Annotated in this window: 58 protein-coding genes, 1 other RNA gene and 1 pseudogene (2 of these 60 running past the window's edge); 30 read left to right on the top strand and 30 right to left on the bottom strand. The window is 53.7% G+C overall.

Features of this window, described 5'->3' with window-relative positions:
- Nucleotides 1-1,013: the 3' portion of a hypothetical protein gene (locus RHH27_RS07795; RefSeq protein WP_302677975.1), read on the top strand. 28 nt of this gene lie to the left of the window's left edge; the window shows 1,013 of its 1,041 coding nt (coding positions 29-1,041); its start codon lies beyond the left edge, outside the window; its stop codon occupies nucleotides 1,011-1,013.
- A 61-nt stretch (nucleotides 1,014-1,074) separates the two neighbouring features.
- Nucleotides 1,075-1,623, top strand: coding sequence for an NADPH-dependent FMN reductase (locus RHH27_RS07800; protein WP_302677976.1), 549 nt, complete (start codon nucleotides 1,075-1,077; stop codon nucleotides 1,621-1,623).
- Here the strand turns inward: RHH27_RS07800 and hemB are convergent.
- The 5 genes from hemB to RHH27_RS07825 form a co-directional block, all read right to left on the bottom strand.
- A complete protein-coding gene (gene hemB, locus RHH27_RS07805) occupies nucleotides 1,620-2,606 on the bottom strand; it encodes a porphobilinogen synthase (protein WP_149818282.1) in 987 nt (328 codons plus the stop codon). The genes RHH27_RS07800 and hemB overlap by 4 nt on opposite strands.
- A gap of 154 nt (nucleotides 2,607-2,760) precedes the next feature.
- A complete protein-coding gene (locus RHH27_RS07810; protein WP_149818284.1) occupies nucleotides 2,761-3,309 on the bottom strand; it encodes an NUDIX hydrolase in 549 nt (182 codons plus the stop codon).
- Nucleotides 3,310-3,314: 5 nt separating this feature from the next.
- Nucleotides 3,315-4,139, bottom strand: a complete 825-nt coding sequence (gene map, locus RHH27_RS07815; protein WP_206199667.1) for a type I methionyl aminopeptidase — start codon at nucleotides 4,137-4,139, stop codon at nucleotides 3,315-3,317.
- 72 nt (nucleotides 4,140-4,211) lie between these two features.
- Nucleotides 4,212-5,657: a deoxyribodipyrimidine photo-lyase, 8-HDF type gene (locus RHH27_RS07820; protein ID WP_315862885.1), complete on the bottom strand. Its 1,446-nt coding sequence runs from the start codon at nucleotides 5,655-5,657 to the stop codon at nucleotides 4,212-4,214.
- A 131-nt stretch (nucleotides 5,658-5,788) separates the two neighbouring features.
- The gene (locus tag RHH27_RS07825; protein WP_302677977.1) at nucleotides 5,789-5,992 is read right to left on the bottom strand and encodes a hypothetical protein; all 204 of its coding nucleotides are present in this window, start codon (nucleotides 5,990-5,992) and stop codon (nucleotides 5,789-5,791) included.
- Between the two features lie 141 nt (nucleotides 5,993-6,133).
- Here RHH27_RS07825 and RHH27_RS07830 point away from each other — a divergent pair, with 141 nt between their 5' ends.
- From RHH27_RS07830 to RHH27_RS07885, 12 genes are all read left to right on the top strand, one after another.
- Complete coding sequence (locus RHH27_RS07830) at nucleotides 6,134-6,544, top strand: STAS domain-containing protein (protein ID WP_225901526.1); 411 nt, start codon at nucleotides 6,134-6,136, stop codon at nucleotides 6,542-6,544.
- Nucleotides 6,545-6,598: 54 nt separating this feature from the next.
- Complete coding sequence (locus RHH27_RS07835; protein WP_206199670.1) at nucleotides 6,599-7,054, top strand: Mini-ribonuclease 3; 456 nt, start codon at nucleotides 6,599-6,601, stop codon at nucleotides 7,052-7,054.
- Nucleotides 7,055-7,117: 63 nt separating this feature from the next.
- A complete protein-coding gene (locus RHH27_RS07840) occupies nucleotides 7,118-7,540 on the top strand; it encodes an ATP synthase subunit I (RefSeq protein ID WP_302676242.1) in 423 nt (140 codons plus the stop codon).
- Nucleotides 7,541-7,581: 41 nt separating this feature from the next.
- Nucleotides 7,582-8,340, top strand: a complete 759-nt coding sequence (gene atpB, locus RHH27_RS07845) for a F0F1 ATP synthase subunit A (protein WP_149818298.1) — start codon at nucleotides 7,582-7,584, stop codon at nucleotides 8,338-8,340.
- A gap of 73 nt (nucleotides 8,341-8,413) precedes the next feature.
- Nucleotides 8,414-8,662 carry an ATP synthase F0 subunit C gene (gene atpE / locus RHH27_RS07850; protein WP_009767951.1) on the top strand — a complete coding sequence of 83 codons (249 nt, stop codon included), beginning with the start codon at nucleotides 8,414-8,416 and terminating at the stop codon, nucleotides 8,660-8,662.
- 61 nt (nucleotides 8,663-8,723) lie between these two features.
- Nucleotides 8,724-9,140, top strand: coding sequence for a F0F1 ATP synthase subunit B' (locus RHH27_RS07855; RefSeq protein ID WP_206199672.1), 417 nt, complete (start codon nucleotides 8,724-8,726; stop codon nucleotides 9,138-9,140).
- A gap of 11 nt (nucleotides 9,141-9,151) precedes the next feature.
- Nucleotides 9,152-9,682 (top strand): F0F1 ATP synthase subunit B, encoded by a 531-nt coding sequence (locus RHH27_RS07860; protein ID WP_302676241.1) that lies wholly within the window; start codon nucleotides 9,152-9,154, stop codon nucleotides 9,680-9,682.
- Entirely contained in the window at nucleotides 9,679-10,236 is a 558-nt protein-coding gene (gene atpH / locus RHH27_RS07865; RefSeq protein WP_302676240.1) for an ATP synthase F1 subunit delta, read from the top strand. The genes RHH27_RS07860 and atpH overlap by 4 nt, the downstream gene beginning before the upstream one ends.
- Nucleotides 10,237-10,276: 40 nt before the next feature.
- Nucleotides 10,277-11,788: a F0F1 ATP synthase subunit alpha gene (gene atpA / locus RHH27_RS07870; RefSeq protein ID WP_302676239.1), complete on the top strand. Its 1,512-nt coding sequence runs from the start codon at nucleotides 10,277-10,279 to the stop codon at nucleotides 11,786-11,788.
- Nucleotides 11,789-11,963: 175 nt separating this feature from the next.
- Nucleotides 11,964-14,495, top strand: coding sequence for a mannose-1-phosphate guanyltransferase (locus RHH27_RS07875; protein ID WP_286626649.1), 2,532 nt, complete (start codon nucleotides 11,964-11,966; stop codon nucleotides 14,493-14,495).
- Nucleotides 14,496-14,541: 46 nt separating this feature from the next.
- Nucleotides 14,542-16,500, top strand: a complete 1,959-nt coding sequence (nblS, locus tag RHH27_RS07880) for a two-component system sensor histidine kinase NblS (RefSeq protein ID WP_206199677.1) — start codon at nucleotides 14,542-14,544, stop codon at nucleotides 16,498-16,500.
- Nucleotides 16,501-16,697: 197 nt separating this feature from the next.
- Nucleotides 16,698-18,422, top strand: coding sequence for a ShlB/FhaC/HecB family hemolysin secretion/activation protein (locus RHH27_RS07885; RefSeq protein WP_302677979.1), 1,725 nt, complete (start codon nucleotides 16,698-16,700; stop codon nucleotides 18,420-18,422).
- Here RHH27_RS07885 and trpA read toward each other — a convergent pair.
- A complete protein-coding gene (gene trpA, locus RHH27_RS07890; protein ID WP_310438280.1) occupies nucleotides 18,419-19,213 on the bottom strand; it encodes a tryptophan synthase subunit alpha in 795 nt (264 codons plus the stop codon). The two genes, RHH27_RS07885 and trpA, sit on opposite strands and share 4 nt — an antisense overlap.
- A gap of 93 nt (nucleotides 19,214-19,306) precedes the next feature.
- On the opposite strand from trpA, the gene RHH27_RS07895 reads away from it, so the two are divergent.
- Nucleotides 19,307-20,587: an FtsW/RodA/SpoVE family cell cycle protein gene (locus tag RHH27_RS07895; protein ID WP_302677981.1), complete on the top strand. Its 1,281-nt coding sequence runs from the start codon at nucleotides 19,307-19,309 to the stop codon at nucleotides 20,585-20,587.
- Here the strand turns inward: RHH27_RS07895 and RHH27_RS07900 are convergent.
- The 3 genes from RHH27_RS07900 to RHH27_RS07910 all read right to left on the bottom strand — a co-directional run bounded on the left by RHH27_RS07900 (nucleotide 20,584) and on the right by RHH27_RS07910 (nucleotide 25,002).
- Nucleotides 20,584-22,470, bottom strand: coding sequence for a PhoX family phosphatase (locus RHH27_RS07900; protein WP_302677982.1), 1,887 nt, complete (start codon nucleotides 22,468-22,470; stop codon nucleotides 20,584-20,586). The genes RHH27_RS07895 and RHH27_RS07900 overlap by 4 nt on opposite strands.
- Before the next feature lie 107 nt (nucleotides 22,471-22,577).
- Nucleotides 22,578-24,170 (bottom strand): ABC transporter ATP-binding protein, encoded by a 1,593-nt coding sequence (locus tag RHH27_RS07905; protein WP_302677983.1) that lies wholly within the window; start codon nucleotides 24,168-24,170, stop codon nucleotides 22,578-22,580.
- A gap of 13 nt (nucleotides 24,171-24,183) precedes the next feature.
- Nucleotides 24,184-25,002 carry a photosystem II manganese-stabilizing polypeptide gene (locus RHH27_RS07910; protein WP_149818320.1) on the bottom strand — a complete coding sequence of 273 codons (819 nt, stop codon included), beginning with the start codon at nucleotides 25,000-25,002 and terminating at the stop codon, nucleotides 24,184-24,186.
- Between the two features lie 245 nt (nucleotides 25,003-25,247).
- On the opposite strand from RHH27_RS07910, the gene RHH27_RS07915 reads away from it, so the two are divergent.
- The 3 genes from RHH27_RS07915 (at nucleotide 25,248) to RHH27_RS07925 (ending at nucleotide 27,767) form a co-directional block, all read left to right on the top strand.
- Complete coding sequence (locus RHH27_RS07915) at nucleotides 25,248-25,766, top strand: hypothetical protein (RefSeq protein ID WP_302676232.1); 519 nt, start codon at nucleotides 25,248-25,250, stop codon at nucleotides 25,764-25,766.
- A gap of 167 nt (nucleotides 25,767-25,933) precedes the next feature.
- A complete protein-coding gene (locus RHH27_RS07920; RefSeq protein ID WP_206199683.1) occupies nucleotides 25,934-27,481 on the top strand; it encodes a serine/threonine-protein kinase in 1,548 nt (515 codons plus the stop codon).
- A gap of 115 nt (nucleotides 27,482-27,596) precedes the next feature.
- Entirely contained in the window at nucleotides 27,597-27,767 is a 171-nt protein-coding gene (locus RHH27_RS07925; RefSeq protein WP_011056299.1) for a chlorophyll a/b-binding protein, read from the top strand.
- 265 nt (nucleotides 27,768-28,032) lie between these two features.
- Here RHH27_RS07925 and ndhM read toward each other — a convergent pair whose 3' ends face one another.
- The 4 genes from ndhM to RHH27_RS07945 form a co-directional block, all read right to left on the bottom strand.
- Nucleotides 28,033-28,368 (bottom strand): photosynthetic/respiratory NAD(P)H-quinone oxidoreductase subunit M, encoded by a 336-nt coding sequence (gene ndhM, locus RHH27_RS07930; RefSeq protein ID WP_206199685.1) that lies wholly within the window; start codon nucleotides 28,366-28,368, stop codon nucleotides 28,033-28,035.
- Between the two features lie 251 nt (nucleotides 28,369-28,619).
- Nucleotides 28,620-28,967 carry a hypothetical protein gene (locus RHH27_RS07935; RefSeq protein ID WP_302676231.1) on the bottom strand — a complete coding sequence of 116 codons (348 nt, stop codon included), beginning with the start codon at nucleotides 28,965-28,967 and terminating at the stop codon, nucleotides 28,620-28,622.
- Between the two features lie 131 nt (nucleotides 28,968-29,098).
- Nucleotides 29,099-30,460 carry a CHASE3 domain-containing protein gene (locus RHH27_RS07940; protein WP_310742721.1) on the bottom strand — a complete coding sequence of 454 codons (1,362 nt, stop codon included), beginning with the start codon at nucleotides 30,458-30,460 and terminating at the stop codon, nucleotides 29,099-29,101.
- 46 nt (nucleotides 30,461-30,506) lie between these two features.
- Nucleotides 30,507-31,190: a response regulator transcription factor gene (locus tag RHH27_RS07945; protein WP_206199688.1), complete on the bottom strand. Its 684-nt coding sequence runs from the start codon at nucleotides 31,188-31,190 to the stop codon at nucleotides 30,507-30,509.
- Between the two features lie 157 nt (nucleotides 31,191-31,347).
- Between RHH27_RS07945 and RHH27_RS07950 the strand changes: the two genes are divergently transcribed.
- On the top strand, nucleotides 31,348-32,751 hold the full coding sequence (locus RHH27_RS07950) for a cation:proton antiporter (protein WP_302677985.1): 1,404 nt from the start codon (nucleotides 31,348-31,350) through the stop codon (nucleotides 32,749-32,751).
- Between the two features lie 2 nt (nucleotides 32,752-32,753).
- On the top strand, nucleotides 32,754-34,127 hold the full coding sequence (trmFO, locus tag RHH27_RS07955) for an FADH(2)-oxidizing methylenetetrahydrofolate--tRNA-(uracil(54)-C(5))-methyltransferase TrmFO (protein WP_302677986.1): 1,374 nt from the start codon (nucleotides 32,754-32,756) through the stop codon (nucleotides 34,125-34,127).
- Here the strand turns inward: trmFO and tsaE are convergent.
- From tsaE to RHH27_RS07980, 5 genes are read right to left on the bottom strand one after another with little or no spacing between them, the layout of a single operon-like run.
- Nucleotides 34,030-34,488, bottom strand: coding sequence for a tRNA (adenosine(37)-N6)-threonylcarbamoyltransferase complex ATPase subunit type 1 TsaE (tsaE, locus tag RHH27_RS07960; protein WP_206199691.1), 459 nt, complete (start codon nucleotides 34,486-34,488; stop codon nucleotides 34,030-34,032). The genes trmFO and tsaE overlap by 98 nt on opposite strands.
- A complete protein-coding gene (bchM, locus tag RHH27_RS07965) occupies nucleotides 34,489-35,181 on the bottom strand; it encodes a magnesium protoporphyrin IX methyltransferase (RefSeq protein WP_302676227.1) in 693 nt (230 codons plus the stop codon).
- Between the two features lie 48 nt (nucleotides 35,182-35,229).
- Nucleotides 35,230-36,138, bottom strand: a complete 909-nt coding sequence (locus RHH27_RS07970; RefSeq protein ID WP_302677987.1) for an ABC transporter permease — start codon at nucleotides 36,136-36,138, stop codon at nucleotides 35,230-35,232.
- Nucleotides 36,107-36,829, bottom strand: coding sequence for a cell division ATP-binding protein FtsE (gene ftsE, locus RHH27_RS07975; protein WP_225901530.1), 723 nt, complete (start codon nucleotides 36,827-36,829; stop codon nucleotides 36,107-36,109). Before ftsE ends, RHH27_RS07970 begins: the two co-directional genes overlap by 32 nt.
- Nucleotides 36,826-37,602: a WecB/TagA/CpsF family glycosyltransferase gene (locus tag RHH27_RS07980; RefSeq protein WP_302677988.1), complete on the bottom strand. Its 777-nt coding sequence runs from the start codon at nucleotides 37,600-37,602 to the stop codon at nucleotides 36,826-36,828. The genes ftsE and RHH27_RS07980 overlap by 4 nt, the downstream gene beginning before the upstream one ends.
- 294 nt (nucleotides 37,603-37,896) lie before the next feature.
- Here RHH27_RS07980 and psbD point away from each other — a divergent pair, with 294 nt between their 5' ends.
- Entirely contained in the window at nucleotides 37,897-38,955 is a 1,059-nt protein-coding gene (psbD, locus tag RHH27_RS07985; protein WP_206199695.1) for a photosystem II D2 protein (photosystem q(a) protein), read from the top strand.
- 57 nt (nucleotides 38,956-39,012) lie between these two features.
- Here psbD and rfbC read toward each other — a convergent pair whose 3' ends face one another.
- The 3 genes from rfbC to rfbB are packed head-to-tail and all read right to left on the bottom strand — an operon-like array spanning nucleotide 39,013 to nucleotide 41,517.
- Complete coding sequence (gene rfbC / locus RHH27_RS07990; protein WP_302677989.1) at nucleotides 39,013-39,561, bottom strand: dTDP-4-dehydrorhamnose 3,5-epimerase; 549 nt, start codon at nucleotides 39,559-39,561, stop codon at nucleotides 39,013-39,015.
- Nucleotides 39,554-40,441 carry a glucose-1-phosphate thymidylyltransferase RfbA gene (gene rfbA, locus RHH27_RS07995; protein ID WP_302677990.1) on the bottom strand — a complete coding sequence of 296 codons (888 nt, stop codon included), beginning with the start codon at nucleotides 40,439-40,441 and terminating at the stop codon, nucleotides 39,554-39,556. Before rfbA ends, rfbC begins: the two co-directional genes overlap by 8 nt.
- Nucleotides 40,438-41,517: a dTDP-glucose 4,6-dehydratase gene (gene rfbB, locus RHH27_RS08000; RefSeq protein ID WP_302677991.1), complete on the bottom strand. Its 1,080-nt coding sequence runs from the start codon at nucleotides 41,515-41,517 to the stop codon at nucleotides 40,438-40,440. Before rfbB ends, rfbA begins: the two co-directional genes overlap by 4 nt.
- A gap of 103 nt (nucleotides 41,518-41,620) precedes the next feature.
- On the opposite strand from rfbB, the pseudogene RHH27_RS08005 reads away from it, so the two are divergent.
- Nucleotides 41,621-41,959: pseudogene (locus RHH27_RS08005) on the top strand (nucleoside deaminase); the annotation flags it as partial.
- 16 nt (nucleotides 41,960-41,975) lie between these two features.
- Here RHH27_RS08005 and alr read toward each other — a convergent pair.
- Entirely contained in the window at nucleotides 41,976-43,127 is a 1,152-nt protein-coding gene (gene alr, locus RHH27_RS08010) for an alanine racemase (RefSeq protein ID WP_302677992.1), read from the bottom strand.
- 297 nt (nucleotides 43,128-43,424) lie between these two features.
- On the opposite strand from alr, the gene murI reads away from it, so the two are divergent.
- The gene (gene murI / locus RHH27_RS08015) at nucleotides 43,425-44,318 is read left to right on the top strand and encodes a glutamate racemase (RefSeq protein ID WP_302677993.1); all 894 of its coding nucleotides are present in this window, start codon (nucleotides 43,425-43,427) and stop codon (nucleotides 44,316-44,318) included.
- A 77-nt stretch (nucleotides 44,319-44,395) separates the two neighbouring features.
- A complete protein-coding gene (locus tag RHH27_RS08020) occupies nucleotides 44,396-45,118 on the top strand; it encodes a Bax inhibitor-1 family protein (protein ID WP_206199702.1) in 723 nt (240 codons plus the stop codon).
- Here RHH27_RS08020 and aroC read toward each other — a convergent pair.
- From aroC to rimI, 6 genes are all read right to left on the bottom strand, one after another.
- A complete protein-coding gene (aroC, locus tag RHH27_RS08025; RefSeq protein WP_302677994.1) occupies nucleotides 45,115-46,206 on the bottom strand; it encodes a chorismate synthase in 1,092 nt (363 codons plus the stop codon). The genes RHH27_RS08020 and aroC overlap by 4 nt on opposite strands.
- A gap of 15 nt (nucleotides 46,207-46,221) precedes the next feature.
- Nucleotides 46,222-46,560, bottom strand: a complete 339-nt coding sequence (locus tag RHH27_RS08030) for an iron-sulfur cluster assembly accessory protein (protein WP_302676218.1) — start codon at nucleotides 46,558-46,560, stop codon at nucleotides 46,222-46,224.
- A gap of 11 nt (nucleotides 46,561-46,571) precedes the next feature.
- Complete coding sequence (locus RHH27_RS08035; RefSeq protein ID WP_302677995.1) at nucleotides 46,572-47,510, bottom strand: TIGR01777 family oxidoreductase; 939 nt, start codon at nucleotides 47,508-47,510, stop codon at nucleotides 46,572-46,574.
- Between the two features lie 6 nt (nucleotides 47,511-47,516).
- On the bottom strand, nucleotides 47,517-47,960 hold the full coding sequence (locus tag RHH27_RS08040) for a ChuX/HutX family heme-like substrate-binding protein (RefSeq protein ID WP_302677996.1): 444 nt from the start codon (nucleotides 47,958-47,960) through the stop codon (nucleotides 47,517-47,519).
- Between the two features lie 80 nt (nucleotides 47,961-48,040).
- Nucleotides 48,041-49,216: a transaldolase gene (locus tag RHH27_RS08045; protein WP_302677997.1), complete on the bottom strand. Its 1,176-nt coding sequence runs from the start codon at nucleotides 49,214-49,216 to the stop codon at nucleotides 48,041-48,043.
- A 99-nt stretch (nucleotides 49,217-49,315) separates the two neighbouring features.
- On the bottom strand, nucleotides 49,316-49,858 hold the full coding sequence (rimI, locus tag RHH27_RS08050; RefSeq protein WP_302677998.1) for a ribosomal protein S18-alanine N-acetyltransferase: 543 nt from the start codon (nucleotides 49,856-49,858) through the stop codon (nucleotides 49,316-49,318).
- Nucleotides 49,859-49,919: 61 nt separating this feature from the next.
- On the opposite strand from rimI, the gene RHH27_RS08055 reads away from it, so the two are divergent.
- The 6 genes from RHH27_RS08055 to ald all read left to right on the top strand — a co-directional run bounded on the left by RHH27_RS08055 (nucleotide 49,920) and on the right by ald (nucleotide 53,988).
- Entirely contained in the window at nucleotides 49,920-50,297 is a 378-nt protein-coding gene (locus tag RHH27_RS08055) for a DUF2996 domain-containing protein (protein ID WP_302677999.1), read from the top strand.
- Nucleotides 50,269-50,778 carry a peroxiredoxin gene (locus RHH27_RS08060; RefSeq protein ID WP_225901532.1) on the top strand — a complete coding sequence of 170 codons (510 nt, stop codon included), beginning with the start codon at nucleotides 50,269-50,271 and terminating at the stop codon, nucleotides 50,776-50,778. Before RHH27_RS08055 ends, RHH27_RS08060 begins: the two co-directional genes overlap by 29 nt.
- 98 nt (nucleotides 50,779-50,876) lie before the next feature.
- Complete coding sequence (locus RHH27_RS08065; protein WP_302678000.1) at nucleotides 50,877-51,599, top strand: DUF928 domain-containing protein; 723 nt, start codon at nucleotides 50,877-50,879, stop codon at nucleotides 51,597-51,599.
- 7 nt (nucleotides 51,600-51,606) lie between these two features.
- Nucleotides 51,607-51,971: RNase P RNA component class A (rnpB, locus tag RHH27_RS08070), an RNA gene on the top strand.
- 69 nt (nucleotides 51,972-52,040) lie between these two features.
- Entirely contained in the window at nucleotides 52,041-52,889 is an 849-nt protein-coding gene (pheA, locus tag RHH27_RS08075; protein ID WP_206199710.1) for a prephenate dehydratase, read from the top strand.
- Between the two features lie 7 nt (nucleotides 52,890-52,896).
- Nucleotides 52,897-53,988: an alanine dehydrogenase gene (gene ald, locus RHH27_RS08080; protein ID WP_302678001.1), complete on the top strand. Its 1,092-nt coding sequence runs from the start codon at nucleotides 52,897-52,899 to the stop codon at nucleotides 53,986-53,988.
- Nucleotides 53,989-54,079: 91 nt separating this feature from the next.
- Here the strand turns inward: ald and RHH27_RS13380 are convergent, their stop codons facing one another.
- Both RHH27_RS13380 and RHH27_RS08090 read right to left on the bottom strand, forming a co-directional pair.
- Nucleotides 54,080-54,313, bottom strand: coding sequence for a hypothetical protein (locus RHH27_RS13380; RefSeq protein WP_255521440.1), 234 nt, complete (start codon nucleotides 54,311-54,313; stop codon nucleotides 54,080-54,082).
- Nucleotides 54,314-54,649: 336 nt separating this feature from the next.
- On the bottom strand, nucleotides 54,650-55,453 hold the 3' portion of the coding sequence (locus tag RHH27_RS08090) for a phosphatidate cytidylyltransferase (protein WP_149821646.1). It continues 54 nt past the right edge of the window; the window shows 804 of its 858 coding nt (coding positions 55-858); its start codon lies off the right edge, out of view — the gene reads right to left on this strand; it ends in the stop codon at nucleotides 54,650-54,652.

The raw sequence follows: 55,453 nt of genomic DNA on the forward strand, positions 1-55,453 counted from the left end.
GTTTTCCATGGAATCCGATGCCTTCTGAACCGCTGGCTGAAGGTTCCCTAGCGGCTACTCCTGTTGCAGGGAGTGACAGTAGCCAAGAGCGCATCCGTTATTTAGAGCAGGCCATTGACCAATGCGAACACTATATTAACGAGCTGAAGCAGCAACTGCGCAATCAGGCCTTTTTGGAAGACTTACTTGCTCGTACGGAAGAAACGGCTCAGATTCAACAACAGGCAATCGTTGCCCTCCAAGAACAATTGCGCTCCCAAGCCACCTGTGCCCACGAGTTGGCCGAAATGAGCCACCATCGCCAATCCTTGGAAACGATTCTTCAGCAATCGCAAACGGAAATTGAGCACCTGCATCAGGAGGTGGATCGGCTCCTCAAGGCTCAAGATGCCCTCGAGGCTAAATTGGTGAATAGCCATCGCCTCCTGCGGCAACGGGAACAGGAATATCAACTCCTTGAATCCCAACTGCGCCAAGTCCAAGAGGAAAAAGCGCTGCTGCAAACTCGCCTTGAACAAGCCCGCTCAGAATTGAGCGATCGCCAAACCCAACTGGATGATCTCAACCGTCGCCTCACCCAAGCCAACCATTTAATTGAAACCCAAGAACGGATCATCACTGCGCTGCAACAGACGCAAGGATCAGAGGTCAGCAAAAACAATGTTATTCAGGGACTGAGTAAAACCCTCCTAAAAACCCAAACCAAGCTCCAAGAACTGGAGCGGGAGTATCAGCAACAGCGCCTGCAATATATGACCACCCAGCACTACAACCAAGAGCTGGAGGCGCGCACTAGTCAACAACAGGAACGCCTACAACACCTAGAAGCCCAAATTGCCGAACTCCAAGAGCAAATTCTCCATCAGGCACAGCAGGCACGGGAGCAGGAAACCGCTGTTCAACACTGGAAGGATCGCTACACCGAGGCCGAGCGATCGCTAGCGCAGTTACAACGCGTCATTGCCCAAATGGCCACGGGTGGATCCATTTCCCTGAGTGAGGTTCCTTCTTAGGGAGGATGTTTGAACAAATCTCAATTTTGTATAATAAGCCATAGTCATTACGAGTTTGTTTATGGTCAAATTCATTGGTTGGGCAGGGAGTCTGCGGGATGGCTCCTACTCTCAAAGCGCCCTAGATGTTGCCATTGCCAAAGCAGCCGCCCAAGGGGTTACCGTTGAACGTCTGGATTTACGGCAAATGACGCTCCCCTTTTGTACCGGTGCTGAGAGCTACCCCGACTACCCCGATGTCGCCATCTTTCAAACCAAGGTCAAGGAAGCCGATGGTATTTTGCTGGTGACCCCGGAGTACCACGGCAGCGTTAGCGGTGTGCTCAAGAACTCCCTTGATCTCCTCAGCTTTGAACACCTCAGCGGCAAAGTGGTCGCCATGATGAGTGTCCTCGGTGGCCAAACCAACAGCAATGCCCTCAATGATCTGCGGGTGATCTTGCGCTGGGTACATGCGTGGGTGATTCCAGAACAGGTGGCCATTGGTCAGGCGTGGCAAGCCTTCACACCCGAGGGACAATTGAGGGATCCCAAGCTCGATGAGCGAGTGGACAAAATGATTGCCAGTTGGATTCAGACCACCCGTCAACTACGAGAAGTAAGCGCCTAATTCAATCCCTCTTGCAGCCACTGCGCCACCTGCTTGGCATGGTAGGTGAGAATGACATCAGCACCTGCCCGCTTAAAGCCAAGAAGGGTTTCCAGCACCACTTTTTTCTCATCAATCCAGCCATTGCGGGCGGCGGCTTTCACCATTGCGTATTCTCCGGAAACGTTGTAGGCGGCCACGGGAACATCGCTCACCTGCTTGAGTTGGGCAATGACATCCATGTAGGCAAGGGCAGGTTTCACCATCACCAGATCGGCGCCCTCCTCAATATCCAAGCTGACCTCCCGCACTGCTTCGCGGACATTGGCTGGATCCATTTGGTAGGTTTTTTTATCACCAAACTTCGGTGCCGAATCTAAAGCATCGCGAAAAGGGCCATAGTAGGCGGAGGCGTATTTCGCAGAGTAGGCGAGAATCCCCACGTGGGTGTAGCCTGCGGCATCTAGACCCGCCCGAATGGCACCGACACGGCCATCCATCATATCTGACGGAGCAACAAAATCAGCCCCGGCAGCCGCTTGACTCACTGCCTGTTTCACCAGCACCTCTACGGTTTCGTCATTGAGAATTTCGCCATCTTTGACAATGCCATCGTGGCCTTCGCTGCTGTAGGGATCAAGGGCGACATCGGTAAAGATCAGCAGGTCGGGTAAGACAGCCTTAATGGCACGTACCGATCGCTGGACAAGACCCTCAGGATTGTAGCTTTCAGTACCTGCATTGTCCTTGAGGTGCTCAGGCACAAGGGGAAATAGCGCGATCGCCCCAATTCCCAAGGCATAGACCTCCTTCAGCTCTAAAATCAGGCGATCCAGCGTATAGCGATAGCAGTCGGGCATTGAGGGGACTTCCTGCACCTGATCTTCCCCCTCCATGACAAAGACCGGATAGATCAAATCCCCTGTGGTTAGGGTATGCTCGCGCACCAAGCGACGAATTTGAGCCGTGCGGCGTAAACGGCGAGGCCGATGGGTTAGCTCCATAATTCAACAATCAAAAACTCAGTAATGTCCCAGTTCAAACGGCTGTGAGTCAGCACGTACAACCTTTGGATTATTTCCGCATTATCTCACCTTGAGGGATCAAGACTGTGGGCGGTGCAGGATGCTTACAAACGTTTACGAACAACTTCAGTGTTCAAGCGGGTTGCAGATAGGGCAAGGCCAGATAGAAACTGGTGACGGTCTTGGCATCTTTCACTTGACCACTATGAATCGCAGCGGCCAAGTCAGCTAGAGAAAACTCCACAATTTCAATGTGCTCGTCGGTGTCCTGAGGCGGGGGTGTCTCTAGTTTTTCCAGCTCAGTGGCCAAGTAGGCGTAGATCACTTCATCAGAATAGCCGGGGGCAATGTAAAACTCTCCCAGTTTTTGCCAATGGTGGGCGCGGTAGCCCGTTTCCTCTTCAATCTCGCGCTCAATGGTGGCAAAAGGCTTTTCGTGATCCTCAACGGTGCCCGCTGGGAACTCCAGCAGATATTCCTCAGTGGCAAAGCGGTATTGTTTGACAAGGATCAGGTTGCCCTCTGGGGTCACCGGCACAGCTAATGCCCCCCCTGGATGCCGCACAGTTCCCAAGATCGAGACAGACCCATGGGGCAAGCGATATTGATTGACCTCAAAGGTAAACTTACGACTGCGGCAAAAGCAGTGGCGTTCGAGGACTTCGGGGGGGATTTTCGTCATAGGGGTTAGACAAGGGTGCGATCGGTGAGAATTTCGTAGCCCGTTTTGGTGACCAAGACCGTGTGCTCAAATTGGGCAGAGAGGGAATTATCAACCGTAACCGCTGTCCAGCGATCGCGCAAAATCCGCACCTGTTTTGAACCCGCATTCACAATGGGTTCAATGGCCAAGGTCATCCCCGCCCGTAGCCGCACATTCTTAAGTTCATTGGTGCGGAAGTTAAATACCGAAGGTTCTTCGTGGAGATTGCGCCCCACGCCGTGGCCAGTAAAGTCCTCGACCACAACAAAGCCATTGGCTTCGACATAATCTTGAATAGCACCCGCCAAATCCATGAGGTAGTTGCCTTCTTTAACCTGCTCAATGCCGCGGTAGAGGGCTTCTTCAGCCACTTTTACCAGCTTGGCCGCTTCCTCGGAGATTTCCCCCACTGGAATCGTAATGCAAGAGTCGCCATGGAAGCCATTGTAGTAGGCACCGGTATCAATCTTAACGATGTCGCCATTGCGAATCACTTTGCGGGGGCTGGGAATGCCATGAACCACCTCGTTGTTGATGCAAGCGCAAATGGAGGCCGGAAAGCCCTGATAGCCTTTGAAGCTCGGTGTTGCCCCCATTTCGCGGATGCGTTTCTCGGCATAGGCATCGAGATCCGCCGTCGTCATGCCCGGCTCGATCATCTGGGAAATTTCCTTGAGCACCGTCGCCACAATGCGCGAGGCCTGCCGCATAATCTCAATTTCTCGCTTGGACTTAATTTCAATGCCACGGCGGGGACGGGTTTGAATGGGGGTGGTGGGGGGAGTGAGCAGACTACCAAGGATATTCATGGGCGCGATGCAACCGCAAAAATCGTTCTTTTTCAGGATAACGCTGTTGCGCTGATCAGGGGAATGTCAATTTTATCCTTGAGGGATGGGTGAACGAACATGCGCTTGATAGAGCTGCTTAAATCGCCGCTGTTGCTGGCCGTGATCCACAATTGGCAAGGGATAACCGCAGCGATGCCGCTCTAGGGGAGAAATAGTTCCCGTCACCAAATCTGCCGTATCGAGGGATTTCAACTCCGGCAGCCAACGGCGAATATACTCCGCCTCAGGATCAAATTTTTGCGCTTGACTGGCTGGGTTAAAAATCCGCAGCGGCTTTGGATCCATCCCACTAGAGGCACTCCACTGCCAACCGCCATTATTGGCTGCCAAGTCGCCATCAATCAGTTTTTGCATAAAGTACCGCTCACCCCATTGGGGATTGATGATCAAGTCCTTAGTGAGGAAACTGGCCACAATCATGCGGCAGCGGTTATGCATCCAACCCGTTTCATTGAGTTGGCGCATGGCGGCATCCACAATTGGGTAACCGGTGCGACCCTCACACCAAGCCGCAAAGTGTTCTGCGTGATTCAGCCAAGGAAAAGTGGCAAATCGTTCACGATGGGGACGCTCCGCCAAGTGGGGAAACCAATAGAGGGCGTGCTGATAAAACTCCCGCCACGCCAATTCCTGCTGCCACGTGCGAATACTCGTTTTTGCCTCTTCACTGCGGGCTGCGGCCATAGCGGCCTGACTGGCTGCCCAGACACGACGAATACCAATGACACCGAACTTGAGGGCAGGGCTTAAGAGGGAGGTTCCAGGTTGCGCTGGATAGTTGCGCTGCTCACCATAGTCTTGAATGTGCTGGCCAATAAATGTCTCCAGTTGTGCTTGGGCGGCGGCTTCACCGGGAGCAAGGATCAGTTCTCCTGACCAATGAAATCCCAAATCCTTGGCAGTGGGGAGAGAAATCGCCCCCAAGGTTCGTGCAGTTGCTTGTTCTATTGCGGTGAGGGGTTCGAGGTGGCTGGGGCTGGGGACAGGCTCTGGTTTAGCTAGGCTTGACCAGTTGCGCCAAAAGGGGGAATAGACGGTGTAGGGCTGCCCCTGTTTTGTTTGTACGGCCTCTGGGGGATGCAGGAGTTGATCCCAAGCAGTTTCCACAGCAATTCCCTTTTCCTTGAGGGCAGCAGCCACAGCGCGATCGCGATCGCGACCGTAGGGTTCCACATCCTCATGCCAATGCACCGCCACCGCCCCTAAGCCACTGGCCACTTGGGGCAGAATTTGACGCGGGTCACCATGAAAAATTAAAAAGCTCCCCCCAAGTCGCTGATAGGCTTCTTGCAAGGCCTGTAGGCAACCCACGAGGTATGTCACCCGCACCGCCGCAATGTCCGAGGCACTGAGAATCGCCGGGTCAAAGCAAAAAATGCCAACCACTTTGGGAGTTTGGGTGTAGGCAGCCGCCAACCCCACACTGTCACTCAGGCGCAGATCGCGACGATGCCAAAAGAGGCGCAGGCTCATCACCCGTCCATCCTAGGCGCACTAGAAAATAGCGCCAATACATTCATTGATTGCGGCTTTAACTTCCGGGGGTTCATTGTCGGCAGTCATTTTCTGAAATTCCTCATAGCTCATTTTTTCTTGGAGGCGGTTTATCAGGCAAGTGCAATAGCGATGCCGCGATCGCCAAAGCCGGGAGGCGCTTGCGCCGCAAATTTGGTTTGACACTCCTGCATAAAGACCGCGATCGCCTCTGGGGGATAAGTCGCCGCTGGCGTTTCTTGGGCGAAAATAGATAAACTCAGCAATCCCAGACCGCTACTGCTGAGAAGGCTCATCACGAGTTTGGAGAATTTCATTGGGGCGACTCCTAGGGGCAATACCTGATGCGGTTCTGGCAAAGAGCTTCCTGCGGTTGCTGCACTTCCAAACTTTTGTTGAGTTAGCGATCAAGTCATAGACAAGGATGCCACGTTTATCTATACTTGTCTTCTATCGTTTTGTGTGTGCAGTTATCGGCAAAGGAGGCTCTCATTTCTGAACCACTTGCCCTCACCCAAAGCCTAAGAGGTACCCGTGAGATTCGCGATAACTATCAAGTGTTTCGCCTGACGGGTCTCATTGATGCGTTCTCCGAGTCGGCCTTTCGCAAGGTCATTAGTAAGTGTTTTGACGATGGGCCTGCCAACGTCATCTTAGACCTTTCAAAAATTGAGTTTATTGACAGCTCTGGCCTCGGCATTTTGGTACAACTGGCCAAAAAAGCCCAAGAGCATCAGGGTCAACTGCAAATTGTCACCAATCCCCGCGTCACCCAAACGGTCAAACTCGTGCGTTTAGAGAACTTTTTGCCCCTTCAGCCGGATCTGGCGACGGCGATCGCCCAAATTACTGGCGAAACCCATTCCTAAACATTCTGTTCCTGTGGCAGTAAAACTAAGGGGGGTCTTTTTAGCTGAAACGTCATGCTGGACTCTGCTGGATTATTGCCCCTTGTTCCCCCCAAAATTCCCGCCCATCAACTGCCACCGGCGGCTTTGGCCTACGTTGGCGACGCCGTTTATGAACTCTTTATCCGCTGGCTTTTTCTAACCCCCCCCCAACGTATTAATACCTACCACCGCCAAGTGGTGGCGCATGTGCGTGCCGAAAGTCAAGCCCGTTATATGGACTTCCTCTGGCAGCATTGCACCGAAACCGAACGCTCGATTTTTCGTCAGGGTCGCAATGCGGCTGCCGATGGCCCAAAGCGAGTTGCCGCAAAAATTTACCGTCAAGCTACTGGCTTTGAAGCCCTACTGGGATACCTCTACCTCACCAATCCGCAACGCCTACAGGAGATTTTTCAACTACTTGAGCGGCACATTCGCAATGAAATGAACAGCAATATCGACGAAGCAGAATCCCGTAATGAAATGTAACCACTGCGTGATAGGATGCTTAGTGGCCAGTTCAAGGCATCCTCGGATGCTCCCTATTCTGCTGTGACCGTTCCCGATTCTGCTTCAGCACCCTCTGTGCCATCAACCATTGCCAATTCCCCAAAGAAGGGCGGCTCGATGGCCGAGTTTTATCAACTCTGTCGCGAATTATTCACGACAAGCCTTGTGCTGATGGCGATCGCCTTTGGAGCGGTTTGGCTGATTTACGGCCTGAACACAGCGTTGAATTACCTTTTGGGGGCAAGTGCGAGCCTAATTTATCTGCGGCTCCTCGCCCGCAGTGTGGAGCGCCTAGGAAACGACCAGAAAAAGCTGGGGAAAACGCAGCTCCTTGTCGTCGTGGTTGTGATTATTTTGGCAGCCCGTTGGCAAGAGCTACATATTATTCCAGTGTTCTTGGGGTTCTTAACCTACAAAGCCGCCATTCTGGTCTATATGTTTCGTACGGTTTTGCCGTCCCCTTAACGCTGGCTCACTGTAGTGCTTAGACAACCGAGCGCGGAGGCATGATGCCTTTGATACACCTTTGGACAGCTCTTCCCCTTGCCAAGTTGGAGGTGGGGCACCATTTCTACTGGCATATTGGCAACCTAAAAGTTCACGGTCAAGTCTTCATCACCACTTGGTTTGTGATGGCCATTCTGATTGCGGCGGCCTTTGCCGCCTCGCGGAATATCCAACGGGTGCCCAGTGGTATTCAAAACTTGATGGAATACGCGCTGGAATTCATCCGCGATTTGACCAAGAGCCAAATGGGTGAGCACGAGTACCGAGCTTGGGTTCCCTTTGTGGGGACACTGTTCCTGTTCATTTTTGTTTGTAACTGGTCAGGCGCACTGGTACCGTGGAAACTCATCGAACTGCCAGAAGGGGAGCTAGCAGCACCCACCAATGACATCAATACCACCGTGGCCTTGGCTTTGCTGGTCTCCTTGGCCTATTTCTACGCCGGGCTACGCAAGCGGGGGCTGAAGTATTTCACCAAGTACATCGAGCCAACGCCCGTCTTACTTCCCATTGCCATCTTGGAAGATTTTACAAAACCGCTTTCCCTGAGCTTCCGTCTTTTTGGCAACATCTTGGCGGATGAATTGGTGGTGGGGGTCTTGGTGTTGCTGGTGCCCTTGTTTGTGCCCTTGCCCGTGATGGCCTTGGGACTCTTTACCAGTGCCATTCAAGCCCTTGTGTTTGCCACCCTTGCAGCCACCTATATTGGGGAGGCCATGGAGGGACATGGCGGCGAGCACGAAGAGGCGCACTCCTAAAAGGGGTACATACCCTGCTATTGTTATCTCTGGAAATTTTGTTTCGTCCTACTACGTCTCGAGGAAATCAACTATGGATCCGTTAGTCGCTTCTGCTTCTGTTTTGGCTGCTGCTCTGGCAATTGGTTTGGCATCGCTTGGGCCTGGGATTGGTCAAGGGAATGCCTCTGGTCAAGCCGTGGAAGGGATTGCGCGGCAACCGGAAGCGGAAGGTAAAATTCGGGGTACACTGCTGCTGACCTTGGCATTCATGGAGTCGCTGACCATCTACGGTCTGGTGATTGCGCTGGTGCTCCTGTTTGCCAACCCCTTTGCATCCTAATTAACCCCAGTGGGGGAGGCTTGGATGAGCTTTCCCCCGATCCCCCATTCTGGAGAGGCTGATGTTTGATTTTGATGCCACCCTACCCCTGATGGCTGTGCAATTCTTAATCTTGACCGTCATTTTGAATGCGCTGCTATACAAGCCCTTGGGTCAGGCGCTGGACAATCGGGATGAATATATCCGAACCAACTTGCAGCAGGCCAAGGAGCGGTTGCAACAGGCCACTGAACTGGCTCAGCAGTATGAGCAGGAATTGGCCAGTACCCGTCGCCAAGCCCAAGCCTTGATTGAAGAGGCCAGAGCCGAGGCACAAAAAATTGCCACCGCCGAAATTGCCGAAGCACAGCAGGCCGTGCAGGCAGAGTTACTCAAGATTCAAGCAGAGATTGATCAGCAAAAGCAGGCGACACTGCAAGCGCTTGAGGGTCAAGTTGCCAGCTTGAGTGAACAGTTATTAGCGAAGTTACTGGCCTAGGAGTGTGGGTCATGGACGCAGTATTTTTATTGGCAACGGAAGAAGCGGGGCATTTTGGCATTAACACCAATTTGCTCGAAACCAATGTGATCAACCTTGCCATCATTATTGGGGTATTGGTGTATTTTGGGCGGGGCGTACTTGGCAAAACCTTGGGCGATCGCCAGCAACAAATTGCCACAGCCATTGCGGAAGCCGAAGAACGCCAGAAAGTGGCCGCTGCCCGCCTTACCGAAGAGCAGCAAAAACTGGCTCAGGCCAAGCAGGAGGCACAACGCATTCGCGAAGACGCCCTTGCCCGTGCCAAGGCTGCAAAGGAAGAACTCATTGCCCAAGCCAAGCGGGAAATTGAGCGCTTGAAGGAAACCGCTTCCCAAGATACGAGTGCCGCCACTGAGCGGGCGATCGCCGAAATTCGTGAGCGGATTGCCGCTAGGGCACTTGCCGAGGCCGAAAACCAACTCAAAGCGCGTTTGAGCCAAAATCCAGACCTTCAGCGTACCCTTGTTGATCGCAGTATTGCCCTACTAGGAGGCAAATGATGCAGACCACTGTCCGTGGTGAACTGGTTGAACCCTATGCCGAGGCGCTGCTGTCGTTAGCGCAAACCCACAACCTCATTGATCAGTTTCAGCAGGACACGCAGTTAATTCTGGAACTCCTTGCCAGCTCCAGTGAACTGCAACAGTTTCTCGCCAATCCCCTGATCAAGCCTGAGGCCAAAAAGAACGTGCTGCGGCAGTTGACCGTGGAGAAGGTGCATGGCTACTTCCTCAACTTCTTAATGTTGCTCGTGGATCGGCGGCGAATTAACTTTCTTGGCCCTATTTGTGAGCAGTATCGTGCCCTTGTGCGCAAACTCCGCAATGTGGTCTTGGCGGAAGTCACCAGTGCCGTCGAACTCAACGACGATCAACGCCGTGCCGTGGTTGAAAAGGTCAAAGCCATGACCGGTGCTGCCGATGTAGAGCTGGTTACTGCCTGCGATCCCGAACTAATTGGTGGTGTGGTGATTAAAGTTGGCTCCCAAATCTTTGATGCCAGCCTGCGGGGTCAACTCCGCCGCCTCAGTCTCACCTTGGCGCAAGCCGCCTAACGTCCCTTTGTAAACTGTTCAACCCTTGAGAGCGACTTCTATGGTAAGTATCCGACCCGACGAAATCAGTAGCATTATTCGCCAGCAAATCGAGCAGTACGAACAGTCGATCAAAGTCGATAATGTCGGTACTGTCTTGCAGGTGGGCGATGGCATTGCCCGTGTCTATGGCCTCGACAAAGTGATGGCCTCAGAATTGGTGGAATTTGAAGACGGCACCGTGGGAATTGCCCTTAACCTCGAAGAGGATAACGTGGGGGTGGTGCTGATGGGCGATGGCCTCGGTATTGAAGAAGGCAGTACGGTGCGGGCCACTGGCAAAATTGCTTCCGTGCCTGTGGGTGAAGCGGTCATTGGTCGGGTGGTGGATGCCCTAGTGCGCCCCATTGACGGCAAAGGCGAGATCCACACAACGGCAACCCGCCTGATTGAATCCCCTGCCCCCGGTATTGTCCAGCGCAAATCGGTGTGTGAGCCGTTGCAAACGGGGATTACGGCTATTGACGCCATGATTCCCATTGGTCGTGGTCAGCGAGAACTGATCATTGGCGATCGCCAGACCGGAAAAACGGCCGTTGCCATTGACACAATTCTGAACCAAAAAGGCCAAGATGTGATTTGCGTCTATGTGGCCATTGGTCAAAAAGCGTCCAGTGTCGCTCAAGTGGTGAACGTGCTGCGGGAGCGGGGTGCACTCGATTACACGATTGTGATTGCCGCTAACGCCAGTGATCCAGCCGCTTTGCAGTATCTCGCCCCCTACACCGGTGCCACGATTGCTGAGTACTTCATGTACCAAGGCAAGCACACCCTCGTCATTTATGACGACCTCTCCAAACAAGCGCAAGCCTATCGGCAAATGTCGCTGCTGCTGCGCCGTCCTCCCGGTCGTGAAGCCTACCCTGGGGATGTGTTTTATCTCCACTCCCGCCTGCTGGAGCGTGCCGCCAAACTCAACGATGCCCTCGGCGGTGGCAGCATGACGGCGCTTCCTGTGGTTGAAACCCAAGCCGGTGACGTGTCTGCCTACATTCCCACCAACGTCATTTCCATTACCGACGGTCAAATCTTCCTCTCCTCTGACCTCTTCAACGCTGGCTTGCGTCCTGCCATCAACGCGGGGATTTCCGTGTCACGGGTGGGTTCTGCTGCTCAAATCAAAGCCATGAAGCAGGTGGCTGGCAAACTGAAGCTGGAATTGGCGCAATTTGATGAACTGCAAGCCTTTGCCCAGTTTGCCTCTGACTTGGATAAAGCCACCCAAAACCAACTGGCACGAGGCCAACGCCTGCGGGAAATTCTCAAGCAGCCCCAGTACTCACCCATTCCGGTGGAATACCAAGTGGCAACCATTTACGCCGGTACCAATGGCTACCTTGACGACATCCCCGTTGAGGCAGTGGCCAAGTTTGTTGCCGGTCTGCGGGACTACCTGCACACAAGCAAGCCCGAATACGGCGAAATCATCCGCACCACCCAAAAACTGGATGAAAAAGCTGAAGCCTTGCTGAAAGAGGCGATCGCCGAATACAAAGCTGGCTTTACTGCCTAGGCGCGATCGCGTTATATCATGCTCTGAACCTGCCCTCTACCCAGGGTAGGTTTTTTTATGCCTAGGCTACTCTCAAGTGTCAAAAATCATTGCAGTTTCCTGAAGCCATCCCCCTGAGCCTGCCGTCCTCTCCTACACTGGGATCCTAGGGCGAGGTTTGACAAAGGAGAAAACAGTGCGTGTCGTCCTCATGGCCGGGGGAAGTGGTACTCGGTTGCGTCCCCTCACCTGTGATCTACCTAAGCCAATGGTGCCGGTGGTCAATCGTCCCATTGCTGAGCATATTCTCAATCTCCTACGCCGCCATAGCCTTGATGATGTGGTCATGACATTGCACTATCTCCCCGATGTCGTGCGCGACTATTTTGGCGATGGGAATGAGTTTGGGGTGCACCTAAGCTATGTCGTTGAGGAAGAGCAGCCCCTTGGCACAGCAGGTTCAGTCAAAAACATTGCCAATTTGCTAACGGATCCTTTTTTGGTGGTCAGTGGCGATAGCATTACCGATATCGATTTAACCGATGCCCTCCGTTTTCACCAGCAGCACGGTGCTCCCGTAACCCTGATCCTTGCCCGTGTACCTCAACCGAAGGAGTTTGGTATTGTCTTTACTGATAGCGATGGTCGCGTGCGGCGGTTTCTCGAGAAGCCCTCAGCGGGGGAAGTCTTTACGGATACGGTGAATACAGGCATCTACATCCTCAGCCCTGCTGTCATGGACTATCTCAATAGCGGCATCGAGCGGGATTTTTCGCGGGATTTATTCCCGTTGCTATTGCAGGCGGATGTGCCGATGTATGGTTATATCACCGATGCCTACTGGTGCGATGTCGGTAGTCTGCAAACCTATCAACAGGTGCAACAGGATGCCCTCTATGGCCGCGTGCACTTGGAAATTCAGGGGCACGAAGTTCAGCCGCAAATTTGGGTAGGGCACAACACCACATTGCCGCAAACAGTTCAGCTACAGGCGCCGCTAGTCTTGGGCAATAACTGCCGCTTTGGTGCGGGGGTCACCCTTGGGGCAGGGACGATCTTGGGAGATAACGTGATTGTTGGTAATGGCAGTCGGTTGCGCTCAGTGGTGGCTTGGAGTGGCTGTTTTATTGGGGATGACAGTGAATTAGAGCACTGCATTTTGGCTCGCCATGTCCATGTCGATCGCCATGTGAGGGTGCACGAAGGGGTAATTATTGGCAGTCGCTGTGTGGTCGGGGAGGAAGCTAGCCTCAGTCAGGGGGTGCGGCTTTGGCCGGGCAAACGCATTGAAGCGGGTGCAATTGTCAATGAAAGCCTGATCTGGGGCACAACGGGGCAACGCTATCTCTTTGGCCAGCGGGGGGTAGCCGGTGTGGCCAATGTGGACATTACACCGGAGTTTGCTGTGCGGCTGGCGGCCGCCTATGCTTCAATCCTTGAGCCCGGAACTAGTGTGCTGGTGTCGCGAGATCAGCGCAATGTGTCGCGGATGGTGTCCCATGCTCTGATGTCGGGTTTGATGTCGGTGGGGATTCATGTCCTCAATTTGGAGGCGATCGCCCTACCGATTGCCCGCTTTGCTGCCCAAACCCTTTCAGTCAGCGGCGGAATTCATGTGCGTGCCCATCCCGATCGCGCCGATCAACTGTTGATTGAGTTTTTTGACCATAAGGGCATCAACCTGAGCAAAGCCAAAGAGCGGCAAATTGAAACCGCCTACTTCCGCGAAGATATTCGCCGCGCCCTACTTACGGATGTCGGTGTCATGACCCATCCCAACAACTGCGTGGCCGCCTATGCCCAGGGCTTTGAAAAGTGGCTAAATACCCAACTGTTTTATGGTAGCGCCGCCAAAATTGTCATTGACTATGCCTATGCCGTTTCTGGGGTTGTCTTGCCACAAATCCTCAGTAAGTTTGGCTGTGATGCCGTTGTTCTCAATGCCACCCTGCACCCAACCCCCCTCAATATTCTCGAGCGACAGCGACTCCTGCGGGAACTGGGACAGGTGGTGACAGCGCTATCTGCCAGTTTGGGGGTGCAAGTCTCCGCCAATGGTGAACGGTTGACCTTAGTGGACAATGCCGGTCAGGTGTTCAGTGATCAAGAACTCACAGCGTTGATGACCTACTTGATCCTCTTGACCCATCCGGGGGGCACTGTCGTGGTGCCGGTCACAACTTCTAGTGCGGTGGAGGCGATCGCCCATCAACAGGGCGGACAAGTGATTCGCAGTCGCACCAACCCCACTGATCTCATGGAAGCCTGCCAACACCACAGCGGTGTGGTTCTCGGCGGTTCTGCGGAAACGGGATTTATTTTCCCACAACTGCATCCGGGATTTGATGCCATGTTTACGATCGCCACCCTGATCGAACTGCTGGCACTGATTGGCAAACCCCTCACCGTCATGCGCCAAGAACTGCCCCGCGTCCACTACTATCATCGCCCGATTCGCTGTCCTTGGATTGCCAAAGGGTCATTGATGCGCCACTTGGTGGAAACCCATCCCCGCAATCACTTGAGTCTCATTGATGGCGTCAAAATTGGTGAACCCAATACTGACCACTGGGTACTGATTCTGCCCGATGCCAGTGAGCCATTGGTACACCTCTACGTCAATAGTCCCGATGCCACTTGGAGTGAGCAGATGCTGCAACGCTATAGCCGCCGCATTGAAGAGTTTGCCCGCTTGGAACCCCTCTCAGATGCCACAATAAAAATGTGAGCAAAATCCCGTAGAATCAGGGAAAATTTTTCGTACGTTAGGCGCAATGGTGGTGTTGAAAACCGAGAAAACCCAAGGGGACTTGAGCGATAAATTGCGGGGCATTGCCCGTTGGTGGTCGGAATTCAAAATTCAAACCCGCCTCATGGCCACAGCAACCCTCGTGGTCTCGATCATCATGAGTGGTTTCACCTTTTGGGCGGTGAATACCATTCAAACCAATGCCCACCTCAATGACACCCGCTATGGCCGCGATTTGGGGTTGCTCTTAGCTGCCGATGTGGCGCCCCTCGTGGCCAAGGGGGATACCGCCGCTGTTGCCGAATTTTCCCGTAAGTTCTATGAGCGCAGTGCCAGTATTCGCTACATCCTTTATGCCGATCCCGATGGCGAAATTTACTATGGCCTCCCCTACTCTGCCCCCCAAGTGGAAAGTGCGCTGACCCTGCGCCGCCGTATTCAACTGCCGGACACCTACCGTGCCAGCCAAGAACCCCTTGTGCGCCAACACCAAACCCCCGACGGCCTTGTGGCCGATGTCTTTGTGCCATTGATATTTAATGATGAAAATCTAGGAGTTGTGGCTTTGGGCATTAATCCCAACCAAACGCTTATTGCCTCTGCCAATCTCACGCGGGATCTCACGATCGCCGTCTTTGTCTCCCTCTGGATCATGGTGATCTTGGGCGGGGTGTTCAATGCCCTGACCATTACCCAACCCATCAAAGAGTTGGTACAGGGGGTGAAAAACATTGCCGCAGGAAATTTTAAGCAACGCATTAACCTGCCCTTTGGTGGTGAACTGGGGGAGTTGATTGCTAGCTTTAATGACATGGCAGAGCGGCTTGCTTCCTACGAAGCGCAAAACATTGAAGAACTGCAAGCGGAAAAAGCCAAGCTGGATACCTTGGTTTCCACCATTGCCGATGGGGCAATCCTGTTGGACACTGACATGCGGATTATTTTGGTCAACCCCACGGCTCAACGTCTCTTTAATTGGGAGGGAATGAATGTCATTGGTCAAAATGCCCTGAACTGTTTTCCGGCGCCGGTGTGTGAAAAACTCACCTGTCCTCTCTACAAAGCCTCCAAGGGCGAATCGGAAGGGGGAGAATTTCGCGTCACGCTCCAAGAACCCAGCTCGCGATCGGTACGCATTTTGCTGACAACGGTTATGGATGTGCAACGGGAAAAACCCAAGGGCATTGCGATTACGATTCAGGACATCACCCGCGAGGTGGAACTCAACGAAGCCAAAGCGCAATTGATTAGCAATGTTTCCCACGAATTGCGCACACCTCTATTCAATATCAAATCGATCATCGAAACCATTCAAGAGTACGGCAGCAGTCTTAGTGAAAAAGAGCAGCAGGAGTTTCTGGAAACCGCGAATCACGAGACCGATCGCCTGACCCGCCTTGTGAATGATTTCCTCGATATTTCTCGCCTCGAATCGGGTCGCCCCTATCAATTTGGCTCGGTACAGATGGCGCAGGTGATTGATCAGATCATGCGCACCTACCAACTCAATGCTGCCAATAAGTCCATTACCCTCACTGCCGAAGTGGAAAACCCCTTGCCACCGGTTTGGGGCAACTACGATCTACTCATTGGTGCCCTCACTAACTTGGTGGGGAATGCTTTGAAGTTTACCCCCGAAAATGGACGGGTAACCATTCGTGCCTATGTCTGGCATCCCCCCAGCGATCCAGAGCAGGAACGGGTGCGCATTGAAGTCGCCGACACGGGTATGGGCATTGCCCCAGAGGATCAACCCCGCGTCTTTGAACGGTTTTTCCGCGTTGAGAATCGCGTGCATACCCTAGAGGGGACAGGGCTGGGGTTGGCCATTGTCCAAGATATTATCCACAAGCACAATACACAAATTCATTTAATTAGTGAATTGGGGGTCGGCAGTACCTTTTGGTTTGATTTGGCCATTGATGAATCCGCCCTCGTTAATAACCCTGATGGCACTGCTGAAACGGCACTTCCCCCCGCTTGAAACAGGTTCGGAGTCAGTGTTGATGGGGGCGATCGTTGCCAACAACCACAAATGATCCGCTAAAATCTGAAGGCAAGAATCAATAACTCCTCACGCCGATGGTTCCTTGGGCTTGACCCTCAGGAAAAGAGACAAATTTTTGTATTGATTTTGCTGCCCTATCTAAAACCAAATAACTAAGCATTGGGGTTGAGGACGTGAAAACAAACTTATTTGCACCCGTTGCCCTTCTCTCTGTTCTCGGCAGTACGGGAGCGGTGTTACCTGCTTTAGCGATTCCAGTTATCACCCCCACCCAACAGGATATTCAGCCCCCCCTACCGGAACCACCCCCTCTACCCTCCCCTTCGCCACCCGCTCTTGAACCGCCCCCTTCACCCCCTAGCCCAACCCCCGAGTCAGAAAATGTTTTAATACCTGTACAAAAAATTGTTGTTGAAGGCAGTACTATCTTTGGGCCTGCGGAATTTGATCCGATTATTAAGCCCTTGGAAGGGCGTCAGGTGACGCTTGCGGAGCTACAAGGCGCTGCCGATGCGATTACAAAACTCTATCTTGAGGGGGGCTATTTGACCTCTCGCGCCGTTTTAGGCGAGCAGGTGGCACGGGATGGGGTAATCACGATTCAAGTGCTTGAAGGCCGCCTAGAGGACATTCGTATTGAAGGGAATAAAGGAATTATCCAACGCTATATTCGCAGTCGTATTGCCCTCGGTGCCGGCGTGCCCCTCAACTCCAATCGTCTGGAAGAGCAGTTGCGCCTGCTGCGAACGGATCCTCTCTTTGCCAATCTTTCTGCCAGTCTGCGACCCGGCACGACGCCCCAGGACAGTATTTTGGTGGTACGGGTGGTACCTGCCCGCTGGTTTAATGCTGCTTTTGGTTTGGATAACAATACGCCGCCAGCGATCGCCCCGGATCGGGCCACGGCCTTTTTGGGATACAACAACCTCAGTGGTCGCGGCGATAGCGTCTACGGTTCCTACGCCATCGGTAATAACCTAGGCACGTTTGACTGGGGAGCGTCCAACACTGTGGAGTTTGGCTACAGTCTGCCCCTCAATGCCATGAATGGCACACTCACCATTCGCACCGTACAAGCAGACAGCGAAATTACCCGCCCCCCCGCCCTTGCTGGCTTGAATATTCGCAGTGAGTCTTCTATTTACGAAGCCAGTTTTCGCCAACCGGTGATTCGCAATATCCGTGAGGAACTAGCCTTTGGCATTGGCTTCCTGATGCAGTCGGCACAGACTTTTGTTTTGGGAGTGCCAACCCCCATTTCCATTGGTTCTGATTCATCGGGCTATAGTGCCACCCGAGTGCTGGAAGTGAGCCAAGAATATATCCGCCGTGATCCCCAAGGGGCATGGGTCTTTCGTTCGCAGTTCAACTTTGGCCTGCCGATCTTTGGCGCCACCGAAAACCCCAGTCCAACCCCTGATGGTACTTTCTTTAGCTGGCTGGGACAGGGACAGCGGCTGCAACGCCTCTGGGCAGATAACTTCTTGATTTTGCGTACGGATGTGCAACTGAGTCCCAATAGCCTGCTCCCCTTTCACCAATTTGTCATTGGTGGCCCCCTGTCGGTGCGGGGTTACTCAACCAATGCCCTCTCTGGGGATAATGGCCTGCGGTTCTCTGGGGAAGCCCGTTTTCCCGTACTGCGCACTGCCAATCGTCGCCCAATTATTTCCATTGGGCCCCTGTTTGATCTGGGGGTGGTCTGGAACAATAGCCGTAATCCTGCGGGTGCAGTGCCTAACAATGTGATTGCCAGTTTAGGCATGGGACTCTTGGTGCAACCAACGCCCAACTTAGACATTCAGTTCCAGTACGCGGCACCATTGATTGATCTGCCCGGTCAAACCCGCAGTTTGCAGTCCGATGGCATTTACTTTACGTTGACGGTGCGTCCCTAGGGCGTATCGAGGGCTGTGCGGAGTGACTGACAAAACTCGGCGACAGCGGCAACTCCCTGCTCTGGTTCTGCCAGCCGTTTGACAAAGGCACTACCAACAATGGCAGCATCGGCGCCCCAATCGCGCACTTGACGGGCATGCTCTGGACTGGCAATGCCAAACCCGACACCAATGGGCTTGGGGGTAATTTGCCGCAGTGTGCCCAATAGTTCCTGAACGCGAGTGGCCATTTTTTGGCGCATCCCTGTGACGCCCGTGGTGCTGACAAGGTAGATAAAACCTTGGGAGGCGGTGGCGATCGCCTGCATCCGTTCGGGCGATGTGGTGGGCGCAATCAGTAGTGTCAATTCCAAGCCTAGATGCGCTGTTTCTGCAAGAACGGGTTCTGCTTCCTCAAGGGGCAAATCCGGAATCACTAAGCCCTTGATCCCGGCTTGGGCAACGGCTTTCAGAAATGAAGAGACCCCTCGATGGTAGATGGGATTGTAGTAGGTAAATAAAATGAGTGGTGCCCTCAGTTGGCAGTGTAAGTCCGTTGTCATTTCTAAGACTGCTTCGAGGCGAGTTCCCCGTTGCAGGGCGCGGGTAGCGGCTGCCTGAATCACAGGACCATCGGCCAAGGGATCGGAATAGGGCATTCCCAGTTCAATCAGATCTGCACCATGGGCATCTAAGGCCTTGAGGGCAGCAACCGTCGTTTCTAAATCAGGGTCACCGGCGGTCAAAAAGGGAATCAGGGCACAGCGTTGGCGGGCACGACATTGCTCAAAGCGTTCAGAAATTGTAGGCACAGTCACAGGCAGTCGCTCTAAAAGATGCATAATAATTGTGCCAGATTAGATACTGTTCCTATAGTGGCCGATGCCAGTGAGGGTCATCTAAGCGTGAGTTGGTGGCGTTTTCTCCCCTTTGGCGATCGCCTGCGGCGCAGCGAAGCGGTTGGCGACCTGCGGCAGTGGACTCTAGAAGCACGATTGCTCCACTGGTTGACCCTAGTGTGGATTGGTCTTGGGTTGGTCGTCCTCTTTTCCGCTAGTTTTCCCGTGGGTTTGGCCGAAACAGGGGATGGGCTGTACTACTTTACGCGCCAGTTGCTGTGGCTTGCCCTTGGCTGGGCAGGGTTTCAATTGTTTCTACGGCTACCCCTGCGGCGATCGCTCCAGATGGCCATTCCAGGGTTCTTTTTGTTTCTGCTGCTGATCTGGGCAACACGCCTACCGGGGGTCGGGACAACGGTGATGGGCGCCACCCGCTGGATTAGTCTTGGTCTTTTTCAACTCCAGCCCTCGGAGATGATGAAGCCTTTTTTAGTCCTGCAAGCGGCTTGGGTGTTTAGTTCGTGGCGGCGGCTGCATCTCAAGGCACGCTGTTTTTGGTTAACGGCCTTTGCCGTGACGCTGCTGGGAATTTTAATCCAACCGAACCTCAGTACCACCGCCCTCTGCGGCATGACATTGTGGCTGATGGCCTTTGGGGCAGGTTTACCCTTGGCGCCCCTGCTGTTAACAGCCATGAGTGGCTTGGGCTTGGCAGTCCTCAGCATGAGCATTAACGAGTATCAACGGCGGCGGGTGATGTCCTTCCTCAACCCTTGGGCGGATGCGATGGGGGATGGCTACCAACTGGTGCAGAGTCTCTTGGCGGTTGCTTCGGGGGGCGTTTTGGGCACGGGCTATGGCTTTTCACAGCAAAAGCTCTCCTATTTGCCCATCCAGCACACGGATTTTATTTTTGCGGTCTATGCCGAGGAAATGGGGCTATTGGGGTGCCTCTTGCTCCTAGGACTGCTGGCGGCCTACGGTTGGCTGGGAATGCGGGTGGTGAATCAGGCGCGGGATCCCCTGATCCAGCTCATTGCCTTGGGGGCAACGGTGATCATACTCCTACAGGCCTTGATTAATATAGGTGTCGCCATTGGTATCCTACCGACAACAGGATTACCCTTTCCCCTCTTTAGCTATGGCGGTAGCTCAATTATGGCCAGTATGGCGATCGCTGGCCTGTTGATTCGCTGTGCCCGTGAAGGACAGCAGGCAGAGGTGATTGCCTTCCCCGCTGCCACAAACACTCGCGCCAAAACGTCTAGAACCCACCGCCGCCGGGCTGCTCCCGTAGTTCCCCTGCGTCCTGAAGGGATCAATCGCTATTCTTCCCGCAAACCCTAGGCTGACACTTCCCGGCCATCTGAGCGCCACACGGCAATCACGGCAGGCCGAGGCACGACCACTTCTTCTCCATAGGGCCAGCGTGTTGACAGATCAGCCGTGGATTTTGCCCCTTCCCCCGGATGCTGGATCGCGCAGAAAAAGGTGCGGTAGTCACTACTAAACTCTGGCCCACAAATTTCACAGCCGGGCACGCCAGAGAGGAACATCTTCAGTTCGCGGCGCTGTGGATTGAGGACATAAACGCCGTCATTTTTGCCAAGGCGGCTTGATCCTGGGTTCCCGTCGGTGGCAATCCAGACATTGCCGGCGCGATCGAAGGTCAAGTTATCCGGTGCTGAGATTGGCGGTACCTCTGCGTTGGTGGGTTCACCATACAGCACTAACTGGCGGTTCTTCTCTGGGGCGGAGGGATCTCCACAAAGCAAAGGTAAACGCCACTGAAACTGCAAGGCGGTTGGGTTATTGCCCTGCTCAATCATTTCAATCACATGCCCCATCACATTTTCAGGACGCGGGTTGGCGCCATCCGTGGCCTTAGCCTTCCGTTTCTCGTTGTAGGTCAGCGCCAGCCAAACACTTTTGGTGACCGGATTCCACTCAAAGTCCTCGGGTCGATCCATTTTTGTTGCCCCTAGGGCATCGGCGGCGGCGCGGGTGTAAATAAAACACAGGGCAGGATCCTGTTGGAAGGCTGTGGGCAGATTGGGGTTGGGGCTAATTGTACTGCCCTCAACGCGGGCGATCGCTCGCCATTGACCCGTCAGATCGTCATTAAAGCGAGCAACGTACAGTTCCCCTTCATCCAACAGATTCAAATTGGCGGCGCGATCGTTGGCTTGGTACTTGCCCTTGGTAATGAATTTGTAGGCATACTCAAAGCGTTCATCATCACCCATATACACCACAACTCGACCATCGGGGGCAATCACCGTTGTCGCCGCCTCATGGCGAAACCGTCCTAGGGCTGTGCGTTTAATGGGGGCGCGATCCGGAGAAAGAGGATCCACTTCCACAACCCAGCCAAAGCGAAAGGCCTCTTGGGGTTCCTTCGCGATGTTGAAGCGATCTTCATAGAGATAAAAGCCATAGCGATCGGCTCGCTCATTGGGAATGTCATAGCGCTTATGTAGCTCCTTCACCATGCCCGTCAGGTTGCTATCACTGCCGCCAAAATAGCTATGGAAGTTTTCCTCACAGGTGAGTACCGTGCCCCAAGGGGTTTTGCCCGCTGCGCAGTTGTTGAGGGTGCCGTTGACCCGTGTCCCCGTGGGATCCCCAGCCGTCTTCAAAAGGGCATGGCCTTTGGCAGGGCCAGAAATTTCGCAGGGCGTTGAACCTGTGATTCGGCGGTTGTAGGGCGAGGCTTTCACATATTGCCAGCCACCATTGGCGTTTTTGGCAATCTCGACAATGGAGAGGCCATGGGCTTCCCGCTGGAGTGCGGCTTGCCATTGATTGGGGCGATCGCCCACCGTTTGAAACATGAGTTCGGGATTGGTGTATTCATGATTCACAACGAGCAAATGCTTGCCATCGGGTGTGGTCTGATAGCCAACAAAATCACAGTTGTAGCCAAAGCACTGCTGCTGCCGCTGGACATCAGCTGCGGTGACTGTTTGGTGAATGCGATTCCAATTCAAGTTTTCACCACCATCGAGGGCATCGCCCCAGCGAATCACGACGCCATGCTCAAAGCCCTCAGGCAGCGTAATTTTATCGTCGGTGTTGGGGTAAATCGTTGGAAAGCCTAAAGCCGGTGCAGTGGCACACCCTTTGGTCAGGGTTGCAAGGGTTAAACCCGCCGCGCCAAAAAGAGCAGTTTTTAGTACGGTGCGTCGGCTTAGGACACGGGGTAACAGATCACCAAAATATTCAGCCATGAAGCGTATCTCGTTCCAAATTCATCCACTGTGGGCAGCCAGTTTATAACTTAGGGAAGTTGGGTTAGGGTTTGCCTAAGAAATGGGGGAAAAGTGGTTAAGACCAGCTACAGAGCAGCGGCCAGCAATTTTTGCGTGTAGGGATGTTGCGGCTGGGCAAACAATTGGGCGGTGGGCGCCAGTTCAACAATCTTGCCAGCGTACATGACGGCAATGCGATCGCAAAAATAGCGGGCGACCCCCAGATCGTGGGTAATAAAGAGATACGTGAGTTGGAATTGTTCTTTTAACTGCTGCATCAGCGCCAGCACTTGGCGTTGAATATGGGCATCGAGCATGCTCACCGGCTCATCACAGACCACCAGTTGGGGATGGGTAATCAGGGCACGGGCGATCGCCACCCGTTGGCGTTGTCCCCCCGATAGGGCATAGGGATAGCGATGAACATAGGCTTCAGGGGGGGTCAATTCCACCTGTGCCAGCATCTCGCGTACCCGTTCTTGGGCAGCCTCTTTGGCCATCAGCCGATGAATTAGCAGTGGCTCCAGCAAGTTTTGCTCCACGGTCATTTTGGGATTAAGGCAGGCATGGGGGTCTTGGAAAATCATTTGCAGATCGCGGCGGACTGGGCGCAGTTGTGCCGCGGGTAATTGAGTTAAATTGCGCCCCAAAAAGACCACTTCACCGGCGTTGGCGGGAATCAGTTTCAGAATCAAGCGCGAGAGCGTACTTTTACCACAGCCGGATTCGCCCACAAGGCCAAGGGTTTCTCCCCGGCGCAACGTCAGATCGACGCCATCTACCGCTCGAATCGTGGTTTGCGGTTGTAGCCATCCCCCCAAGCGGTAGTGCCGCTGTAAATTGTGAACCCGCAGCAGTTCTGGGGCAGTGTCCAAGGGTGGGGTTTCTTTAGCGGTGAGTTGGGTGGCCGCAAGTAGGGACTGGGTATAGGGGTGTTGGGGCTGTTGCAGCACTTGACGAGCCGCTCCCCGTTCAACAATCTTGCCTTGGTGCATGACCGCAAGGCGATCGCAATACTTGGCCATCAATGCCAGATCGTGGGAAATCAGCAGCAGTCCCCGCTGCTCTTCTTGGCACAGGCGCGTGAGTTCATCGAGAATTTCCGCCGCGACAGTCACATCTAGCGCCGTTGTTGGTTCATCGGCAATGATCAGGGGTGGGTTCAAGAGCAACGCAAGGGCGATCGCCACCCGTTGACGCATCCCGCCACTCAACTCATGGGGATACTGATGCAGGCGATTGGCCGAAATTTTCACCCGATCCAACACCTCAACAATGCGCTGCCGCCGTTGGGAGCGACTCCAAGCAGAGCAATGACTCCGCAATAGCTCATCGCAGTGGTCATAGACGCTCATGAGGGGATTGAGGCGCGTCATTGGATCTTGAAAGACCAAACCAATTTGCTCGCCCCGCAGTCGCCGCAATTGGGAAGTGGTCAGCCCCAAAAGGGATTGCCCCTGAAGGGCGATCGCCCCAGCAACCTGTGACCCAGTCGGCAATAATTGCAAAATGGCCTTACCAATCGTGGATTTGCCACAACCTGACTCCCCCACTAAGCCAAACCGCTCCCCAGCGGCCACACAAAAAGAAACACCATCCACTACAAATGTTGCAGCAGATGATGTCTCCGTTGTAGGGTAGGCGACCCGCAGTTCCCTGAGTTCTAAAAGAGTCGCCATGGACTGGTCGATCCTAGGCAGGTTCGATGCGGGCGTAAAAGACCCCTTGAATTTTCACTTCGTGAGGTTCGTGGGCACCCATATCATCATCGGAGAGTTGCTCACTTTCAAAGGTGCCAGCAATTTCACCCGTGCGGCCATCCACTTTCGCCACATTCAGAGAAATTTCACCCTTGGTCAAGGAGAAGCGTTTGACGTTGGCACGAGCCAGCTCTTCTTCTTTACCTTGGGGAATGGCGATCGCCGAATCATAACCAGAGGCCAAGCCCCGTCCTTTGGGATCGAGGAAGTTGGCAGTGCGGTAGGAAGGAACGGTGAATTCCCCTTTGAAATCCGTTGAAGTGGTGATGCTGCTAATGTTGGGCTGAGTGCTCGCCACCAAGTTTTTCACCGTAAACAGCAGTGGGATACGCTCGCCACCGGGCATTTGCACGGTCACTGGTTGGAAATCAATCCCATCCTCTTCTATGAACGTGAGGCTGCCATCGCTGTTGACCTTGAGTTCCCCTTGAATTTGATCCAAGCTCGTGGTTTCGCGGGTCACCAGTTTTGTGGGGACAAATTCGGCCTCTTGGCGTTTGTTCTTAGGCTCTTCCTTGACCAAAAATGTCGTGGGCTGTAAGCACAGTTGGGCAATGCGATAGGTTTGGGAGCTATCAATGGGGTAGGCACCGCGTGCCGTATCATCAAGCGTGGGGCACTTGTTGGCCAGACCAGTGCCGACAATATCGTCATAGGTTAAAGTCTGTTTTGCGGCAAAGGCGGGGGCGCTCAAGGAAAAAATCCCTAAACATACCGCCAGCAGCGTCGCCATTAAAATGCGATATTTCATGGTTAACCTCAGAAGTCAAAGCATCTCAAAGCAGTCAGAGTGTGGGAGATACCCCTGCGTAAGAGTCCAGTGAAGGCAGCCATGCAACTACCTTATCAATCCATGATTATACGGAGCTTTGCGATCGCCTCAGAAAGGAAATTTTCGCAGATATTTTAATTTCACAAGAGCAAAAACAATGACCGACCTCTCTCCGACTGGAGCGGCAAAGTAAACTATAAAAAAGCAGGAGCGGGAGTGAGTTCATGGATGACAGCGAGTTGTTTGCTGTTTTTGTTGCCGATGTTGTCAATGGGGCTGAGAGCCTTGCCTCAAATCCCAACTATCGCATTGAATCGGTTTTAGGGACTTGGCAACTGGTGGACAACAAAGCGGGCGTCATTGCCACGGGCAAAAGTGAGAATGGTCAACCGCAGATCATGGTCAAGCGCTACTGCGATGCGTGGGAATCTTTGCGACAAGCATTGACCCATGGATCATTCTTCCCTGATCTCGCTCAAAATAAGGCACAACTGGTGCCCTTTACCCGTGCCGCCATTCCCGAAGGCTATCAACTCTATGATTGTGCTGCCAGTGAGATGTGGCGCAGTTGGCGACGGGGCGCAGTTAATTATGTCCATATCTATACCGCGAATCAGTGGCGATCGGTGGGGGAAATTTCCTGTAGTGGCGGTGTGGTCTTTATTCCCGTTCCCGATCTCGATAAAGAGATTCAGATTACCAGTTCGTCATTGATGTCTTGGTTAGGCGTTCCTAATGCTTAGAACCCTAAAAAGGCTTAAGAAACTATGGATTAGGGGAGAGCGATCGCCCCAATGGATCAAACAGAACCTAAAGACTCTAGAGATAATAGACGTATAACCATAGCGACCTAGCAACACAATGCTTCCCTGTTTGCGACCTCGCCAGCCGATTTCCCCTTGAGGCAACTATGTCAGAACCGCACCGCGATACCAACATTGGCCAAATTCTGATGAATCGGTACCAGCTGACGGAGCTGATTGGCAAAGGCTCAATGGGGCGGGTGTATCGGGCAGAGGACATTCTCCTTGGCGGCGTTCCGGTTGCCGTTAAATTCCTGTCGCAAACCCTGCTCAACGATCGCATGAAAACCCGCTTTGCCCAAGAAGCGCGCGCGGGTGCTCTCCTCGGTCAGAAAAGTATGCACGTGGTGCGGGTGCTCGACTACGGCATGAACAACGAGGAAATTCCCTTCTACGTCATGGAATTTTTGGAAGGCGAAAACCTCAGTGATTTGCTCCTAGAAGAACCCCTGCCCTTAAGCCGATTTCTGCGAATTGCACGCCATATGTGCCTTGGTCTGCAGGTAGCCCATGAGGGAATTATCATCGAAGGCCAAAAATGCCCCATTATTCACCGTGACATTAAACCTAGCAACGTCCTTGTGATTCAGGATGGCACGATGGGGGAACTTGCGAAGCTATTGGATTTTGGGATTGCCAAATTTTTGGGGGATGTCTCTGAAAAAAGGCAAACCTCGTCGTTTATGGGCACTTTGGCCTACTGTTCCCCAGAGCAAATTGAAGGGCGAGAGTTGGATCACCGCTCGGATATCTACAGTCTTGGCATCACCATGTATGAGCTACTCACCGGCAAGATGCCCATTCAGGCGGACACCCACTCCATTGGCAGTTGGTTTAAGGCACACCACTTCCAAAAGCCAGTGCCCTTCAATGTGGCCAGTCCAGGGTTGTATCTTCCTCCTGTCCTTGAGGAACTGATCATGGCCTGCATGGCCAAGTCCCCCAGCGATCGCCCCCAAAACGTCGGTGAAATTATCAAGGTCTTAACAGCCCTTGAGGAACAGTTTGGGAGTAGTCGAGTCACCCAGCCGGGGGTAGAGGTCGCTGCAAAAGTCTCTCAACCCTCAGAACGCCAGTCTCAACCGCCTGTTGCCCTTGCAACGGTTGAAGAAGTCTGCTGGCAAAGTGTTTGGCCTGCCGATAAACCCGTAGCGGAAATTGTCTTTCCGATGCCTTTGTATGCACAGCGGGAATCAGCCGCCTCGCTGTGGGTGATGCTGCCTCGCCCAGAAATTGATCGGCGCATGCTCAATATTCGCTACAACCAGTTTCTCTTTACCACCAGTCCCCACCCGATGATCCTCTGGATTACTGCCATCTACGATCCCAAGCAAGGGCCCCGCTGGTTGCCCTGTTATTTGGATATGAAACTGCCACGCAACCAAGAACTCTGCGTTTTGCTCTCGGAGACCGGCTACTATCCGCTGCTCTTTTTCTCCCTTGAGGATCCGCAACACTGCATCAATGTCCGCATGTTTACGATCGCTACCTTCCAGCGGCAACTGCTACGGGATTGGCTGCAAACCAGTAAAAGCTTGCCCAGTTCTGCCCCAGCGATTGTGAGCCGTAATCTCCTCAAAGCAGAGTTTGAAAACTACAAGCCGCAAATCCTCGCCAAGCTGGAGAACGTGAAGATGGCCACAGTCATTGATTAGGGATATCGCGATCGCCCTCTAGGACAGCAATAGAGAAAAATATATTAAGAGATGTTGCGGAATTAGTAAAGAATTGTTACAGTGAGGGTACAGGGTTCGATCAGGAGTCAAAACCATGGAAGATACCAAAACCATCAAAGCTGAAGATCGCAACGCATGGGTCTTTGGATTCACCCCCCAAGCTGAAATTTGGAACGGTCGCCTCGCCATGATCGGCTTTGTGGCGGCGCTACTCACAGAACTGATCACCAAACAAGGCGTGCTTCACTTCTGGGGTCTCCTCTAGACCTTAACTCTCTCCCAATTTTCAGCGGTCAAAGTGTCATTTTGAGGTCAGTAATGGCCTCTTTTTTTTGGCCAATTCAGCGGTACTACAAGGCAAACACAGCGCCTTTCACAAAGAGAGCACACCTTCAAAACCGTGAAAGCGACTAGCAGAGAGGATTGTACTCCCTCTATCCATCCCAATAGGTCAGGACTGTAGCGGGAAATGCCGCTGTCAAAGTACCTGTTAAATAATCCGCAATTGAGGATGAATAAATCGAATAAATCTAGGAGTGATTCACACGAGGAATCCCCAGACTGTAGTTGCGCACACGACTGTTGAGGTTGTAGCCAATTTCCCCCTGCATCAGCAAAGAGCGAATAAAATGCTCCAAGTCCGAGCCAATGCGCCGCAGATTATATTCCGTCAAGTCCTCCCCAGCGGCATTTGCCACCAACTCCTGAAATTTGGCTTCCACCTTCGCTAGGGCGGCGTCGTTCCACTCCAACTCGTTATCGGGATCCACATTCAGCGTCAGCGTTTCTGTATCAGGATGAACTTCCCCATCAACCACATGGCCGGCATAGATGTGAACGTGGCGTGTTGTAGACTTCAGTAGCATGGCTAACCAATGACGAGTGAACCGTAGTTCGTAAACGCTTCTACTATACCAAGAATCCTTGCGCGGAAAGTTTCGAAAAACTCATGCCTTAACCCAAGAATCCGTAATAGAACTAGGCTGGATTCTAGGCTGATTTTGGCTAGCGATCGCTAAAAGCTGAACATAAAAGGGGCAATTGCCCCCTCTATCCATCCAGATTTTTAGCTACCTCACAAAATTTCCCAGCCGCCTATGTGGTAACGGGCTTCCTCCTAACGTGCCTGTCGTTGCTCCCAGCGTCGCCGGCCACCCGCCCAGGGGGGAGGTCCACCATGGGGACGAATGTTAATCACCTCGCCATTGGCGCGGGTAATGCGAAAGGCGTCAAAGTCATAATCATCATATTTGCCGACAACTGTAACGGTTTCGCCGGGCTGGAGATTGATTTGGTGAAACCAACGGGGACCGGCATCCACAATGACTTGACCCGTGCCATCGTCGAGAATGAAATGATTGCCAACCGCACTGCGTACGGTGCCGCGAATGGTAATGCCATAGACATTGCCTAAATTACGAATCGGAGTTACCGACTGGGCAACACTTTGAGCTATCGGTGGCATCAAAACGCCCGTAGTACCTACAAAAAGAGACATACCCAAAGCCCATAAATACTTCCTAACCATCTTCTGTGTCCTCAATGCTTCAATCCCTAGATTAAGGAAAAAAAATGACAGAACTATGTCAACGTCCGTCAACGTCCGCTTGGGGGTAAGGTAATGGTCACCGTTGTTCCCTCCCCCACGCGACTGTGAATTTGCAGCTGTCCTTGATGAGCATCAACAATTTGTTTGACGATCGCTAGCCCCAAACCAAAGCCCTGCGGTTGTTTCTGACCTTGATGAATGCGATAAAAGCGCTCGCAGACATGGGGCAGGGCAGCTTCTGGAATGCCGATCCCCGTATCCACAACAGCAATTTGAACCTCGCGCTCCGTTGACTGAGTTTCCAATTTCACCTTGCCACCTTGGGGGGTATAGGCGCAGGCATTCCTCAAAAGATTTGCAATTGCTTGCTTGAGCAGCAAAAAGTCACCCTTTACCATGATGGGCAATTCAGGGAGTTGAACCACAAATGTAATCCCTTGGTCATCCATGGGCTGCTGCCACTCTTCAGCTAATTCCTTAATCAGCGCATGGGCATTAAACGATTGGCAATTGGCCAACTGACCTTCATGGCGAGCCAAAAACAGCAGATCGCTGACTAAATTGGCCATTTGTTTTGCAATCTGGCAGATGTTGTTTAAGTTTTGCTGCACAGTTGTAAAGGATTCACTGTCATCTTGCAGCTCTTCTTCTAAGATCATTAGAGCCAGTTGACTATTACTTAAAATTGCTGATAAAGGTGCCCTTAGCTCATGGGAAGCATTGGCTGTAAATCGTTGAAGCTGATGACAAACAACAGATAGTTTTTCATTATTTTCCCTAAGGGAATTTTCGCGCGATTCTAGTTCTGCAACCAGCTGATAAAACAAGCGAACAGAGAGTAAGCTAGCAATACCACCAATCACGGCAGCAGCAATTATAATTGACCATGCCAATTCTCGATACTCAATTTGGTGCCGCCGGCGATCGCCCAACAGCACCTCCTCATTTTTATAAAATTCGTAAATGCTTTGCCGTGCTCTTTCCATTAAAATCCGACTTTTATTCCAATCAATATTCTGCTCTTGGTTGGATTTACTGACTAAATGAGTCATAGATGCAAAATTTTCTGAATACACATAACGATCAAAAATCTGAATGTTTTGCTGAAGGGTTTCCTCGATTGAGTCTAAAGCCTTAAGTTGCTCAGGATTATCCTGTACCAGCTCTCTAATTTTTTCCAATGATGGAACAATGCGAGATTTTGCCGCAATGTAAGGTTGCAGAAAGCGGTGACTGCCTGTCAGGCTATAGCCACGCACACCCGTTTCCAAGTCCAGCAGTAAGTTAAGTAGTTTTTGCGTTTCTAGTCGTACTTTTTGCGTATGCAACACCCATTCATCATCTTCAATTAGGTTTAGCTTCAACCATATAAATGACGCGACAATAATGAACAGAAAGATAATCGGCATGGCAATAATTAAGCCAGCACGATAGCGAATTGATCCAACTACTTTCCTAAGAAACATTTTGCTGGGGATTCAAGGAATAACCACTACCATAGTGGGTTTTGAGCCAATGCTCTACACCCAGTTGCTTCAATTGCTCCCGCAGCCGTTTCACTCGCACAGCAACCGCGTTACTCTCAGGGGATTTATCCCATTCCCAGAGTTGACTTTCAATTTGCTGGCAGCTGAGAACTTGGCGTGGATGGCGCATCAGGTAGCTGAGCAACTGAAAATCTCGACTTTTAAGCTGAATTTCCACACCTTGATAGCTCAACTTCCGAGTCTCTAGGTGGAGAGTTAATCCCTCAAGGGTTAGTTCATCCCCCTGCCAGAGGGGCGATCGCCGCCGCAGGGCGCGGATGCGTGCCAATAATTCCAATAGATCCACGGGCTTAATGAGATAATCATCGGCACCCACATCTAAGCCAGTGACTTTATCCGCCGTCGTGTCCTTTGCGGTAAGAAAGACAATTGGCGCGGTTTTTTGCTGCTGGCGGTAATAGCGACACAGCTGTGTGCCTTCACCATCGGGTAAAAGCCAATCTAAAATGAGCAATTCATAATCCACCTCATGGATTAACCAGTAGGCTGTTTTCAAATCGGGTGCAGTATCAACGGTGTAGCCCTGCCGCTGCAGTGCTAGGCAAATGGGCTGTCGCTGCTGGGGGTCATCTTCGACAAAGAGAATGCGCATGATCGAGTGACCGCTGCTATAAAAAACGATGATAAACCGACTGAAATCCAACTTGATTTAGACAGAAAGAAATAGGATTCGGTTCAGGCCAGAGGCAGGTTGAGCAAAAGGGGAAGGCATGCTTAACTGAGTTAAAGAGTTTTGAGCCTTTGCTTCTATGCCTTTGATAGCGCTACTGTTTGAACCCTTTTTTGCCAATGCGGCAGCAGAATCAGTGAACTTGGCGGAAGCAGCACCTTTAATTTTGGCCGCTGTTTTACTGAGTCTGGTGGTGATTTACTTGGCGAGCAAAATGGGCGGTGAAATTTGTGCCCGCATTAACTTTCCACCGGTGTTGGGTGAGCTGGTGGGCGGTGTGGTGGTTGGTATTTCGGTCTTGCACCTGTTGGTCTTTTCCGAAGGGGGAACCACTGAGCCCTCTGTGCTGACGGCGTTTATTCAGCAGACCACCGGTATGGATGACCCGCTGGCTACGGTGGTTGCCAATACTGCCAGTGAGGTCATTGCCGTCCTCTCAGAAATTGGTGTCATGATCCTGCTCTTTGAGATTGGCTTGGAGTCCGATCTAGAGGGTTTGCTGAGGGTGGGGCCGCAGGCAGCTATCGTTGCTGTGGGCGGGGTGGTGGTTCCCTTTACAGCAGGAACCCTTGGCCTCGTGACGCTGTTTCATGTGGACTTGGTACCGGCCATCTTTGCAGGGGCGGCTCTGACGGCAACCAGTATTGGCATCACAGCCAAAGTCCTTGCCGAAATTCAACGTCTTACTTCTCCGGAAGGTCAAATCATCATTGGGGCAGCCGTTCTCGATGATATTCTCGGCATTATTGTGCTGGCAGTGGTGGCCAGTCTAGCCAAAACGGGCACGGTCGAGATTAGCAATGTGATCTACTTGATCATTAGCTCTGTAGTCTTTTTGGTGGGGTCTGTTGTCGTGGGGCGGCTGCTGAGTCCCTTCTTTTTGGGAATGGTCGATCGCCTGACAACGCGCGGCAACTTACTGATTCCCTCTCTTATCTTTGCCTTTGTCCTTGGTTATGTGGCAGTGATGCTGCAATTGGAAGCGATTCTCGGTGCTTTTACCGCTGGCTTAGTCTTGGGGGAAACGGAAAAACGACGTGAGCTAGAGGAGCAGATTTTGCCCATTGCCGATATGCTAGTGCCAGTTTTCTTTGTCTGTGTTGGCGCACGCACCGATATTAGCGTTCTCAATCCCCTAGAACCGGCCAATCGTGCGGGTCTGATCATTGCCTCGTTCCTTGTATTGGTGGCCATTGTTGGTAAGGTGGTAACAGGGGCAACGGTCTTTGGCCAGCCGGGAATTAACCGTTGGGCCATTGGCATTGGTATGGTGCCTCGCGGTGAAGTGGGTTTGATTTTTGCGGCTGTGGGGTCGGCCAGCGGTGTGCTCTCGAAGGCTCTAGATGCCGGTATTATCGTCATGGTGATTGTGACCACGTTCGTTGCGCCACCCCTGTTGCGCTTGGTCTTCAAGCCAGAGGTAGAAGACTCAGAGGCGTTACCCAGCTCAGAAGTTGCAGTGGAGTCTCCCCCAGAAGGATAGCAATGGAACCGATTACGGTCATTGGTGGTGGTCTAGCGGGTACAGAAGCGGCTTGGCAAATTGTTCGAGCGGGTGTGCCGGTGGTGCTGTATGAAATGCGCCCCCATGTGCCTAGTCCAGCTCACCATACGGCGGAGTTGGCAGAGTTGGTGTGCAGTAATTCCTTTGGTGCCAAGGCCAGCGATCGCGCCACGGGGTTATTGCACCATGAACTGCGTGCCCTCGGGTCGTTGATTATTGCCACTGCCGATCGCCATCAAGTGCCTGCCGGCGGTGCTCTAGCGGTGGATCGTGCCCAGTTTAGTCGTGAGTTGACTGAAACCCTCGAACGCCATCCCCTTGTGACATTGCGGCGCGAAGAACTCCCCCATTTGCCAGAGACCGGGATTGTCGTGCTAGCCACCGGGCCGCTTACCAGTGAGGCGCTGAGTGCGGATCTCCAACGCTTTACCGGACTGGACTACCTCAGCTTTTTCGATGCTGCCAGCCCAATTGTGGTTGGGGAGTCCATTAACCGTGAGGTGGCCTTTTTGGCCTCCCGCTACGACCGCGGGGAAGTAGCCTATCTCAACTGTCCCTTCACTGCTGAGGAATATCAGCGCTTTTGGCAGGCTCTCTGTGAAGCTGAACAGGCACCCTTGAAGGACTTTGAGCGTGAGAATGCTCAATTTTTTGAGGCTTGCTTACCCGTAGAGGAGTTGGCGCGGCGGGGGGTGGATACGCTGCGCTTTGGACCTTTGAAACCCGTGGGCTTGCGAGATCCGCGTACGGGAGAGCGTCCCTATGCGGTGGCACAACTGCGCCAAGAGGATCGCCATGGTCAACTGTGGAACTTGGTGGGCTTTCAAACCAATTTGCGCTGGGGGGAGCAACAGCGGGTGTTTCGGATGATTCCGGGCTTAGAGCAGGCGGAGTTTGTGCGCATGGGGGTGATGCACCGCAATACCTTCTTAAATGCGCCGAAGTTGTTGAGTGCCAGTCTCCAGTTTCGCGATCGCCCCACCCTCTTGGCGGCGGGTCAAATTACCGGTACCGAAGGGTATACAGCAGCAGCGGCGGGGGGCTGGTTAGCAGGAACGAACGCGGCTCGCTTGGCACAAGGACTCCCACCCTTGGTATTGCCGCCAACCACGATGGCCGGTGCCCTCTTCCACTACATCAGTACGGCGGAGAGCAAAACCTTCCAGCCCATGCCCCCCAACTTTGGTATTCTGCCACCCCTAGAGCAAAACGTTCGGCAAAAGGCCTTGCGCTATGCCGCTTATCGCGATCGCGCCCTCAAAGATTTAAGCATTTGGGCAACAGCGATGTCGCTGCCCCTACAGCCTCTAGAGTTAGACAGGTGCGATCCTGCTGTCGTTGAAGCTGGAGCCTAAGGTAGTCTGGGGGTAGCGTTGGCAGGCGATCGGGCCACTCTATGGCAACAATTCCGAGATCAATTTCTTCCCCAAGCCAATAGCGTTCCGGTGCCAACTCCGCCACTTCAGCAGGGGTAAGGCGATAGAGATCAAAGTGATAGAGGGGCACACGCCCTTCGGGGTATTCCTGAATCAGCGTGAAAGTGGGGCTTTGGATGACATCCGCAATGCCCAATCCCTCCCCCAAGGCTTGCACAAACGTGGTTTTCCCTGCCCCTAGATCCCCCGCTAACAAGAGCACTGTCCCCGGCGGCAGCCATGTCCCCCACTGGCGCCCCAAGGCTTGCAGATCCGCCAAGCTGAGGTTGAGGTTCGTCATCTAGGCGCGCACTGCTTCTAGGAGTCGCGAAAAGTAAAAGCGGGTTTTGGTCATGGCATTGCGTTCAATCCGCCAACCCAAGTCTCGCAAAATCCCCACAATAAATTCCTCACTGTGGAGATAGGCACGGGTGGCCTTGCTGGAGCCGGGGAAGAATTCACCAATTTTTTTCAGCAGCGTATATTTTGGTGTTTTGGGGGCAAAGCTGAGGATCAGTCGCTCCATCGCCAAGGAACTCAAGTGGGCTAGCATCCCTGCCATTTGGCTGTCGGGATAGTGGATGAGGACATCAAGGCAGATGACGGTATGGTATTGTCCCCGCAGGGCTTCAAGATCACTGACACTGAGGATGAGTTCATGGTGGCCATTCAATTGAGCAGCGGCGCGATCGCGGGCTTCGGCCACCATCTTCTCGGAAATGTCACTGGCATAGACCCGTGCCCCCAATTCTGCAAGGGGAATGCTCAGACTACCAACCCCACAGCCCGCATCACAAATGAGTTTACCCTTGAGGGAGCCATCAGCCTTGAGCCATGCTAGTACCGTATCAATGGTCTGTTGGTGTCCCATGCGGATATCCGCTTGCACCTTGCTGACCTGATCCGTGCCATAGATGCGCCGCCAGCGATCGAAGCCGGTCGTGTTGAAATAATTTTGAACAATTGCTTTCTCGTCAGCCGTAAATTGTGCCATAGCCCTTAGAATCAATCGTCATTGCCCCATTTATTGTGGCATAGCCGCCTACCGCTGAGAGGTGGTTGGCAGTGCCAATCGGGTACTCACTAGCCCCAAAATTACCCCAATGATGATCAGGAACACCCCCAAGCCCAGCGACCATTCAAGGGAAACATTGCTGGCAAGGGCGCGAAAACTGGCCTGTTGGGTTAACCACTGCTGCAGCTGTTGACTACTGCCCCAGCCAACTATCCACGCCAGTAAACCACCGCCGCCACCTAGACTAGCGGCTTGAATAAATAGGGGGGTATAAATCCAAGTTTGGGTGGCGCCCACCAATGTCATGATCTCAATTTCAGGTTGGCGCACAAGGATAATCAACCGTAAAATGGCGCTCACTAAGGCAACTACCGTTAAACTCAGGAGCAGCACCAAAATGAACGTGACTGCCCGCACTACCCGCTGCACACTTTGCAGACCCGTTAGGGCACGCTCAAGATACTGCACCGACTCAATGCCTTCCTTTTGGGCAATTTGGCTGGCTAGGGGAGCCACCTGTTCGAGGCTTTGGGCGCGGATCTTGATTTCATCGCTGAGGGGATTGGTGTCAAAGAGGGCTAAGCCACCCTGTTCACTTTTGAGGCCTAAATCAGCTTGCAATTGTGCCCAAGCGCGATCGCGATCAATCCAAGTGAAGTCGGCTACCCCCGGTAATGCCGCCAACTGCTCCTTAAGGCTGACCACTTTGGCTGCGGGAAGTTCAGGCGACACATAGGCCGTAATTTCTAGCCGATTGCCCAAGGACTCGACACTAGCGCCAAGGAGGTGCGACACTTGCCAGCCCCAACCAAAAATAAAGAGCGTCACGGCCACAGCAATAACGGCTGCGCCATTGAGCCAACCACCGCGCCAGAGACTGCGGCGCACTTCTGGAAGCAAAAAGTCAAGGGTGGGTAAGGGACTCAAGTTTGCCATGGTGCAAATGGAGAATCCGATGGGGGACTAAGCGAGTCAAGGCTAAGTCATGGGTGGTAAAGAGAACCGTTAGCCCATGTTGATGGAGGCGATGGAGCAGGGCAAGAATTTGCTGGCTGGTTTGCGGATCCAGATTGCCCGTGGGTTCATCCGCCAGCAATAGCTCAGGCCCACCAACGATCGCCCGAGCAATGCTCACCCGCTGCTGCTCTCCCCCCGATAGAGATTGGGGATTGGCATTGGCTTTGTGGCTCAGGCCCACCAGTTTGAGCACCGTTTGTACCCGCTGCTGAATTTCTGCTTTGGGAATACCGCGCACCAGCAGCGCAAAAGCCACATTGTCTGCCACGGAGCGATCGCCCAGCAGCTTAAAGTCTTGAAAGATTACCCCCAAGCGCCGCCGCAACTGTGCCATCCGTCGATCCTGTTGGGGATTGACTTCCTCACCAAAGAGGCGAACTATGCCCTGATCTGGGCGAACTTGGCCACAGAGGAGTTTTAAGAGGGTAGATTTACCCGACCCCGAAGCACCCGTGAGAAAATAAAACTCTCCCCGTCGCAGTTGTAAATTGACGCGATGTAAGCAGGGCAAAGTGCCACCAAAGGACTTCGTGACTTGCCACAGTTCTGCAACGATTACCCCCTCAGAGGTGGGTTCGCAGGGGGGTACCACTGGGGTCACTGCTGTCATCGGGACGAGAAACGCTGTCGCCCATACAAACGACTTAGAAGCGCCTTCCATGCAAATTGGGGCAAAGCCAACATCCGCCGCCAGCGCCACGGTTCCTGATACAGACGGTAGAGCCATTCTAGATGGAGTTTTTGCATTAGCTTGGGTGCTCGCTTTTTAACCCCTGCCCACACATCAAAACTACCGCCCACGCCAACCCAAATCGCTTCTGGACAAATGTGACGATGGCGATCAATCCAATATTCCTGACGGGGAACTCCCAAAGCCACAAAAATAATGTGGGGTTGTGTCTCCTTTAGCGTTTCAATGAGAGCAACCTCTGTATCGGCATCGTGGTAGCCTGACTGCACACCAATAATGTTCAGGTTGGGCAACTCTCGATGCCAGCGCTCAGCCACTTTTTCTGCCACCCCCGGCGCTGCCCCATAGAAGAAGACCCGCTTGGGCTGGGGCGCCTCATTGGCAAGTCGCAGGAGGGCTTCGGCAAATTCAATCCCCGGCAGACGGCGCACCGAGAGGCCATGCAACTTGAGGTAGAGAATGACCCCCGATCCATCGGGAATCACCAAATCAGCACGGTGTAAAACATCAGCAAACTCTGGTGTTCGCTCCGCCAGCATCACCATCTCTGAATTGAGCGTGATCACGTGCTGACCATGGCCATCCCGCTGTTGCATTAGCAGCCACTCAGGAGCGTTGTCCACCAAATGAAGGGGAAATCTGAAAACTGAGACTTTTGCGGGAATGGTGGGCATCACAAGGGGGTAACCCATAGGGAAATTGAGCACAAGAAACACCGAGTATCTTACAGCCCTTTTCACAGCAAGTGAACACTCTGCGCAAAACAGCGTGATGGGCAGGAAAACGCTTCAGTAGTGGATCCCCGTCGTCTGGAAAAGGGCTATATCGGATATACAAGGTCATCCCACGGGATATGCCTTGTTGAAAACCACAAAACGCCTTTGCTAGATTAGAGTCGTTATTAAGATTCGTAAACTTGGCTCTTATCGTCCCATTGAGCTACCTCACGAATCTGCCTTTATCACTTCCTTTCGGAGTTGAGTTTTATGACGATCGCAATTGGACGAGCGCCAGCAGAACGGGGATGGTTTGACATCCTCGACGACTGGCTCAAGCGTGACAGATTTGTCTTTGTCGGCTGGTCAGGCATCCTGCTGTTTCCCTGCGCCTACCTTGCCCTCGGGGGCTGGCTGACCGGTACCACCTTTGTGACCTCTTGGTACACCCACGGCCTCGCCTCCAGCTACCTCGAAGGCTGCAACTTCCTCACCGTTGCCGTTTCCACCCCCGCCAACAGCATGGGGCACTCCCTCCTGCTCCTCTGGGGTCCCGAAGCCCAAGGGGACTTCACCCGCTGGTGCCAACTGGGCGGTCTGTGGACCTTTATCGCCCTCCACGGCGCCTTTGGCCTCATTGGCTTCATGCTGCGGCAATTTGAAATTGCTCGCTTGGTGGGCATCCGTCCCTACAACGCCATTGCCTTCAGTGCCCCCATTGCCGTTTTTGTCAGCGTCTTCTTGATGTATCCCTTGGGGCAATCCAGTTGGTTCTTTGCCCCCAGCTTTGGCGTGGCTGCCATCTTCCGCTTCCTGCTGTTCTTCCAAGGGTTCCACAACTGGACTTTGAACCCCTTCCACATGATGGGGGTGGCCGGTGTGCTCGGCGGTGCCCTGTTGTGTGCCATCCACGGTGCCACAGTGGAGAACACCCTCTTCCAAGATGGCGAAGGCGCCAGCACCTTCCGTGCCTTTAGCCCCACCCAATCGGAAGAGACCTACTCGATGGTGACGGCCAACCGGTTCTGGAGCCAAATTTTTGGCATTGCCTTCTCGAACAAGCGCTGGTTGCACTTTTTCATGTTGTTTGTGCCCGTGACGGGGCTGTGGATGAGTGCGATTGGCGTGGTGGGTCTGGCGTTGAACCTGCGGTCTTACGACTTTATTTCGCAGGAGATTCGGGCAGCGGAAGACCCTGAGTTTGAGACCTTCTACACCAAGAACCTGCTCTTGAACGAGGGCATTCGCGCTTGGATGGCGCCCCAAGACCAACCCCATGAAAACTTTGTCTTCCCAGAAGAGGTACTCCCCCGTGGTAACGCTCTGTAGAGCCTAATCGTATCCTCGTCTGAGTGTCCCTCTCCAATTGGGGAGGGATTTTTTATCTCAAGCAAATAGGGGAAGTTCGTTAAACGACTTGCCCTGCTGATCCTTGGCAGAAAGGAGGGGTTCGCTGTCGATCGGCCATTGAACGCCGACGGTTGGATCATTCCACAGCAGCGTATATTCATCCTCCGGATTGTAGTAGTCCGTTGTTTTATAGAGGACTTGGGCTGTTGGTGACTTCACCCAGAAACCATGGGCAAAGCCAGGGGGAATCCACAGTTGCTGGAAGGTGTTTGCGCTGAGCCAAGCCCCTACCCATTGGCCACAGGTGGGCGAAGAGCGCCGCAAATCGACTGCGACATCGAAAATTTCCCCCTCGATCACGCGAATGAGTTTGCCCTGGGGCTGTTGGTGCTGGTAGTGTAATCCCCGTAGCACGCCCTGTTGTGAGGCAGAGTGATTGTCTTGGACAAAGGTCACCTCTAAGCCTGTAGCGGCCATAAAAGCCCGCTGATTAAAGCTTTCTAGGAAAAAGCCCCGCTGATCGCGAAAGACACGGGGTTCCAAGAGCAGAACGTCAGCGATCGCTAGCGGTTGTACCTTAAGCATGACTGCCTCCAGTGACTTCTGCCCACACCTGCAAGAGATATTGACCGTAGCTACTTTTGCGCAGGGGTTGGGCGAGTTCATAAAGTTGCTCTGGGGTAATGTAGCCCTGATGCAGAGCAATTTCCTCTAAGCAGGCAATTTTCACCCCCTGCCGTTCCTCCAGTGTGCGAATAAAGCTGCTGGCCTGTTGCAGCAGATCATGGGTACCCGTATCCAGCCACGCATAGCCGCGTCCCAGCAATTCCACCCGCAGTTGTCCCTTTTCAAGGTAGAGGCGGTTGAGATCGGTGATTTCCAGTTCCCCCCGCGCCGATGGTTGAAGCTGGGCTGCCAGATCGCACACTTGATGGTCATAGAAATAGATGCCGGGCACCGCATAGTTGGACTTGGGCACCACTGGCTTTTCCTCAATGCCGAGGACGCGACCGCTGGCATCAAACTCAATCACACCGTACTGCTGCGGATTGGCCACCCGATAGCCAAAAATCATTGCCCCTTCCGTCAATTGCGCCCCCTGTTGCAATTTTTGGGGTAAATCATGGCCGTAGAGCAGATTATCCCCAAGGGTGAGGCAGACGGGTTCTCCTTGTAAAAACTCCCGCCCTAGGATAAAAGCTTCCGCGAGACCATTGGGCTGAGGCTGCACACAATAGCTGAGGGACAAGCCCCACTGATGACCATCCCCTAGAAGCTTTTCAAAAAGATAGAGGTGCTCTGGGGTAGAAATAATGAGGATCTCCCGAATCCCCGCCAGCATCAGAATTGAGAGGGGATAGTAAATCATCGGCTTGTCATAAATGGGCATCAGTTGTTTACTGAGCACCTGTGTCAGGGGATAGAGGCGGGTTCCAGAGCCACCAGCCAAAATAATTCCTTTCATGGGCAATGACTAAGAACGCTGCCATAGTGGGTTGCCAGCCAAGCACTGTAGTCGGCGGTGCGCGCTGCTTCCACCCAGTCTTGATGGGCAAGATACCACTGCACGGTTTTTTCGAGGCCACTGCTGAAGGTTTCTTGGGGCTGCCACCCCAGTTCCCGCTGAATTTTACGGGCGTCAATGGCGTAGCGGCGATCGTGACCGGGGCGATCGCTGACAAAGGTAATCAAGCTGCGGTAATTCAAATCAGCGCGAGGCACAAGGGTTTGCAGTAGATCGCAGAGGGTGTGCACGACCTCAAGGTTCGGCTTTTCGCAGTTGCCACCAATGTTGTAGGTTTCCCCCACCTGACCCTTTTGCCAAACGGTATAGACCGCACGGCAGTGATCTTCAACGTAGAGCCAATCCCGCACATTTTGACCATCGCCATATATCGGCAGCGGTTGCCCCGCTAGGGCTTGGCAGATCACCAGCGGAATCAGCTTTTCGGGAAACTGGTAGGGACCATAGTTGTTGGAGCAATTCGTTGTCAGGGTGGGCAGACCGTAGGTGTGGTGGTAAGCTCGCACCAAGTGATCTGAGGCAGCCTTTGAGGCGGCATAGGGGCTGTTGGGGGCATAGGGGCTGTCTTCACGAAAGGGCGGATCCTCAGAGCCAAGGCTGCCATAGACTTCATCGGTGGAAATATGAATGAAGCGGAACTGCTCCTGTGCTCCAGTGGGTAACTGCTGCCAGTAGGTTTTGACCTCCTCTAGGAGATTGGCGGTGCCCACAACATTGGTTTGGATAAAGTCTTGGGGACTATTGATGGAGCGATCGACATGGCTTTCGGCAGCAAAGTGAATCACGGCATCGGGCTGAAAGGTTTGCAATAGCTCTTGCACAAGGGGGCGATCGCCCACATCCCCCTTGACAAATTGATAATTGGGCAATTGCTCGAGCATGGCCAAGGTGCCGGGGTGACAGGCATAGGTCACTTTATCGAGGTTGAGTACCGCCCCCCAGCCTTCCGTAAGGGCTAAGCGCACAAAGTTGGCGCCAATAAAACCACCCCCACCCGTTACCAAAAACTTGATCATGGACACTGACACCACCAGATTCTGGCTTGCATCATACCAAGACTAGACACCCGTTCAGAAAAAGACGTTTACTAGGAATGAACATTTGCTCAGGCGGACAATCATGGATGAATTTATGGCGGCGGCGATCGCCGAGGCAGAACAAGGACTCAGAGAAGGTGGCATTCCGATTGGCTCGGTCTTGGTGCGCAATGGCCAAATCATTGGTCGCGGACACAACCAACGGGTGCAGCGGGGCAGTCCGATTCTGCATGCGGAGATTGACTGTCTGGCCAATGCGGGTCGCATCGGTCGCTATGAAGATACGGTGCTGTACTCAACCCTAATGCCCTGCTATCTCTGTGCGGGTGCTGTAGTGCAGTTTGGCATCAAAAAAGTGATTGCGGGTGAATCCCAGACCTTTCCGGGGGCGCGGGAGTTCATGGCAGCCCACGGCTCTGAAGGAGAGTAGCGAAATTTTAGGACACGGGAATACGCGGCAAGCGGTTCTTGAAGCCACAGAGAATTTCCCAAGTAATTGTGCCTAGGGTGTCCGCCCAAGTTTCTACGGTTAGGCAGTCCCCGCCATCTTCGCCAAGAAGGGTCACCACATCCCCCTCCTGAAGGCCATCAATGTCACTGACATCAATCATCAGTTGATCCATCGTAATGGCCCCCACTTGGCGAACGCGCTTTCCCTGAACCAAGACTTCGAGCTTGTTGGAAAGAAGGCGGGGCACCCCATCAGCGTAGCCAATGCCCACAACGGCAATTTTCATCGGCTTGGGGGCAATGAATTGGTGGCCATAGCTAATGCCCGTATGGGCGGGAATCTCCTTCAACAGGGTAATGCGCGATCGCACTTGCATCACTGGTCGCAGCGGCACCACCCCCCATAAATGGGGCGCCGGATACACGCCGTAGAGACTCAAACCAACGCGCACCATGTCATAGTGACTACTGCGGTTGGCCAAGGTGGCTGCCGAATTCGCCATGTGACGGCGCACAGCCCCTAAACCTAGGGCTGAAATCTGTTCCCACACCTGTTCAAAATAGGCCTGCTGCTGCCACATCAAACTGGGATCGGGGTCATCGGCACTGGCAAAGTGAGAATAGATGCCTTGGATGCGCAGGTGGGGTAACCGCTGCACAAACTGCACAAATTCGACTGCATTCTGCCACGGACAGCCCAAGCGGGACATGCCTGTATCAATCATCAAATGGACATCAAGAGGTTCCCGCCGGTGATCAGCGTAGTCAGAGAAAATCAAGGCTTGCTTGGGTGTAGAGAGGGTGGGCTGAAGCTGCCACTCGGCCATCATCTGCACCTGCACGGGCAAATTGACGGATCCCAAGACCAAAATTGGCGCTGTAATCCCCGCCTGCCGTAGGGCAATCCCTTCGGGGATTGTTGCCACCCCTAACCATGTGGCACCGTGGGCTAAAACCGTCTGTGCCACCGTGAGGGCGCCATGACCATAGGCATCTGCTTTCACCACGGCTAAAAGTTCCGTTGTTGGTGCCAGCCATTGGCGAAGATGTTGGGTATTCGCTGCCAAGGCCGCCAAATCAATTTCAATCCATGCGCGCTCACACTCCTGGGAACTGGTGAGCTGTTCCTGACTGAGCATTGTTTTTCCTATCCTCACACCATAACTTCCCCACAGGGGGTGACCAACCCTACAGCCACGGTTGCTCTGTGATTCAATGTATAGCACCCGATGTTCAGTCTTAGCGTCAATCATTCGCTTCTTAGCAAAACCTGCTAGAGTGGCACTACAGCCCTTTTCTATGACCTAGAGTCCATCAAGGAGATCTCGCGGTTTTGAGCGTGTCCCATCTCCGTAAAAAGGGCAGTAGATTGGCTGTGGTTGCCCTCTTGCTGAACGGGGCAATGTCATCTTTGTTGGTGTGAGGTCGAGGTTCGAGTGGACAACTGGCACAAGACATCCCTAGGGCTAAATCCTCTGGGAACGATTGGCGTGTTTGACAGTGGGGTGGGGGGCTTAACGGTTTTACAGGCACTCCAACGCCTTTTACCCCAAGAATCGTTTCTCTACTTTGGGGATACAGCACGGTTGCCCTATGGAACTCGCCGCCGCAGTGAAATCCTGCAATATGTGCGGGAGATTTTGACGTGGATGCATTCCCAAGGCGTCAAGATGGCGGTGATGGCCTGCAACACCAGTTCAGCCCTTGCCTTGGCACAGGTTCGCAGTGAGTTTCCCTTTCCGATCCTTGGCTTGATTGTCCCCGCTGCCAAGATGGCGGTCACGCTGGGAAAGCGCATTGGTGTCATTGCTACCCCCGCAACGGTTAAAAGCGGTGCCTATGCACGGGCACTTCAGGAACTCTCACCCACAGTGGCGATCGCTCAAGTGGCTTGCCCTGAGTTTGTCCCCCTTGTGGAAAGCAATTGCCTAGAGGGCGATCGCGTCCACCGCATTGTTTGTCAGACCCTAAACCCCCTAGCTCAATTTGACCCCGATACCCTCATTTATGGTTGCACCCATTACCCCCACCTGCGCCCTGTGATTGAGCAGTATTTGCCCGCAACGGTTCATCACCTTGATCCTGCCCATGCCGTTGCCCGTGCAACAGTGCGCAAACTAGAGGCCATGAATTTAGCGACTCCTTGCCCCCAAGGCCAAGTGCACTTTTATGTCAGTGGGATACCCGAACAATTTGCCCAGTTAGCCAGTCAATGGCTGGGATACTACCCAACGGTGGAGCATCTATCCTTGAGTGTCTTGACCCAATTCTATCCGCCATTAGAGATAACCGCCCCGCCACCAGAGGTCTCCGTGGTTGTTGCCAGCTAGGTGCCCTTGGGAATTTTGGCACAATAGAACTATGCCATCTGGCTGTGTTGTCTATTCACCACCCTTGGAGGATTCCCGTGAGTAGTACCAGTAATTTTCAAGAGGCGATTCGCGAGGCGCGTAGTAGCGCGATTGTAGGGCCTAATGTGATTCGCAATGCCCTGCCCTTTGTCGGTGGTGGCCTCGTCCTGACGGCGGTGGGTAGCTGGGGTGGCCTCGGCGTCATCAGCGCCGCACCTCAACTGTTCATGCCCACATTCATTGTTGCCATTATTGCTGAACTTGTCCTCTTTTTTGTGGCACAGGGAGCCGCTCGCAAAGGGAATAATGGGCTAGCCCTACCCCTGTTGGCCACCTACAGTTTGCTGTCGGGTTATACGCTCTCTGGATTGATTGCCCTTGCCCTCAGCACCGTGGGCATTATGGGGATCATCATTGCCGCTGGTGGCTGTGGCATTACCTTTATGGCCGCTAGTCCCATTGGTTCCAATCTGTCGGAACGTGATGGTTTTGCCCTTGCCAAAACGGTACAACTGGGGATTATTGCCCTGCTGGTGGTGCTCGTTCTCCAGTTAGTCTTCAGCTTCTTTGGTGTCTTTACACCCACGTTTCTGGAAATTGCGATTTCTGGCATTGGTGTCGTGCTCTTTGTGGGGGCTGCGGTGGTGGACTTCTTTGTGCTGCCCCGTACCTACCGCGATGATCAGTACCTCTCTGCTGCCCTTTCGATGTACCTGACCTACATCAACCTGTTTATCTTTATCCTGCGGTTACTGATTGCCCTCAATCGCAGTCGCTAAAACAGCAGATGACACTGGGCATGATCCCGGAGCAGATGGTCACAGAGAACGAGAGCTACCATTGCCTCGACCATCGGCACCGCTCGCGGTAACACACAGGGATCATGCCGCCCTTTTGCCGCTAGCATGGTTTCTTCACCCGCTTGGTTCACGGTTTTCTGGGCTTGACCAATGGTGGCGGTGGGCTTAAAAGCTACCCGCAAAATAATGTTTTCGCCATTGGAGATGCCCCCCTGAACCCCCCCAGAGCGATTGGTGCGGGTGCGAATTCTTCCCTGTTCATCGGTATAAAACTCGTCATTGTGCTCTTGACCCGTGAGCAGGGTACCGGCAAAGCCAGAACCAATTTCAAAGCCCTTACTGGCGGGCAGCGACATCACCCCCTTGGCAAGATCTGCTTCTAGTTTGTCAAAGACGGGGGAGCCTAGGCCGACAGGCACATTGCGAACCACGCACTCAATGACACCGCCAATGGAGTTGGCTTGCCGCCGCACCTCATCCACAAGGGCAATCATCTTTTCTGCGGTGGTGGCATCGGGACAGCGCATGATATTCGCCTCAACGGCAGCCGCTGCCACGGTATCAGGATCAACAACGGCTTCAATGTCCTTGACCCGCTTGACGTAGGCAATGATTTCGGTACCCGCGACTTGAGCCAGAATTTTGCGGGCGATCGCCCCCGCGGCCACACGCCCAATGGTTTCCCGTGCCGAGGCACGGCCCCCCCCTTGCCAGTTGCGAATCCCGTATTTGCCGTCATAGGTAGCATCTGCATGGGAGGGACGATAGACCTGTGCCATTTCGGCATAATCTTCGGGGCGAGTGTCCTTGTTGCGCACCAGAATCGCAATGGGCGTGCCGAGGGTTTTGCCCTCAAAGACCCCGGAGAGAATTTCACAGCGATCGCTCTCTTGGCGAGGGGTCGTGAGCCGACTTTGGCCGGGGCGGCGGCGATCCAGTTCCTTTTGAATATCCGCTTCTGACAGTTCCAATCGGGGAGGGCAGCCATCCACAACCACCCCCACACCGCCCCCATGGGACTCACCAAAGGTGGTGACGCGAAAGAGATGCCCAAACGTATTGCCCATAGTGATTTCTGAAACCTACGATCCGCTCACCCGAAAGGCCATGCCACAGCCACAGGTTTGACTGGCATTGGGATTGTGGAAGCGAAAAGCGCCCCCCATTAAGTCTTCGATGTAATCCACCCGCAACCCCCGCAACATCTCAGCCGCTTCCGCCGCGATCGCGATCGTCCAGCCTTGGGACTGGGTGAGCACATCCGTCGGCTCGGGTTCGGTCACAAGGGCAAGATCGTAGCGCCAGTCACCGCAGGCACTAGGTTGCACCTGAATCCGTAGAATCGCGGCCCGACCTCGACTGACGCCATGGGCTTGGAGACGTTCCAACTCTTGAATGGCTGCGGGGGTCAATTCCACCATCTTGCACCAAACTAGCGGGAACCATCAGTATATCGTGGTTTGAGGAGGTTGGTGAGAGCTGCCTTGGCGTTGGGGTAGTCAAATTGAAATCCCGTAGCCAGCGTCCGCTCCGGCAAGACCCGCTGCCCCTTGAGCACCACATCGGCACCTTCCCCCAGCAGCAATTGGAGGACGGCGGCGGGCACAGGCAACCAAGAGGGGCGCTGCATCACCTCTCCTAATACCCGGCAAAAGTCCGCTATCGTCAGTGGCTCTGGGGCGGTGGCATTGTAAACCCCCTGCATTCCCGCTTGATCCACTGCGGCCAGAATCAGGCGCACTAAGTCCTGCTGATGGATCCACGAAAACCACTGCTGACCCGACCCAAGGGGCCCCCCTAGATATAACTGAAAGGGCAATAGGAGCTTGGCCAGTGCCCCCTGCTCGCCGAGGACAATGCCAAAACGCAGAATTACGAACCGCACCCCTAAATCCGTTACCCCTTGGGCAGCCGCTTCCCAGTCCACACAGACCTTGGCCAGAAAATCATTTCCCGCTGCATGGGTTTCGACAAACGTTTCTGTATCGCTAGTGCCGTAGTAGCCAATGGCAGAGGTCGAGACCAATACCCGCGGGCGCTGTTGACATTGGGCGATCGCCCGCACCAACTGCTGTGTGCCGACAACCCGGCTATCGTAGATCTCCTGTTTGCGCTGCGCTGTCCAGCGACCATTGGCAAGGGGTTCTCCTGCCAAGTTAATTACTGCATCCGCCCCCTCAAGGGCAGCAAACCAGTCCCCAGCGGCTTTGGGGGTATAGCCCACCCATTCAACATGGGTCATGCCAGCGAATTGTTTGGCGGCTTTCGCCGGGGAGCGTACTAAGGCAACCACGTGATCGCCGCGATCGCTGAGGGCGCTGACGACCTGCTGCCCGACAAATCCAGTAGCACCGGTTACAACGACTCTCATAGATCCCTATCCATGGGTTGCGCTGGACGCTTTTGCCTCAAGGGCGGCCACCACGGGTTGCCACTCTGTACCGTAGCGTTCCCGCAGGGTGTGCCAAGCTGCCACTTGACCTGCGGCGTATTCACCGGGCTTACCCCACTGCAAAAAGGCACTGAGGACGGATTTCTCATTGGCATCGAGAAAGCGAATGGCGTAGGTAGGAAAGTTGCCCCGCTTGGCTTGCCCTTCCTCAAAGCGAATTTTGGCCACCTGATCCATATTCAAGTGAAACTCAAAGTCCTCCGTGTGCATATTGGCATAGCGCCCCTTGGGCAGTTCAGCATAGAAAACCTTGGTGAGGGGCGATCGCACCTCCAGAACGGCAGTTTCGTTTGTAACCACAAGGCGCAGTAGCCCCAATTGCTCACAATCCCTGAGAAATTGCTGAAAGGAGGGAGAAGTATCAGACATCGTTGGTGCATCAGCTATGAACGCTTCTTCCACTGTGACGCACAGAGGATGCTGATGCAAGACTGCCAAGTTGGTCTTTGTTATTTGGCCTTGGCCAAGTGCAGCACCACCCCCAAGCCTGCTCCCATGTCCTCCGGGGTCACCTTACCATCGTGGTTGGCATCGAGGGCATCAAACACTGCATCCGTTCCCAGCCACTCTTCGCGGGTAATAATGCCATCGCCATCGAGGTCATAGACATGGAAGAGTTCTTCTGCTGCATGGGTGAGGGTTTCCGCCCCTTCAAGGCGGGTCAGTCGCTGCGTCAAGAGATCCTCAAGGGTCTCCAGTGCCTTGGTGAAGCCCTTAATGCCCTCATCCAGTTTTTCACTGGCCATCTCATCAGCCGCGTGCATCTTGCGGAAGGTGGCTTCATCCATAGCGACTTTTTCAATGTCAAGGGTGGCAGCGATCGCCGGATCCAGTTTGCGTTTTAGCTCGCCATTGGTGTTTTGTAGCTCCTGTAGCAGTGCCGGTGAAATCGTCAGCAGATCACAACCCGCCAGTTCAATAATTTCGCCAATGTTGCGGAAGCTGGCGCCCATCACTTCCGTGGGGTAGCCGAATTTCTTGTAGTAGTTGTAGATTTTGGTGACGGAAATCACCCCTGGATCCTCAGGCCCTGGATACTCGGCACGACCTGTTTTTTTCTTGTACCAGTCGAGAATGCGCCCAACAAAGGGGGAAATCAATGTCACACCCGCCTCAGCACAGGCGATCGCCTGATGGAAGCCAAACAGTAGGGTTAAATTACAGTGAATGCCCTCTTTTTCGAGAATTTCGGCAGCGCGGATGCCTTCCCAGGTCGAGGCAATTTTAATCAGCACGCGATCGCGCCCCACGCCTGCGGCTTCGTATTGGCCAATCAACTCCCGCGCCTTTTGCACTGTAGCTTCTGTATCGTAGGAGAGCCGCGCATCTACTTCCGTTGAGACCCGACCGGGGATAATTTGCAAAATTTTCAAGCCAAAGGCCACCGCCAAGCGATCCACAGCAAGGGAGACAATCTCACGGGGAGTAGCACCAGACCCCAAATCAGCTTTGGCTTTGCGCAGGGTTTCATCCACAATGGGCTGGTACTCCTTCATTTGGGCAGCAGCCGTAATCAACGAGGGATTGGTGGTGGCATCACGGGGGGTGAATTTTTCGATGGCGAGGATGTCTCCCGTATCGGCGACCACAACTGTCATTTGTCGCAACTGTTCCAGCAAGTTCATGGGACAAGTCTCCCAAACGTGTCCCTTTCATTATCGTTCGCCAGCCCAAGGGTCGGGGAAAGCGCCGTAACAAAGCGCAATATGTCACCCCTCGGCTCTCTAGGTGTCATCGATGAGCGACCAACCTTGCGCCTCAACCCGCGATCGCCAGTGCTGCCAGTGCCGCTTAAGTTCCTGCCCCATTTCGGGAGTATTGAGGTGATTGCGCCAAAGAATCAGGGCATCCTCTGGGGGGTTCTCGTAGTAGTGGGGACGCCGTCCGACCAGTTCAAAGCCAAAGTGCTGATAGAGTCCTTGGGCGGCTGCATTGCTGGCGCGTACTTCCAACGTTGCCCACTGGCGATCGCCCCCTTGATGCCCCAGTTGCAAGAGCCGACATAGGAGTAACCCTGCTAACCCCTGCCGCCGGTACTGCGGATGCACCATCAACAGCACCAAGTGCAATTCATCGGCAATCCCCCAGCTCACGCCACAGCCCCACACCCCATCAAGGGTGGCCACCACCAGCAGCGTATGTTGCGGATTCTCCAACTCACGGGCATAGCCTTGGTGCGACCAAAAGCCCCCCAGACACACCTGATCCAGTTGAACGATGCTATCTAAATCCTTAATCGTTGGGCGTCGTAATTCTAATTGCCCCATGGCCGTTGCCTGCAAGGGAGAGTGCTATCATGCAGAGGAAATGGTACCCTATAGCAGCGCTATGGCAGAAGAGACGCCCACCCAAGCCCCCAAAAAAGAAAAGCCCCCCGCCATTGAGGATAAACCCTTTGCTGAGTTTATTAATGAGGCTTTTTTGCCTGCTCTCCAGAACGCCCTCAGCGCCAAAGTGGGGGATGTGAGTCTGCGCCTAGAGGAGAATACCGTGATAGGTGAGTGGGGCAAGGGAATGTATCAGTTTCGCCTCTACTTCCTAGAGGGGGATATCCAAGGGCCGAAGGCTTTTGTCTGTAGCAGCGGTGGCATTGCCCCCAGCACCATTGAGCCATTTTTGGGGGATGAGCGTAAAGTAACGCTTGATCTACTGGTCTTTGGGGTGATGCAGCGCCTGAATGGCCAAAAGTGGTTGGGAGGCAATTAGCGAGAGTATGGCCACAGCAATTCAAGTGGGCGATCGCGCCCCTGATTTTGAACTCACGGCTGCCGATGGCCGCAAAGTGAAGCTCTCCGACTTTCGTGGCAAAAAGAACGTTGTCCTCTACTTTTACCCCGCCTCAGAAACCCCCGGCTGCACGATTCAAGCCTGTGCCTTTCGCGATGCCTACAGTGTTTTCCAAGAACTGGGCGCTGAAGTGATTGGCATTAGTGGCGACCCCGTGGAGCGGCAGCAGGGCTTCCAGAAAAATCACCAACTCCCCTTTCTCGTCCTCAGTGATCCCGGCAACAAGGTTCGCCAGCAGTATGGTGCCTCTTCGCTCTTTGGTCTCTTTCCGGGGCGAGTCACCTATGTCATTGATCAAGAGGGTGTGGTGCGCTACGTTTTTGACTCTATGCTCAACTTCAAAGCCCACGTAGATGAGGCGCTCAAGATTTTGCGTCAGTTGGCCAGTGCCACTGCCTAGAGCAAGCGATCGCAATCACACCCCAACGGTAAGCGAGTTCACTGCCAAGGCCGACTCCCTAGGGCTAGGGTAGAGCTATTCTTCTTAGGAGTTTGGCCATGCGTTCCTACCTTGCCCTTGTACCTGCGGTGACCCTCTTTCTGTTGTCCCTTGGTTCTCTCAGCCTTGCTCAGGGAACGACGCCTGTGGTGAGCCAGCCTTCCAGTCTTGTGGCGCGACTGCGGGCGAATCTGCCGAACCGTGGTGTTCCCGGTAGTCGCTTTGGGGGGGCAACCCGTGGAGCCTGTGTTAGCGGCAGTGAACGTTTAACCGCCTTACTCCCTGATACCCACCTTGGCCAAACGGCTGTGGCGACACCAACCCTCTTTGTTTTTGTGCCCAAGAGCAAAGCCACGCAGGGGGAAGTGGTGATTGCTGATGCTGAGCATCGTCCCCTAGCAACAATGGTGGTGGATCTACCCGCTGAACCGGGGATTCTGGCACTGAAGCCCAATGTGCAACTCCAACCCGGCCAAGACTACCGCTGGACCTTTACCCTACTGTGTGGTGCTGATGCCGATGATCCCTCCGCCTTTATCTCTGTCAGTGGCGTGATTTCGCGGGTGCAGCCGGCCACGGATTTGGCAAAGCAACTTCAGGGCAAGAGTGGGGGCGATCGCCTTGGGGCAGCAGTTGATGCGGGTCTTTGGTACGAAACCTTGGCGATTTTGGCCGAGCTGCAAGGAAATGAAGCCACACGGAACCTAGCCCGCAGTGAATGGGTCGCCGTATTATCTGCCGTTGGTCTAGGGAGTATTGCCCAAGCGCCCCTAGTACAATAAAACTGAATGAGTTAGCGCGGTGGTTGCGGGAGTCTCTCACTCCTGAGGAAAGTCCGGGCTTCCGAAAGACCAAGCTTGCTGGGTAACGCCCAGTGCGGGTGACCGCGAGGATAGTGCCACAGAAATATACCGCCGATGGAGGGAAACCTCACAGGCAAGGGTGCAACGGTGCGGTAAGAGCGCACCAGCAACATCGAGAGGTGTTGGCTCGGTAAACCCCGGCTGGAAGCAAGGTGTGCTAGCGCTAAGGAACTAGGGTTGGTCTTTTCCCCAGTTCTTTGCTAGCCAGAGCCGCTAGAGGCACTTGGTAACAAGTGTCCCAGATAGATAACCACCCTTTGAACAGAACCCGGCTTACGTCTAACTCATTCATTAGACCCTTTTGCAAATCCCTTGTGAGGATGTGTCCTTGAGTCCTTGCCCCCCTTGTCTAGATCCTCTATGGTGAAGCTGGGTTATCTTGGCCCAGTGGGCACCTACAGTGAAGAAGCCGCTCAAAGCTACGCCCAATGGCAACAGGGAGAACCCCTGACGCTGATTCCTTTGACGACGATCGCTGGCTGTTTGGAGGCGTTGGCCGCCGGCGAGTTGGATTTGGCGCTAGTCCCCAGTGAAAATTCCGTTGAGGGCAGTGTCAACATTACCCTTGATTCACTATGGCGACTGGATACGCTGCACATTCAGTACGCCTTTATCCGCCCCATTGTCCATGCCTTCATTGCCCAAACCACAGATTTCGCCCAAATTCAAGCGGTCTATTCCCATCCCCAAGCTCTCGGGCAGTGCCAGCGCTGGTTACAAGCCCATCTTTCCCATGCTCGCCAATGTCCGGTGACCTCCACCGCCGAAGGGCTGCAATACGTGGCTCAATCCGATCGGGTGGCGGCGATCGCCTCCGTGCGAGCCGCCCAACTCCATCAACTACCCATTGTCGCCACCGAAATTCAGGATATTCCCGACAATTGCACGCGGTTTTGGGTGGTGAGTCGCCAACAGGGGGACGGCTGGCCCCAGCCGGGGGATACCCACACTTCCATTGCCTTTAGCCTGAAGGCCAATGCCCCCGGTGCCCTGCTCAAGGTGCTGCAACTCTTTAGCGATCGCCAGATTAACCTCAGCCGCATTGAATCGCGCCCCAGCAAACGTGCTTTGGGGGATTATCTCTTCTTTGTTGACTTAGAGGTGAATGGTCGCCCTGATGTGGTGGCTGATTGTCTGCTGGCGCTTAAGGACGCTACAGATGTGTTGAAGGTCTTTGGTAGTTATCAATTTCTAGACCTCGGAGAATAGATTGGCCATGCGTATCGGTGTCCCCAAAGAAATGAAGGATCAAGAATTCCGCGTCGGTCTGACGCCAACAGGGGTGCAAAGTCTGCGGGAGCGCGGTCATGAGGTTCTCATTGAAAGTGGCGCGGGGGTGGGTTCAGGCTTTCTCGATGAGGCCTATGTTGCCGCAGGGGCCCAAATTGTGGCCACGGCCCAAGCGGCGTGGGATGCCCAACTGGTGGTCAAAGTCAAGGAACCCTTGCCCTCGGAGTATCGCTATTTGCGTTCTGGCCAACTGCTCTTTACCTACTTGCACCTTGCCGCTAGTCGGGAGCTGACGGTGGCTCTGTTGGAATCGGGGATTACCGCGATCGCCTATGAAAGTGTTGAAGAAACGCATCATCACCAACGCAGCTTCCCGCTGCTAACCCCCATGAGCATGATTGCCGGTCGCTTGGCAGTGCAGTTTGGTGCCCGCTTCCTAGAGCGTACCCAAGGGGGGCGGGGAGTGCTCCTCAGTGGCATTCCGGGGGTGCGGCCGGGGCGGGTTGTCATTTTAGGGGGCGGTGTCGTCGGCACAGAGGCGGCGCGGATGGCTGTGGGTTTGGGGGCACAGGTGAGCATTCTCGATATTAATGTCGAGCGTCTCAAGTACCTAGAAACCCTCTTTGGCGCCCGGGTGGAGTACCTCTACAGCAGTTCTCACCTCATTGCTGAGCTATTGCCCCAAGCCGACTTAGTGATTGGTGCTGTCCTTGTGCCGGGTCAGCGTCCTCCCTGTTTGGTGCCCAAGTCCCTTGTGCAAACGATGCGCCCTGGCGCTGTGATCATTGATGTGGCCGTGGATCAAGGGGGCTGTGTGGAAACGCTGCGACCCACGACCCATTCCAACCCCACCTATACCGCCTTTGGTGTGGTTCACTATGGCGTGCCGAATATGCCGGGAGCTGTGCCTTGGACAGCCACCCAAGCCCTGACGAATAGCACCTTGCCCTATATTCTTTGCCTCGCCGATCATGGCGATCGCGCCCTCGAACTCTCCCCTGCCCTTGCCAAGGGTCTAGTGGTCAAGCAGCACCATTTAGTCCATCCCGATGTGCGGGTTGTCTTTCCTGATCTTTAGGCGGACGATCAAGTACCTCTGGACAGGCTGAGCCCCGTTCTCATTGACGCTCATCCCGCTAAGGCTAGGCGTATAGCAGGAGATTCCCCGTTCACAGCATCTCTACGAAAAACCTAGGCCATGCTAGTTGAAGTCCGTCCGAGGTGGAGAGAAAGTATTCCAGGCCAACATCGAGGCCAACCACCCGCTTCAAGACTTGCTGCAATGCTTGGGCGTTAACCGACGCTAAATCAGGGTTGGTCTGCTTTGCTTGGGTTAATCCTTGGCACTGCACGTTGAAGCTGGGGTAGGGGGCATCCGCTGGGATGATGTACTCGCTAGGCACAGAGCAGGCATTGACTGGACATTTGCGCGAAGCAATCCAGTCTTTGCGCTCCCTCAGCGCATCATTTCAAACTTGGCGACACACGTCTAGATCGTAGTCGATCTGCTTAGCCTGCTGCTGGGTTAGTTTTAGTTTGTACTCGTACGTCAGGGTGATCATGAGTGGACTATAGCTATCAGTCGCACCCGATGTTCGGTGCTAGCTCAATATATCCAGCAACAAGCTGAGATTGAGTGACTGCTCCCTATGGTCGCCCGCCGCCTCACCACTACCTAACCGCTTTGCGGTATAGACGGAGCACTGCGGCGAATTTTGGTAGATTGAATGGCAAGAAACTCATTGACACAAGGGCAATAGTAACGTCACAAAGTAAAACACAAGGGGTGCCGTAAAAACATAGCTATCGGCGCGATCCAAAATGCCGCCATGCCCGGGAATCAACTGGCCAGAATCTTTGACGCCGGCATCCCGTTTCATCATTGACTCCGTTAAGTCCCCCAATAGACTGGCAATGCCAATCATGAGGCCAAACATTGCACCCAAAAGCCAAGGGAGTGGCCAGCCGAGGGAATGTGCTCCCCAAAGGGCGACGCCTAAACTCCCTAAAACGCCAAACACTGCCCCTTCTACGGTTTTCTTGGGACTGATGTGGGAAAGCCGTGTCCGGCCAAAGAGCTTACCAACAGCATAGGCACCAATATCTGCCGCCCAAATACAGACAAAGGCCAAGAGGGTTACCTGCAACCCCAAGGGCAAAGCGGTGAGTTGAAACTGCTCTGGCCAAAATCCTCCCAAAGGTAATGTTGCCTGTTGCTCCAATCCCCGCAAGCGCACCCAATAGCTTGGCAAATAGCCGCCGTAAAATAGCCCCATGATTGAAGTGGAAATGTCGGCGATCGAGGCCAGCTTGGGTTGAAATAGCAAGTAGAAGCAAATGAAGGTACCTGCGACGGGAAAGACAGCATCCGCAAGGTCTGGACGCAGCAGTGAGGTGATCAGGAGCACTTGACTCACCACGAGGGTGGTTTTAGCCGCCGGCGCACTCCCTTTGGCACGGGCTAATTCAAAGTATTCCAGTTGACCCAGATAAATCAGTGCCCCAATGCCCAGACAAAAATACCAACCGCCTAGAAAGGTCAT

The organism is Thermosynechococcus sp. PP555, from assembly GCF_031583225.1.
GTDB lineage: Bacteria > Cyanobacteriota > Cyanobacteriia > Thermosynechococcales > Thermosynechococcaceae > Thermosynechococcus.

What these genes read in the sequence shown, in the direction of transcription:
- RHH27_RS07800 (WP_302677976.1), top strand. Translation starts at nt 1,075, where the DNA reads ATGGTCAAATTCATTGGTTGGGCAGGGAGTCTGCGGGATGGCTCCTAC.
- hemB (WP_149818282.1), bottom strand. Translation starts at nt 2,606, where the DNA reads ATGGAGCTAACCCATCGGCCTCGCCGTTTACGCCGCACGGCTCAAATT.
- RHH27_RS07810 (WP_149818284.1), bottom strand. Translation starts at nt 3,309, where the DNA reads ATGACGAAAATCCCCCCCGAAGTCCTCGAACGCCACTGCTTTTGCCGC.
- map (WP_206199667.1), bottom strand. Translation starts at nt 4,139, where the DNA reads ATGAATATCCTTGGTAGTCTGCTCACTCCCCCCACCACCCCCATTCAA.
- RHH27_RS07825 (WP_302677977.1), bottom strand. Translation starts at nt 5,992, where the DNA reads ATGAAATTCTCCAAACTCGTGATGAGCCTTCTCAGCAGTAGCGGTCTG.
- RHH27_RS07835 (WP_206199670.1), top strand. Translation starts at nt 6,599, where the DNA reads ATGCTGGACTCTGCTGGATTATTGCCCCTTGTTCCCCCCAAAATTCCC.
- atpB (WP_149818298.1), top strand. Translation starts at nt 7,582, where the DNA reads ATGATGCCTTTGATACACCTTTGGACAGCTCTTCCCCTTGCCAAGTTG.
- atpE (WP_009767951.1), top strand. Translation starts at nt 8,414, where the DNA reads ATGGATCCGTTAGTCGCTTCTGCTTCTGTTTTGGCTGCTGCTCTGGCA.
- RHH27_RS07855 (WP_206199672.1), top strand. Translation starts at nt 8,724, where the DNA reads ATGTTTGATTTTGATGCCACCCTACCCCTGATGGCTGTGCAATTCTTA.
- RHH27_RS07860 (WP_302676241.1), top strand. Translation starts at nt 9,152, where the DNA reads ATGGACGCAGTATTTTTATTGGCAACGGAAGAAGCGGGGCATTTTGGC.
- atpH (WP_302676240.1), top strand. Translation starts at nt 9,679, where the DNA reads ATGATGCAGACCACTGTCCGTGGTGAACTGGTTGAACCCTATGCCGAG.
- atpA (WP_302676239.1), top strand. Translation starts at nt 10,277, where the DNA reads ATGGTAAGTATCCGACCCGACGAAATCAGTAGCATTATTCGCCAGCAA.
- nblS (WP_206199677.1), top strand. Translation starts at nt 14,542, where the DNA reads ATGGTGGTGTTGAAAACCGAGAAAACCCAAGGGGACTTGAGCGATAAA.
- RHH27_RS07900 (WP_302677982.1), bottom strand. Translation starts at nt 22,470, where the DNA reads ATGGCTGAATATTTTGGTGATCTGTTACCCCGTGTCCTAAGCCGACGC.
- RHH27_RS07905 (WP_302677983.1), bottom strand. Translation starts at nt 24,170, where the DNA reads ATGGCGACTCTTTTAGAACTCAGGGAACTGCGGGTCGCCTACCCTACA.
- RHH27_RS07910 (WP_149818320.1), bottom strand. Translation starts at nt 25,002, where the DNA reads ATGAAATATCGCATTTTAATGGCGACGCTGCTGGCGGTATGTTTAGGG.
- RHH27_RS07915 (WP_302676232.1), top strand. Translation starts at nt 25,248, where the DNA reads ATGGATGACAGCGAGTTGTTTGCTGTTTTTGTTGCCGATGTTGTCAAT.
- RHH27_RS07920 (WP_206199683.1), top strand. Translation starts at nt 25,934, where the DNA reads ATGTCAGAACCGCACCGCGATACCAACATTGGCCAAATTCTGATGAAT.
- RHH27_RS07925 (WP_011056299.1), top strand. Translation starts at nt 27,597, where the DNA reads ATGGAAGATACCAAAACCATCAAAGCTGAAGATCGCAACGCATGGGTC.
- ndhM (WP_206199685.1), bottom strand. Translation starts at nt 28,368, where the DNA reads ATGCTACTGAAGTCTACAACACGCCACGTTCACATCTATGCCGGCCAT.
- RHH27_RS07935 (WP_302676231.1), bottom strand. Translation starts at nt 28,967, where the DNA reads ATGCCACCGATAGCTCAAAGTGTTGCCCAGTCGGTAACTCCGATTCGT.
- RHH27_RS07940 (WP_310742721.1), bottom strand. Translation starts at nt 30,460, where the DNA reads ATGCCGATTATCTTTCTGTTCATTATTGTCGCGTCATTTATATGGTTG.
- RHH27_RS07945 (WP_206199688.1), bottom strand. Translation starts at nt 31,190, where the DNA reads ATGCGCATTCTCTTTGTCGAAGATGACCCCCAGCAGCGACAGCCCATT.
- RHH27_RS07950 (WP_302677985.1), top strand. Translation starts at nt 31,348, where the DNA reads ATGCCTTTGATAGCGCTACTGTTTGAACCCTTTTTTGCCAATGCGGCA.
- trmFO (WP_302677986.1), top strand. Translation starts at nt 32,754, where the DNA reads ATGGAACCGATTACGGTCATTGGTGGTGGTCTAGCGGGTACAGAAGCG.
- tsaE (WP_206199691.1), bottom strand. Translation starts at nt 34,488, where the DNA reads ATGACGAACCTCAACCTCAGCTTGGCGGATCTGCAAGCCTTGGGGCGC.
- bchM (WP_302676227.1), bottom strand. Translation starts at nt 35,181, where the DNA reads ATGGCACAATTTACGGCTGACGAGAAAGCAATTGTTCAAAATTATTTC.
- RHH27_RS07970 (WP_302677987.1), bottom strand. Translation starts at nt 36,138, where the DNA reads ATGGCAAACTTGAGTCCCTTACCCACCCTTGACTTTTTGCTTCCAGAA.
- ftsE (WP_225901530.1), bottom strand. Translation starts at nt 36,829, where the DNA reads ATGACAGCAGTGACCCCAGTGGTACCCCCCTGCGAACCCACCTCTGAG.
- RHH27_RS07980 (WP_302677988.1), bottom strand. Translation starts at nt 37,602, where the DNA reads ATGGGTTACCCCCTTGTGATGCCCACCATTCCCGCAAAAGTCTCAGTT.
- psbD (WP_206199695.1), top strand. Translation starts at nt 37,897, where the DNA reads ATGACGATCGCAATTGGACGAGCGCCAGCAGAACGGGGATGGTTTGAC.
- rfbC (WP_302677989.1), bottom strand. Translation starts at nt 39,561, where the DNA reads ATGCTTAAGGTACAACCGCTAGCGATCGCTGACGTTCTGCTCTTGGAA.
- rfbA (WP_302677990.1), bottom strand. Translation starts at nt 40,441, where the DNA reads ATGAAAGGAATTATTTTGGCTGGTGGCTCTGGAACCCGCCTCTATCCC.
- rfbB (WP_302677991.1), bottom strand. Translation starts at nt 41,517, where the DNA reads ATGATCAAGTTTTTGGTAACGGGTGGGGGTGGTTTTATTGGCGCCAAC.
- alr (WP_302677992.1), bottom strand. Translation starts at nt 43,127, where the DNA reads ATGCTCAGTCAGGAACAGCTCACCAGTTCCCAGGAGTGTGAGCGCGCA.
- aroC (WP_302677994.1), bottom strand. Translation starts at nt 46,206, where the DNA reads ATGGGCAATACGTTTGGGCATCTCTTTCGCGTCACCACCTTTGGTGAG.
- RHH27_RS08030 (WP_302676218.1), bottom strand. Translation starts at nt 46,560, where the DNA reads ATGGTGGAATTGACCCCCGCAGCCATTCAAGAGTTGGAACGTCTCCAA.
- RHH27_RS08035 (WP_302677995.1), bottom strand. Translation starts at nt 47,510, where the DNA reads ATGAGAGTCGTTGTAACCGGTGCTACTGGATTTGTCGGGCAGCAGGTC.
- RHH27_RS08040 (WP_302677996.1), bottom strand. Translation starts at nt 47,960, where the DNA reads ATGTCTGATACTTCTCCCTCCTTTCAGCAATTTCTCAGGGATTGTGAG.
- RHH27_RS08045 (WP_302677997.1), bottom strand. Translation starts at nt 49,216, where the DNA reads ATGAACTTGCTGGAACAGTTGCGACAAATGACAGTTGTGGTCGCCGAT.
- rimI (WP_302677998.1), bottom strand. Translation starts at nt 49,858, where the DNA reads ATGGGGCAATTAGAATTACGACGCCCAACGATTAAGGATTTAGATAGC.
- RHH27_RS08055 (WP_302677999.1), top strand. Translation starts at nt 49,920, where the DNA reads ATGGCAGAAGAGACGCCCACCCAAGCCCCCAAAAAAGAAAAGCCCCCC.
- RHH27_RS08060 (WP_225901532.1), top strand. Translation starts at nt 50,269, where the DNA reads ATGGCCAAAAGTGGTTGGGAGGCAATTAGCGAGAGTATGGCCACAGCA.
- RHH27_RS08065 (WP_302678000.1), top strand. Translation starts at nt 50,877, where the DNA reads ATGCGTTCCTACCTTGCCCTTGTACCTGCGGTGACCCTCTTTCTGTTG.
- pheA (WP_206199710.1), top strand. Translation starts at nt 52,041, where the DNA reads ATGGTGAAGCTGGGTTATCTTGGCCCAGTGGGCACCTACAGTGAAGAA.
- ald (WP_302678001.1), top strand. Translation starts at nt 52,897, where the DNA reads ATGCGTATCGGTGTCCCCAAAGAAATGAAGGATCAAGAATTCCGCGTC.